The 57671-nt window shown below is 64.8% G+C and carries 43 protein-coding genes, 1 CRISPR repeat array and 3 riboswitches (1 of these 47 cut by a window edge); of the genes, 17 read left to right on the plus strand and 26 right to left on the minus strand.

What is annotated here, in order from left to right:
* On the minus strand, positions 1 to 1798 hold a 1798-nt coding region (locus AC07ZH_RS04365), incomplete at its 3' end, for a fibronectin type III domain-containing protein (protein WP_495198706.1).
* A 339-nt stretch (positions 1799 to 2137) separates the two neighbouring features.
* Between AC07ZH_RS04365 and AC07ZH_RS04370 the strand changes: the two genes are divergently transcribed.
* Both AC07ZH_RS04370 and wrbA read left to right on the plus strand, forming a co-directional pair.
* Positions 2138 to 2608, plus strand: a complete 471-nt coding sequence (locus AC07ZH_RS04370; protein ID WP_495198707.1) for a DoxX family protein — start codon at positions 2138 to 2140, stop codon at positions 2606 to 2608.
* Between the two features lie 78 nt (positions 2609 to 2686).
* On the plus strand, positions 2687 to 3289 hold the full coding sequence (gene wrbA, locus AC07ZH_RS04375; RefSeq protein ID WP_495198708.1) for an NAD(P)H:quinone oxidoreductase: 603 nt from the start codon (positions 2687 to 2689) through the stop codon (positions 3287 to 3289).
* A 103-nt stretch (positions 3290 to 3392) separates the two neighbouring features.
* Here the strand turns inward: wrbA and AC07ZH_RS04380 are convergent, their stop codons facing one another.
* The 10 genes from AC07ZH_RS04380 to AC07ZH_RS04425 form a co-directional block, all read right to left on the minus strand.
* A complete protein-coding gene (locus AC07ZH_RS04380; RefSeq protein ID WP_495198709.1) occupies positions 3393 to 4706 on the minus strand; it encodes a D-amino acid dehydrogenase in 1314 nt (437 codons plus the stop codon).
* 51 nt (positions 4707 to 4757) lie between these two features.
* Positions 4758 to 4863: riboswitch (glycine riboswitch) on the minus strand.
* A 15-nt stretch (positions 4864 to 4878) separates the two neighbouring features.
* Positions 4879 to 4980, minus strand: a riboswitch (glycine riboswitch).
* A gap of 37 nt (positions 4981 to 5017) precedes the next feature.
* Positions 5018 to 8569: direct repeats of the CRISPR family, unit length 37 nt; unit sequence GTTTCAATCCACGCCCGCCATTGCTGACGGGCGAGCC.
* Between the two features lie 223 nt (positions 8570 to 8792).
* On the minus strand, positions 8793 to 9083 hold the full coding sequence (cas2, locus tag AC07ZH_RS04385; protein ID WP_495198710.1) for a CRISPR-associated endonuclease Cas2: 291 nt from the start codon (positions 9081 to 9083) through the stop codon (positions 8793 to 8795).
* A gap of 9 nt (positions 9084 to 9092) precedes the next feature.
* Positions 9093 to 10121: a type I-C CRISPR-associated endonuclease Cas1c gene (gene cas1c / locus AC07ZH_RS04390; protein WP_495198711.1), complete on the minus strand. Its 1029-nt coding sequence runs from the start codon at positions 10119 to 10121 to the stop codon at positions 9093 to 9095.
* A gap of 24 nt (positions 10122 to 10145) precedes the next feature.
* Positions 10146 to 10784 (minus strand): CRISPR-associated protein Cas4, encoded by a 639-nt coding sequence (cas4, locus tag AC07ZH_RS04395; RefSeq protein WP_495198712.1) that lies wholly within the window; start codon positions 10782 to 10784, stop codon positions 10146 to 10148.
* 24 nt (positions 10785 to 10808) lie between these two features.
* A complete protein-coding gene (locus AC07ZH_RS04400) occupies positions 10809 to 11702 on the minus strand; it encodes a BRO family protein (RefSeq protein ID WP_495198713.1) in 894 nt (297 codons plus the stop codon).
* 12 nt (positions 11703 to 11714) lie between these two features.
* Positions 11715 to 12713, minus strand: a complete 999-nt coding sequence (gene cas7c, locus AC07ZH_RS04405; protein ID WP_495198714.1) for a type I-C CRISPR-associated protein Cas7/Csd2 — start codon at positions 12711 to 12713, stop codon at positions 11715 to 11717.
* Positions 12710 to 14503 (minus strand): type I-C CRISPR-associated protein Cas8c/Csd1, encoded by a 1794-nt coding sequence (gene cas8c, locus AC07ZH_RS04410; RefSeq protein ID WP_495198715.1) that lies wholly within the window; start codon positions 14501 to 14503, stop codon positions 12710 to 12712. The genes cas7c and cas8c overlap by 4 nt, the downstream gene beginning before the upstream one ends.
* Positions 14500 to 15153, minus strand: coding sequence for a type I-C CRISPR-associated protein Cas5c (gene cas5c / locus AC07ZH_RS04415; protein ID WP_495198716.1), 654 nt, complete (start codon positions 15151 to 15153; stop codon positions 14500 to 14502). The genes cas8c and cas5c overlap by 4 nt, the downstream gene beginning before the upstream one ends.
* A 13-nt stretch (positions 15154 to 15166) precedes the next feature.
* Entirely contained in the window at positions 15167 to 17416 is a 2250-nt protein-coding gene (locus AC07ZH_RS04420; protein WP_495198717.1) for a CRISPR-associated endonuclease Cas3'', read from the minus strand.
* A gap of 195 nt (positions 17417 to 17611) precedes the next feature.
* Positions 17612 to 17950 carry a hypothetical protein gene (locus AC07ZH_RS04425; protein WP_495198718.1) on the minus strand — a complete coding sequence of 113 codons (339 nt, stop codon included), beginning with the start codon at positions 17948 to 17950 and terminating at the stop codon, positions 17612 to 17614.
* A 159-nt stretch (positions 17951 to 18109) separates the two neighbouring features.
* Here AC07ZH_RS04425 and dinG point away from each other — a divergent pair, with 159 nt between their 5' ends.
* The 5 genes from dinG to AC07ZH_RS04450 all read left to right on the plus strand — a co-directional run bounded on the left by dinG (position 18110) and on the right by AC07ZH_RS04450 (position 23533).
* The gene (gene dinG, locus AC07ZH_RS04430) at positions 18110 to 20290 is read left to right on the plus strand and encodes an ATP-dependent DNA helicase DinG (protein WP_495198719.1); all 2181 of its coding nucleotides are present in this window, start codon (positions 18110 to 18112) and stop codon (positions 20288 to 20290) included.
* Positions 20291 to 20553: 263 nt separating this feature from the next.
* Positions 20554 to 20979, plus strand: coding sequence for a CopG family transcriptional regulator (locus AC07ZH_RS04435; RefSeq protein WP_495198720.1), 426 nt, complete (start codon positions 20554 to 20556; stop codon positions 20977 to 20979).
* Complete coding sequence (locus AC07ZH_RS04440; RefSeq protein WP_495198721.1) at positions 20979 to 22208, plus strand: extracellular catalytic domain type 1 short-chain-length polyhydroxyalkanoate depolymerase; 1230 nt, start codon at positions 20979 to 20981, stop codon at positions 22206 to 22208. The genes AC07ZH_RS04435 and AC07ZH_RS04440 overlap by 1 nt, the downstream gene beginning before the upstream one ends.
* Positions 22209 to 22374: 166 nt before the next feature.
* On the plus strand, positions 22375 to 22728 hold the full coding sequence (locus AC07ZH_RS04445) for a zinc ribbon domain-containing protein YjdM (RefSeq protein WP_495198722.1): 354 nt from the start codon (positions 22375 to 22377) through the stop codon (positions 22726 to 22728).
* Positions 22729 to 22819: 91 nt separating this feature from the next.
* On the plus strand, positions 22820 to 23533 hold the full coding sequence (locus tag AC07ZH_RS04450) for a 3'-5' exonuclease (RefSeq protein WP_495198723.1): 714 nt from the start codon (positions 22820 to 22822) through the stop codon (positions 23531 to 23533).
* Here the strand turns inward: AC07ZH_RS04450 and AC07ZH_RS04455 are convergent.
* On the minus strand, positions 23497 to 24186 hold the full coding sequence (locus AC07ZH_RS04455; protein WP_495198724.1) for a class I SAM-dependent methyltransferase: 690 nt from the start codon (positions 24184 to 24186) through the stop codon (positions 23497 to 23499). The two genes, AC07ZH_RS04450 and AC07ZH_RS04455, sit on opposite strands and share 37 nt — an antisense overlap.
* A gap of 437 nt (positions 24187 to 24623) precedes the next feature.
* On the opposite strand from AC07ZH_RS04455, the gene AC07ZH_RS04460 reads away from it, so the two are divergent.
* From AC07ZH_RS04460 to AC07ZH_RS04470, 3 genes are all read left to right on the plus strand, one after another.
* Positions 24624 to 25118, plus strand: coding sequence for a C40 family peptidase (locus AC07ZH_RS04460; protein ID WP_495198725.1), 495 nt, complete (start codon positions 24624 to 24626; stop codon positions 25116 to 25118).
* Between the two features lie 32 nt (positions 25119 to 25150).
* A complete protein-coding gene (locus AC07ZH_RS04465; protein ID WP_495198726.1) occupies positions 25151 to 26254 on the plus strand; it encodes a 3-deoxy-7-phosphoheptulonate synthase in 1104 nt (367 codons plus the stop codon).
* A gap of 126 nt (positions 26255 to 26380) precedes the next feature.
* Positions 26381 to 30058, plus strand: coding sequence for a bifunctional diguanylate cyclase/phosphodiesterase (locus AC07ZH_RS04470; RefSeq protein WP_495198727.1), 3678 nt, complete (start codon positions 26381 to 26383; stop codon positions 30056 to 30058).
* A gap of 657 nt (positions 30059 to 30715) precedes the next feature.
* Here the strand turns inward: AC07ZH_RS04470 and AC07ZH_RS04475 are convergent.
* Both AC07ZH_RS04475 and AC07ZH_RS04480 read right to left on the minus strand, forming a co-directional pair.
* Positions 30716 to 31315, minus strand: a complete 600-nt coding sequence (locus tag AC07ZH_RS04475) for an acyloxyacyl hydrolase (protein WP_495198728.1) — start codon at positions 31313 to 31315, stop codon at positions 30716 to 30718.
* A 190-nt stretch (positions 31316 to 31505) separates the two neighbouring features.
* On the minus strand, positions 31506 to 32066 hold the full coding sequence (locus AC07ZH_RS04480; protein ID WP_495198729.1) for a Spy/CpxP family protein refolding chaperone: 561 nt from the start codon (positions 32064 to 32066) through the stop codon (positions 31506 to 31508).
* Positions 32067 to 32382: 316 nt separating this feature from the next.
* Between AC07ZH_RS04480 and AC07ZH_RS04485 the strand changes: the two genes are divergently transcribed.
* Positions 32383 to 33381, plus strand: a complete 999-nt coding sequence (locus AC07ZH_RS04485; protein ID WP_495198730.1) for a recombination-associated protein RdgC — start codon at positions 32383 to 32385, stop codon at positions 33379 to 33381.
* A 13-nt stretch (positions 33382 to 33394) separates the two neighbouring features.
* Here AC07ZH_RS04485 and mntP read toward each other — a convergent pair whose 3' ends face one another.
* The 9 genes from mntP to AC07ZH_RS04530 all read right to left on the minus strand — a co-directional run bounded on the left by mntP (position 33395) and on the right by AC07ZH_RS04530 (position 45218).
* Positions 33395 to 33964, minus strand: a complete 570-nt coding sequence (gene mntP, locus AC07ZH_RS04490) for a manganese efflux pump MntP (protein WP_495198731.1) — start codon at positions 33962 to 33964, stop codon at positions 33395 to 33397.
* 12 nt (positions 33965 to 33976) lie between these two features.
* A riboswitch (yybP-ykoY riboswitch) is annotated at positions 33977 to 34147 on the minus strand.
* 212 nt (positions 34148 to 34359) lie between these two features.
* The gene (locus AC07ZH_RS04495; protein WP_119109885.1) at positions 34360 to 34800 is read right to left on the minus strand and encodes an EamA family transporter; all 441 of its coding nucleotides are present in this window, start codon (positions 34798 to 34800) and stop codon (positions 34360 to 34362) included.
* A 153-nt stretch (positions 34801 to 34953) separates the two neighbouring features.
* Positions 34954 to 35739: an enoyl-CoA hydratase/isomerase family protein gene (locus AC07ZH_RS04500; protein ID WP_495198732.1), complete on the minus strand. Its 786-nt coding sequence runs from the start codon at positions 35737 to 35739 to the stop codon at positions 34954 to 34956.
* Positions 35740 to 35907: 168 nt separating this feature from the next.
* A complete protein-coding gene (locus tag AC07ZH_RS04505; RefSeq protein ID WP_495198733.1) occupies positions 35908 to 39378 on the minus strand; it encodes a DEAD/DEAH box helicase family protein in 3471 nt (1156 codons plus the stop codon).
* A 133-nt stretch (positions 39379 to 39511) separates the two neighbouring features.
* Positions 39512 to 41158 carry an RNA/DNA-binding domain-containing protein gene (locus AC07ZH_RS04510; protein ID WP_495198734.1) on the minus strand — a complete coding sequence of 549 codons (1647 nt, stop codon included), beginning with the start codon at positions 41156 to 41158 and terminating at the stop codon, positions 39512 to 39514.
* A gap of 23 nt (positions 41159 to 41181) precedes the next feature.
* The gene (locus tag AC07ZH_RS04515; RefSeq protein ID WP_495198735.1) at positions 41182 to 42861 is read right to left on the minus strand and encodes a restriction endonuclease subunit S; all 1680 of its coding nucleotides are present in this window, start codon (positions 42859 to 42861) and stop codon (positions 41182 to 41184) included.
* 8 nt (positions 42862 to 42869) lie between these two features.
* Positions 42870 to 44432 carry a type I restriction-modification system subunit M gene (locus AC07ZH_RS04520; protein WP_495198736.1) on the minus strand — a complete coding sequence of 521 codons (1563 nt, stop codon included), beginning with the start codon at positions 44430 to 44432 and terminating at the stop codon, positions 42870 to 42872.
* Positions 44433 to 44550: 118 nt separating this feature from the next.
* Positions 44551 to 45015 carry a Cu(I)-responsive transcriptional regulator gene (gene cueR, locus AC07ZH_RS04525; protein ID WP_495198737.1) on the minus strand — a complete coding sequence of 155 codons (465 nt, stop codon included), beginning with the start codon at positions 45013 to 45015 and terminating at the stop codon, positions 44551 to 44553.
* Positions 45012 to 45218 (minus strand): heavy-metal-associated domain-containing protein, encoded by a 207-nt coding sequence (locus AC07ZH_RS04530; RefSeq protein WP_495198738.1) that lies wholly within the window; start codon positions 45216 to 45218, stop codon positions 45012 to 45014. Before AC07ZH_RS04530 ends, cueR begins: the two co-directional genes overlap by 4 nt.
* 239 nt (positions 45219 to 45457) lie before the next feature.
* Between AC07ZH_RS04530 and AC07ZH_RS04535 the strand changes: the two genes are divergently transcribed.
* The 4 genes from AC07ZH_RS04535 to AC07ZH_RS04550 all read left to right on the plus strand — a co-directional run bounded on the left by AC07ZH_RS04535 (position 45458) and on the right by AC07ZH_RS04550 (position 52064).
* Entirely contained in the window at positions 45458 to 47752 is a 2295-nt protein-coding gene (locus tag AC07ZH_RS04535; RefSeq protein ID WP_495198739.1) for a heavy metal translocating P-type ATPase, read from the plus strand.
* A 70-nt stretch (positions 47753 to 47822) separates the two neighbouring features.
* Positions 47823 to 49649: a ClcB-like voltage-gated chloride channel protein gene (locus AC07ZH_RS04540; RefSeq protein WP_495198740.1), complete on the plus strand. Its 1827-nt coding sequence runs from the start codon at positions 47823 to 47825 to the stop codon at positions 49647 to 49649.
* A gap of 204 nt (positions 49650 to 49853) precedes the next feature.
* Entirely contained in the window at positions 49854 to 51413 is a 1560-nt protein-coding gene (locus AC07ZH_RS04545; protein ID WP_495198741.1) for a methyl-accepting chemotaxis protein, read from the plus strand.
* Positions 51414 to 51485: 72 nt separating this feature from the next.
* Positions 51486 to 52064, plus strand: coding sequence for a hemerythrin domain-containing protein (locus AC07ZH_RS04550; protein WP_119109698.1), 579 nt, complete (start codon positions 51486 to 51488; stop codon positions 52062 to 52064).
* Between the two features lie 31 nt (positions 52065 to 52095).
* Here the strand turns inward: AC07ZH_RS04550 and AC07ZH_RS04555 are convergent, their stop codons facing one another.
* The gene (locus AC07ZH_RS04555) at positions 52096 to 53205 is read right to left on the minus strand and encodes an alkene reductase (RefSeq protein WP_119109699.1); all 1110 of its coding nucleotides are present in this window, start codon (positions 53203 to 53205) and stop codon (positions 52096 to 52098) included.
* Positions 53206 to 53461: 256 nt separating this feature from the next.
* Between AC07ZH_RS04555 and AC07ZH_RS04560 the strand changes: the two genes are divergently transcribed.
* Positions 53462 to 54688: a YbfB/YjiJ family MFS transporter gene (locus AC07ZH_RS04560; protein WP_495198742.1), complete on the plus strand. Its 1227-nt coding sequence runs from the start codon at positions 53462 to 53464 to the stop codon at positions 54686 to 54688.
* 18 nt (positions 54689 to 54706) lie between these two features.
* Here the strand turns inward: AC07ZH_RS04560 and gstA are convergent, their stop codons facing one another.
* Positions 54707 to 55315 (minus strand): glutathione transferase GstA, encoded by a 609-nt coding sequence (gene gstA / locus AC07ZH_RS04565; RefSeq protein WP_495198743.1) that lies wholly within the window; start codon positions 55313 to 55315, stop codon positions 54707 to 54709.
* A gap of 66 nt (positions 55316 to 55381) precedes the next feature.
* A complete protein-coding gene (locus tag AC07ZH_RS04570; protein ID WP_495198744.1) occupies positions 55382 to 56302 on the minus strand; it encodes a LysR family transcriptional regulator in 921 nt (306 codons plus the stop codon).
* A gap of 135 nt (positions 56303 to 56437) precedes the next feature.
* On the opposite strand from AC07ZH_RS04570, the gene AC07ZH_RS04575 reads away from it, so the two are divergent.
* Positions 56438 to 57671, plus strand: partial view of an NADH-quinone oxidoreductase subunit L gene (locus tag AC07ZH_RS04575; RefSeq protein WP_495198745.1) — the 5' portion only. 383 nt of this gene lie beyond the right edge of the window; 1234 of the gene's 1617 nt are visible here — the first part of the coding sequence; its start codon is at positions 56438 to 56440; its stop codon lies off the right edge, out of view.

The following is a 57671-nucleotide window of genomic DNA, read 5'->3' on the forward strand; positions in this document are numbered from 1 at the left end:
TGGCTGCACCGGTTCCGGTAAACCCGCCAGGATTGGACGTGACGGTGTAGCCCGTGATGGCCGAGCCTCCATTGCTGGCCGGCGCCGTGAAGGCAACGCTGGCCTGCGCAGCGCCTGCCGTGGCGGTGCCTATCGTGGGCGCGCCTGGAACGGTGTACGGCGTGACACTGACCGCCGCTGACGCAGCCCCGCCACCGCCCGCATTCACTGCACGCAACGTGACAGAGTACGCGGCTCCATTGGTCAGCCCGGTAATCGATACAGGCGAACTGGTGACCGCAGGCGCGAAGGAAGTCCAATGAGCGCCAGCATCCAACGAATACTGGTAATTGGTGATCGGCGATCCGTTGTCGGACCCTGCGGTGAACGAAATGGTGGCTTGCGCATTCCCGGGTGTCGCGCTCAGGCCCGTGGGGGCATCCGGTAACAGGATGGCGGTCAGGCCGACCTGGTAGAGATCAGAGTGGATATAACCAGACGAATCAGTTCCGGAGGCCGAGTACAGAAGAGAATATCCGCCACTACCGTCCGGCAAATAGAAAGGCGTTACCAGCGCAGGGTTCGGCGGCGTTGTGGTGTTGGCAACGGCGGGCACCGTGATGCCTGAATCGACGACAGAGCCGATCAGCGCGCCTGTCGCAGGCGAGATGGCCCCTGTGCTGAATCCCCCGGCGTCGTTGAGCATCATGGCGACCAGATTGCCGCCGTTCACGCCAAAACTTCCCGCCGCATTGCCCACACCGGAAGGATTGCCCCAATAGTGTGTTGCCGCAATGGTTGCGCTCGCCGGGAAAATGCGCGCCGCGGTATAGCTTTTGGTGCCACCGCCAGTTCCTGTCACCGTCACGGTGTGGGTTTCGGTGGTCACCAGACTGCCGTCGTTGTTGAAAACCGTGACCTCCCAATCGGTGCTGGGTGACGTCTGCTGGTTCAGCGTTGCAAAGCCGCCGTTAAATGAAGTGACCAACGTGGTGTCGTTGGTCTGCCCCTGGCTCCAGTTCACCCGGGCATAGTTCACACCGCTCGCAAAATTTGCCGCAGTCCCGTCAGATGCCAACTTGAAAACAAAATCACCCAAGGGCGTGTAGGTAGAACTCACGTAGTCATAGACCGCGCCCGTGATGACAAAACTTCCATCTGACAGCGCCGCCAGATTCAATCCGCCCAAAAAATACAGTTTTCCAATATCCGGGTCGTTGCCCGGATTAGGTGCGGGGTTGGTCGAATCGCCCACCGTGGTTTCCGTGTTGTGCACGTAGTTGCCTACCACGTAGGAGTAGGTGTTGACATACACCGTGCTGCCACCGAGAACAGCGGTGGCAAATCCGCCGCCCGTCAAACCCACAACCTGCGGCGCATAGCCGGATGCTGATGCCAAGGCCGACGTGCTTTTGGTCAGAGTCCCGGCGTTGTCAAAGAGTGCATAAAAGTTGGAGGGCAGGTTAGAAGTGGCCTTGTCCACTTCGGTCCAGACCACGACAAACCCGCCGTTTAGCAACGGCGCCACGCGCATGTCCAGCAGGTAGTTGTTGACGGGGTCCGACAAATGTGCCGCCGTGATATTGATCGTGGCCTGCACGGTGTTGCCGGCATCCAGCACTTTGACAATCCCATCAAAACCCGGGCCATGGGGGCTGTAGCTCACTGCGTCGCCAGACGTCTGCTGGAGGTAAGCGGATATCTTGTTCCCGTTAGACAAAACATCCAGCCCCGCCGCCAACACTTGGTAGCCAGACGGGGATCCGGTGCTGGCTTGGACCAGCGTGCCGGTCGCGTGTGCCTGCAAGGAAGCCGACATCGCGATGCACGCGACGACGCTTAGACAAAGTCGCCCTGCTGCTCGACAAAACTTTGAGAACATTTCAAAACCCTCTTCTTCTGTACGGCGCCCCAGGCCTACGCGTTGTGCCCAGGCCTATGGATTCGTGCCTTTGGAGCAAAGACCCGCAATTCTTTGTCACATTTTGAGGAAGATCAATCTTTTCTCTCAAACTCGTGGCGATCCCGCCCTCGCTCGGCGGCCATTGACACCGCAAACAGAACGGTGAGTTGGCCTTGCGCTGGTTTATCTTTGTTTGCAGCAAAACTAAAGTCGTGGTGCTGACACGACAACGCACAAAGGCTTCTTGGCAGACCAATGCCGTTGGCCGCTATTTACCGAGAAGTCTCCTCCCTGTTTTTCACGACTACCACCATGACCGACAAATACGCCTCCTACGTTTCCCTCGCCGGCCGCATCCTGCTGGCGCTGATGTTCATTCCCGCCGGTTTCGGCAAGTTGACCCACATTGGCGGCACGGCGGGCTACATTGCCAGCGGCGGTTTGCCCTTCCCCAGCCTGCTCGCAGTGCTGGCCGGCGCGCTGGAGCTGTTTGGTGGCCTGGCGCTCGTCATCGGTTTCAAGGTCCGCTGGGTGGGCCTGGCGATGGCCTTGTTCACGCTGGTTGCCAGCATGGTGTTCCACCCCTTCTGGTCGGTGCCCGAAGCACAGCAGATGGTGACCAAGCTCCTGTTCATGAAGAACATCTCCGTCGTTGGCGGCATGCTGCTGATCTCTGCCCTGGGCGCTGGCGCGCTCAGCCTGGATGAGCGCCGCAGCGGGCGCTGAAGCCTCGCCCTGAGCGCTGCCGCGTTACCGGTCCGCACGGGCCAATCCCAAACCTCTCCATCCAGCCAAGGAAACCCCATGTCCAAAGTCCTCGTTCTCTATTACTCGTCTTATGGCCACCTGGAGACCATGGCCTCGGCCGTGGCCGAAGGCGCTCGCTCTGCTGGCGCTGTGGTGGACATCAAGCGCGTACCAGAAACGGCACCCACCGAAGTCGCCAAGGCCGCGCACTTCAAGCTGGAGCAGGCAGCGCCCGTCGCCAGCGTTGCCGACCTGGAGCACTACGACGCCATCGTCATCGGCGCGCCCACGCGCTTTGGCCGCATGCCGGCGCAGATGGCGAGCTTTCTGGACCAGGCCGGCGGCCTGTGGGCGCGCGGCGCGCTCAACGGCAAGGTCGGCGCTGCGTTCACCTCCACCGCCACGCAGCACGGCGGCCAGGAAATGACGCTGTTTTCCATCATCACCAACCTGCTGCACTTCGGCATGGTGGTGGTCGGCCTGCCGTACAGCCACCAGGGCCAGATGACGCTGGACGAAATCGTCGGCGGCAGCCCCTACGGCGCGACGACGATTGCCGGTGGCCAGGGCCAGCGCCAGCCCAGCGCCATCGAACTCGAAGGCGCGCGCCACCAGGGCAAGCTGGTGGCCGAGACGGCGAACAAGCTGTTTGGCGGCTGAAGGCTGCCCGGCCAGCGATGGCCGCGCAGGCCCTTTGAGTTTTAGGTCAAATTGGCTGCTATCGCTTACTCATTAAGCGCTAGCAGCTATTATTTAAATAGCATTACTGCGCTGCGGGCGCCATTGCTCCGCGCGGTGAGCGTGCGGTGCCCGTGCCGACAAACGCGAAATCCACCTCCGGCGCCAGGCCGCTGACGATGCGCGCCAGGCTCTTGCCCGAGCCGCAAGAATGCGTCCAGCCCAGCGTGCCGTGGCCCGTGTTGAGGAACAGGTTCTGCACGCGCGACTGGCCGATGATCGGCAAGTTCGACGGCGTGGCCGGGCGCAGGCCACTCCAGAACTGCGCTTGCGCCGTGTCGCCCGCGCCGGGGAACAGCGCTTGCACCCGGCGCACGATAGCCTCGCAGCGCACGCGGTTCAGGTCGCGGTCGTAGCCATTGAGTTCGGCCGTGCCCGCAATGCGCAAACGGTCGCCTTGCTCTGACGTGTAGCGCGAGAAAACGAGCTTGAATTCGTCGTCGGTCAGCGACACCTGGTGCGCCATGGACGCGTCTTTTACCGGCATGGTCACCGAGTAGCCCTTGGCCGGGTAGATCGGCAGGTTCAGGCCCAGCGGCTTGGCGAGCAATGGCGAGAAGCTCCCCAGCGCCAGCACGTAGGCATCGCCCTGAATGCGCTGGTAGCGGCCCTCGTTGTCGGTCACTTCGACATGGTCGATGCGACCGCCTGCTTCGCGCAGCGCCGTGATGTGGTGGCCCATGCGGAACTCGACGCCGTCCTGCACGCAGCGCGCGGCCAGTTCGCGGGCGAACCGGTTGGCATCGCCCGATTCGTCTTCGGCGGTGTAGGTGGCACCGGCGAGCTGCGGGCGAATGTGGCGCAGCGCGGGCTCCAGGCGCACCGCTTCGTCGGCAGAAATCACCTGGCGCTCGCAGCCCAGCTCGCGCATCTGCTGCGCGGGCGCTTCCGCCGCATCGAACTCTTTCTGGCTGGTATAGAAGTGCAGAATGCCCTGCGTGCGCTGGTCGTATTCAAGACCCAAATCGCGGCGCAGCGCTTGCAAGGTGTCGCGGCTGTAGGTGCCCAGGCGCACGATGTGCCCGATGTTGTGGCGCGTGCGCGCCGGCGTGCATTCGCGCAGAAACTGCAGGCCCCACAGCCACTGGCGCATATCGGCGCGCAGGCGAAAGAGCAGCGGCGCATCTTCGCGGCCCAGCCACTTGAGCAGCTTGAGCGGCGCGCCGGGGTTGGCCCAGGGCTCGGCGTGGCTGACGGAGATTTGCCCGCCGTTGGCGAAGCTGGTTTCGGCGCCGGGCGTGGCCTGCCGGTCGATGACGGTGACGTCGTGGCCTTGTTGGCGCAAAAAATAAGCCGAGGTGACGCCGAGCAGGCCGGCGCCCAGTACGATGACTCGCATGAGAAGACTCCAAGAGAACGGTGGTCGCACCCAACAAAACGTTGGTTGCGTGCCGCTCCCTCTGTCCTCGGTACCTGAGAGATTCAGCCCTGCTCTGCGAGCGCGGCCTTGCTCCTTCGGTGCGTCACGGCTGTGACGGCTCTCCAGACGGCGTTTGGAACGTGTGGGCGTTCCACGGTGTGCAGTACGGTACCTGAGCGTTCATGGGAGTTTGCGCCTTCGGTGGCACGCCGTGGAACGGGTCCGTGGGCGTGCGCTCTCCTGCGGGGGGCAGTGTAGCAGGCCGTAAACCCCGTGACCGAGCGCTGCCGGATTTGATCCACGCCCGCCATTGCTGGCGGGCGTGCCTGGGCCGAAGGCGCGCAGGTGATTTCGCCTTCTTCGGTGAGGTAGAAGTTTCAATCCACGCCCGCCATTGCTGACGGGCGAGCCTAGAAGCCGGCGTCGGCCGCGCCAAGCGCTCGCTGTTTCAATCCACGCCCGCCATTGCTGACGGGCGAGCCCCAGCTTCTGCCAGACGTGGGCGCACGAATCAAGGTTTCAATCCACGCCCGCCATTGCTGACGGGCGAGCCCGGATATTGACGGCATCAGACCATGCATTGATAGGTTTCAATCCACGCCCGCCATTGCTGACGGGCGAGCCCGGGTGGCTACGGCGGCTCACGGCAGGGCGTGATCGTTTCAATCCACGCCCGCCATTGCTGACGGGCGAGCCCAGGCAGCAGCGGCGGGGCCAACAGCAGCAGTGGTTTCAATCCACGCCCGCCATTGCTGACGGGCGAGCCGCTGGCTTTCAGGGCTCTTTTGCTGATCGGGGACGTTTCAATCCACGCCCGCCATTGCTGACGGGCGAGCCAGTCGATCTCTGCCAACCGCACGCTGGCCTTCACGTTTCAATCCACGCCCGCCATTGCTGACGGGCGAGCCGGCCAACACTCGTTCTACCAACTGCTGCACCAGGGCGTTTCAATCCACGCCCGCCATTGCTGACGGGCGAGCCCTACGGCACTTCTACCGGTTCAACGAGTATGCCGGGTTTCAATCCACGCCCGCCATTGCTGACGGGCGAGCCGGTGCCTACATCCTGTCCTTCACCTTGCACCTGGGTTTCAATCCACGCCCGCCATTGCTGACGGGCGAGCCGTTCTTGGTCACATCCAAAGCAACCAGCACGTTCTTGTTTCAATCCACGCCCGCCATTGCTGACGGGCGAGCCCGAAGTTGATGGATCGGTCTACGAGCACACTTTGGTTTCAATCCACGCCCGCCATTGCTGACGGGCGAGCCTGGCGACAACGAGGGCAACTGGCACTGGCCAGACGGTTTCAATCCACGCCCGCCATTGCTGACGGGCGAGCCCACAGGATGCTCGTCAGTTCTTTGACGCAGGATGGTTTCAATCCACGCCCGCCATTGCTGACGGGCGAGCCATGTCGGCGGCATTGCCCTTGTCGCTCTTGGAAATGTTTCAATCCACGCCCGCCATTGCTGACGGGCGAGCCCTTCTGACGCCTTGAAGCTCATTGAGCTGGCAAAGGTTTCAATCCACGCCCGCCATTGCTGACGGGCGAGCCCTCAGGTTTTTGGCCGGTTGCTATTTCCCATCCAGTTTCAATCCACGCCCGCCATTGCTGACGGGCGAGCCCACAGCTACCGCGATCCACGGCCACGCAGGCCGGAGTTTCAATCCACGCCCGCCATTGCTGACGGGCGAGCCTTGAACGCAGCCGCGCAAAGCCTTGGGCTGACCGACGTTTCAATCCACGCCCGCCATTGCTGACGGGCGAGCCGGAGCTAACCGTCAGCAGACGGGACTGCGCGGGGGTTTCAATCCACGCCCGCCATTGCTGACGGGCGAGCCTCGGCGAGGCAGAGGGTCAAAGTGTAGCTGCTGTTGTTTCAATCCACGCCCGCCATTGCTGACGGGCGAGCCTCAAGCGCTTCATTTTTGACGCTGGCGACCAACTTGTTTCAATCCACGCCCGCCATTGCTGACGGGCGAGCCGAGCGTGTTCGTCGCTGTGGCTCGGCCAATGCTGGTTTCAATCCACGCCCGCCATTGCTGACGGGCGAGCCGAATTGACGGGCCAGCTTCAGGCCCTCAGCATCTCGTTTCAATCCACGCCCGCCATTGCTGACGGGCGAGCCCAGTGGGGAAATGACACCAGAGCGCCAGCTCAAGCGTTTCAATCCACGCCCGCCATTGCTGACGGGCGAGCCTCTGAGGTCGTCACCGCTGCATAGGCTTGGAGTCGTTTCAATCCACGCCCGCCATTGCTGACGGGCGAGCCCGCATTTGTTTTTCTTCTGCGTCCACTTCCATCAGGTTTCAATCCACGCCCGCCATTGCTGACGGGCGAGCCTGGCACAAGGCCAGCGCGTGACGGTGTTCAGTGGGGTTTCAATCCACGCCCGCCATTGCTGACGGGCGAGCCGTCCCAAAGCTCGCACAGGGCAACGTCGCCAAGAGCGTTTCAATCCACGCCCGCCATTGCTGACGGGCGAGCCTCGGGTCGTACTGCACGAACTCGCCACGCAGCCTGTTTCAATCCACGCCCGCCATTGCTGACGGGCGAGCCGTTTGTGCCGACGAGGAAGCGGGCATGACAAATGTTTCAATCCACGCCCGCCATTGCTGACGGGCGAGCCCTGCTCGTTTCCGAGTAAAGGAGCAGCCATGACAGTTTCAATCCACGCCCGCCATTGCTGACGGGCGAGCCGGGCGGTGCCGCTGACGGATGAGCAGTTGTATGAAGTTTCAATCCACGCCCGCCATTGCTGACGGGCGAGCCTTGCAAATGCAAGCCTGGCTGGACACCAGCAGGAGTTTCAATCCACGCCCGCCATTGCTGACGGGCGAGCCCTCCTCGTGTTGCGTCAATGAACACCAGCAAACCGGTTTCAATCCACGCCCGCCATTGCTGACGGGCGAGCCTGCTTCAGTCTCCGGCAGCACAGTCGATGTGGGTGTTTCAATCCACGCCCGCCATTGCTGACGGGCGAGCCAATGCCTGCCTTGCGCTTGCCCGTCATGTTGGCCTTGTTTCAATCCACGCCCGCCATTGCTGACGGGCGAGCCACTAGGCGGGCACAGCAATGGACGCACAACAAATTGTTTCAATCCACGCCCGCCATTGCTGACGGGCGAGCCCTTTCGGCTCCTCGTAGGCAACGCACATCAAGCCGTTTCAATCCACGCCCGCCATTGCTGACGGGCGAGCCGCCGTAAACCACGGGTTATCCTGCCAGTTGGCTCGTTTCAATCCACGCCCGCCATTGCTGACGGGCGAGCCGGTCTGCGTCGTCGCGCAGCCGGATATAGGCGTTGTTTCAATCCACGCCCGCCATTGCTGACGGGCGAGCCTTGCGCCGCCCCACACCGTGACTTCCCCTGGCCGGTTTCAATCCACGCCCGCCATTGCTGACGGGCGAGCCCTTGGTACGCAGCTCTCAAGCGGGCAGTACGGCGAGTTTCAATCCACGCCCGCCATTGCTGACGGGCGAGCCCTTTCTGTTTGCAATGGAAGCGTCCGACTTGATGGTTTCAATCCACGCCCGCCATTGCTGACGGGCGAGCCCGTAATCGCCATTCGCTCCGCAAAAAAGCAGAGAGTTTCAATCCACGCCCGCCATTGCTGACGGGCGAGCCGAGAAGATGCAACACAAGCTGCGCATCGGATGGGTTTCAATCCACGCCCGCCATTGCTGACGGGCGAGCCTGGTGTGTTATATAATGCGGCATGGCACCAGTAAGTTTCAATCCACGCCCGCCATTGCTGACGGGCGAGCCTCCACATTCAGCCCCACCGGTTTATCGGGCAGAGGTTTCAATCCACGCCCGCCATTGCTGACGGGCGAGCCGCTTCCCCCATAAACCGAAGTTCTTCAACGATTTTTCCCAACGTTTCCGCGAGCCCGACAACGAAACCATCTGTCTCAGAGAAAAACATGGGTCGAAAAAATGAAAGTTAAATCAATTCAATGGGTTGCGACGCGCGCGAACCTTACGGGAACTCAGCAGTCACTCGGGGTTCGCGCACGCCACCATAGCACGGCGAGGGCGCAGTGTTCGTATGGAAGGGGGCTAAAGGACCAAGGGGCCATCGAAGTCAACGGCTTTGAACGTACCGTGTTCGACTACCTCGAAGCCACGCGACCCAGGGATGCGATAGAGCCGGAGGCAATCGGTAGTCGAATCAATTTCAGCCAGCAATTGACGCTCCAAAGTCTCGAACTTCGCCACGTCCAACTGGCATTCGAAGACCGATTTTTGCACCCGCTGCCCGGTGCTCTCACAGACCCGGGCAATGCGGCGCAAGCGGCGGCGACCCGCCTTGGTTTCGGTGTTCACGTCATAACAAACCAGTACCAGCATGCAGGGCTCCTACTTACCCACAAAGGGGACATACGGCGCACCGTCTTCGCGCAGGGCTCGCGCCATGAGGCGTGCCTGCACCATGGGGACCAGGCCCAGTGGCACCGCCTGGGCCAACAGCGCGTGGTTGATTTCGTCCTTCTTGCGTTCCTGGTACGCCACGACCACCGCCTTGCGCGCACCAGGCTCTAGCGACACGCCACCACCTTCTCGAAGCACGAAGTCATTAGCGCCAAGTTGCCCACGGTTGATCAGCGTCAGGGCCAACCGGTCGGCCCATGGGCGAAATTCTTCCATCAGATCAAGTGCCAAAGCGGCGCGGCCAGGACGCAGGGCGTGCAGAAAGCCGACTTGCGGGTCCAGCCCGGCGGCTTCGAGTGCGCTGCGGCAGTCGTTCATCCACATGGCGTACAAAAAAGACAACACTGCGTTGAGGCGGTCACGCGGTGGGCGGCGGGTGCGGCCATCCATGGTGAACGCGGCGCGCTGGTCCGGGCGCACCAGCAGGTTCAGGCCGCTGAAGTATTGCCGCGCGGCTTCGCCCTCCACCCCGCGCAGGCTGTCCAGATGGGTCGCGCCAGGCAAAGCACGCAGGCTGGCGGCCAGGTCATCCGCAAGGCGCGCCAGGGTTTTGGCCTCGCTCTCTGATTTGGCTTCGCGGGCGCCGCGCTGCAGCACCTGCCGGGTGTTTTTGATTTTCCCGGCCACGCAGGCACGCGCCATATCGAGAGTGAAAAGAGGGTCGACCACACGCTGAAACTGGGCCTGGCGCAGCAGCACGTTGCCGCTGACGGCCCCCTCCAACCGGCCTTTGAAACGGCCGTTGTCGTCCAGCAGCACCAGCGCCACGCCGCTCTCGGCCAGCCGGTGCATGAGCGGGGCCGACAGGCCGGTGTGCCCAAAGCACACGACTGCGCTCAGGTGGTGCAGGGGCACGCGCAAGCGGGTTTCCCGCTCAACTTCCACACGCAAGGTGTCGTTGTCCAGCCGCAGATAGGTGTCCGGCGTGGTGACGTAGAGGGTGTTGAGAAGTTGCATGGCCTGGCACCTCGTGTGGTGGCACTACGCGTCCGGATCAAACAAGGCGTGCCGGGCAAGCACCAAGCTCACGTGCGTGGCGCGGGGCTGGCAGCGCTCTCGCAGTGAGCAGGCTTTGCAGCGCCGTGCGGCCTGCTCGCCCTCCAGAGGCGGCGGCAACTGACCACTGGCCAACATCTGGCGAATGGCATTGGCTGTCTGGGCAACCTCCAGCCGAAGTTGCGCGGTGATGGGCACGACCCGACGGCGCTTGGAGCTTGCGTAGTACAGGGCGCCTTCGTTGACGGTTTTACCCATCATCGATTCCAGGCACAGGGCCTGGGCGGCCAACTGGATGTCGTCGCACGCGGCGATGTCTGCGGCCTTATTGCGGCTGCCGTGCTTGTATTCCACCGGGTAGGGCACCCCGCCCGCCAGAAACTCCACCACATCGGACTTGCCAATCAGCCCCAAGCCGTCGTGCCACAGCGGCAGGGCACGCTCCACGCGCACGCCTTTGGCCGTTTCCACACCAGGCTGGTCGGCCTTGGCATGCACGGCCTGGCCGCGCAGGGTGTGCACGTTGTCGTCAAACACCTGCTCTAGATGGATCAGCCCGCATTGGCGCGGGCAGTATTGCCAGTGCTGCAGGGCAGACAGGGGGATGGTTTCAAGTTCAACCACGAGCGGCTTTCGGTGCCCAATACGTTATGACTTTTTGGTTGCTTTGATAGTCTTGGCGGCTTTGATCGCCTTCACTGGTTTCATCGCACTTTTAACCTGGGTTGCAACCGGCGGCAGGTAGTTGGCGCCGGTCACCACCGATTTGCCCGTCTGCCCTTCCAGTTGGTTGCGCGCTTGGCGGGCAATGCGCCCACCAGTCTGGGCGGCGGACTTGTTTTGCGCCATGCCGGTGGCCTCTATGCTCTCGGCGATCTGGCGGGTGGAAAGCTCGGCCAGGGCGGTAAAAATGAGCTCTGCCTCGCTCATGTGGTCGCGCAGATTGTGGCTTTTTAGACCCTTCATTTCCTTGTGCTGCGCCACGCTCACGCCCGCCCATTCCTGGTGGATGATGTTGGTGAGGATGGCGAATTCGCTGCCCTGCTGGATATCGTGTTCGCTCCAGTAGTCGGTGAGCTTGTTCCGGGTTTCCTGGCCCGTCATGCGCTGCTGGATCCACTTGTCGCTGCGGCCATGCTGCTGCCAGGTCTGGCGGGCGCGGTTGAGTGAGAGGGCCGGGTCGGCCATCTCCTGCATGCGCTCGTAGCCCACCTTGGCGAGCCAGAGTTTGATGGGCTCGGCTTTGGGGCTGGGGACGGACTGGACCAAGCGCAGCAGGGTTTCAGCGGTGGCGACGTCGGTGAGGCGCTGCTTGCCATCGGCCGCCGGCATTTTCAACTGGTGACAAGCTGTCACCAGTTGACTGCCTTCATTGGCAAGCCGACGTTTGAGCTGGTTCCAGTATTTCCGCGCGGTCAAATCATCCGGTTGCTGCGTGAGCACCTGCACCACGTCAACTACAGAAAACCACCAGGTTTCCGTGGCCTCGTCGTACACGCGGCGTATGGCTTGGCCGTCGAATTCGGTGGGTAATATTTTCATGCGGCACCTCCATCAGCAACGCCGGGTCAAGGTCACACCCGCTGCGGGCTGCACCGATTGCCCCACCGCCAGGCTCTGGCCATCAAATGCCACCGAATACGCATCAAAGCTACGGGCTACCGCGCCTTCTTCCTTGGGTTTGACTTGCAGGCGCTCGAACAGCGCGTACGCCGGCGCGTTGCCCAGTTCACTGTCGTGCTTGAACACATAAAGCCCGCGCGTGGACATTTCGCCGCGCGCGGCAGAGCGGTCGTGCTCAAACATCTGCGCCAGGGCGTGGAACACCAGCTCCAGATCGCCCTCATCAAACCCCGTTTGCTTGGCGAGGAACGAGGACACAAAACCATGGGCCACATACACGCCGTAAGGCACAGTGTGCTTGCGGCCCATGGTGCGGTTGTCGCCCTGCTGTTTTTCGGCCTCGGCTTCGGTGGCAACGGCCATGCGGGTGATGGAGTGCTCAAGCGCCACAATGGGCTCGACTGAGCGCGCAAACGTAAGCTGCACCGGGCCGCGCACCTGGCCGCAGTTCACGCCCGTAGACATGACGGCGCCAAAGGTGCGCACGTCAAAGAAGTTTTGGCACATCCATTGGCGAGCCTGCCCCACCTCGTCGGCGCTGCCTTTGCGTTTTTCTTTGCCGGGTTTTTTCTTCTTAGCGTCATTTGCTACATTTTCAATAGCCTCTTCCGCTTGTTCTTCCTGAGCTACCGCCAGATTTAGTGCCGAATACGCACGCTGGTTCTGGTGGTTCAGGATGGCCTTTTCACGCACATAAATTTCGAAGCGCTTTTCGCCGTCCACCGGAGCACGCTCGTCCTGCTCTTTGACCAGGCCGACAAAATTGCGCACCTTGCGTTTGAGCGAGACATCGGTCACCAGCCCATGGCCTGATTCAGCGTCCAAACGCGGCATGTTGCCAGCGTCTGGGTCACCGTTGGGATTGCCGTCTTTGACATCAAAAATCAAAACGAAGTCGTAGCGATTGGCAAGCTTTTTATCGGGGCTCATGCTGGGTTTCCTTCGGTGGTCGTCGTGAGGGTGGCGGCTGCGCTGTCGTCCGGTTTTTTGGTAAAAAAGTCTTGCCGCTGGTGGTAGTAGCCCAGCGCAAAGCGTCCTTGGTCGGGCAGCGGCAAGTGCTTGGGAAAATCTGTCACCGGGCCGAGCACTTCACCCAGCAGCTTCTCGAACCACAAGGTGCGCCCGGTAGTCAGCTTTTTGAGGTGCGCGTTCTTTAAGCGCAGCAAAGTGGTGAACACCGCCACCGGTATGCTCGACGCCGCGCCGTAGTACCGGTCGCGGATAGTGGCGTTCAGACCGGGGCTGGCTTCTTCCTGGATCTTTTCCAGGACCGCAAAGAGCCGACCCAGACGGTATGCCGAGTGGGTGTTGCTGAGGTCAAGCATGGGCAAAAACTCCTGTTCTGGGGAAGGGCGGGGTGATGAAAGCAGGGCGTGGCGCAGTTGGCGGTTAAGGCAGGCTTTGATGGCCGCTGCGCGCAGATAGTTGACGTTTTGCTCCGCCCGGCTGCGGCCCACTGCCGCGTTGAGCCACAGGCTGGGGTAGGGCGTGTTCACGCCGGAAAAAATCGCATCGACGATGGAACCACCCAAATTAGGCGGAATGTTGTCGGCCTTGTTTTGCACCGCTACCGCCGTCAGCAGGCGAAACAGCGAAGGGTATTGCGCATCGTGTAGTCCACGCGCCAGCGACAGGTCTTCAAAGTGTTGTGCAATGCGCTGGCCCAGTTCGCGCAAGGTCACGCAGTGAAAGAACCGAATGCTGATGCGCGCCGCATTGGGCGCCAGGCCCAGCACGTAAAAGCGCGTGTTCTCGTCAGAGCTGCCCCACTTGCCGCTGTGCACTGCATTCAGCAGGGCGTGCACGGCACGGGTGCCAGCGTCGGGATCGTCTTTGGGCGGGTCACCAAAAATGTCGGCTGCCAGCGTTTCAAATTCTGATTCCCGTTCTGCCCAGAACACCGTGGAGGCGTCGCCCACCTGGATGCGCTGGCTCGAATCCTTGCGCAGCAAGTGGTTCAGCGCCGTGGTGTAGGCAAAGGCCGCGGCACGGCTGACGGGGGCGTTCTCGCCCTGCCGCTCGGTTTTGCCGTAGGACTCGAATGCGCGCGCGTTGAACGAGACGATGTTAGCGCCGGAGGTTTGCGCACCCCACACGCCCTTGATCGACGCGTGCAGGCGCTCGACCGGGGCCTGCTCACCCGTCACGATGCACATCGCCCGTGGGGACTCTGCATCGGTGGGCACATTCAGCGCTGCGCTGACCACGGCAGTCCGCTGGCATACCAAATCGAGATCGCCTTGCAACCGAAAGCTGAGCACTGCATTGGCCTCCAGCGCATCGGCCCATGCGGGTTGGCGCTCCAGTTGCGGGAGGTCAACGTGGTCGAGAAAACGCACCACGGCCTGAATGCCTGCGTCTGCACGCGCAGCTTCAGGCTGGGCTGCAATGCGCGCGCGAAAGGCGGCGTGCTGCTGCGCCACGCGCTCGGGCTTGCCCTTGGTGTCCACGCCGAGCACGTATTCCAACGTGTCCCAGAGCAAATTGGCGGCGACGCCCGAGGTCTTTTTGACGCCTATCGGCACCCGAAAAACACGGGCCACCTTCTTTTTTCCTTGCGGCTCGCGGGTGTCGCGCAGTTGCAGCAACTCGCCCTCGGCACTGATCTCCAGGATGAACGGAATCTCCTTTTGCTCCAGCCCAAACAGGGGCAGACGCTGGGCCGGGTCAGGGTCGTCGCATTTGCGGCGGTAGTAGTCGTTCAGGGCTTGCAAAATCATCCGCGTGCCTCCTCAAATGGCGGCACCTGCACGACGCCTTTGTCCAGCCTGGCGTTGAAGAAACGCGGCTGCGGGTCCGCGGGGTGGGTGAAGTCCAGGTCGTGCAGCATCCAGCCCAGCTCTCGGGTGTCGGCAATCGGCGTGGCGGGCGGCGACTCTGCGGTAACGAGACGAACGTCCGCTGCAAACTCGCGACAACCCAAATACGGCTGGTTCACGCATTGGCCTTTGCTGGCGCGGCGGGTGAACATTTCGGTGTATTTCACCAAGGGCTCGGTGCAGCCCGGTGCCAGCGACAAGTCGGCGTGGATACGGTAGGCGACATCGCGCAAAAAGTAGCCTGCACGCTGCTGGCGCTCGTCTTCGATATAAAGCCCCAGCGTGCCACTGCCCGCCGCCATGGCTTGCTGCACATTGCGCGTGGACACGACAGCGCTGACCTCGTTGCGCCGCAGGTTAACCCAGCGAAAAGGCTTGAGCACTTCAATGCGATGCACCCGCCAGCGGATAGCTGGCTTCCACAGCACGGACTCGAACACGGCGCGGGCAGCCGATGGCGTCATCACGTCATAGGAAACGCGCTCGACCTTCATCTCCGGGCGGGTGAAGCAAGCAAAGGGGCCTGAGACTTCGAGGCAAAAACTGGGCATCGTTTTCTTTTCCTTAACTGAAAAACCCGCTGGGGTTGAAAACATCCCCCTCAGGCTTGAGACCGAGCATGGGGTCATACAGGTTCTCCGCATCCACCTGCACGTAGAGCCCCGGCATGGGGAGAGTCAGACTGCCTTGCATCAGCATCTTGTCGGCCACCCTTTTCTGAATGCTGACGGTGTAGCGCTGCAGTTTGCGCATCAGCCAGCGCTGCGGGCCATCTGCGGCAAGCATTCCAAGAAGTTTTTCGATCTCGTCGTGCTGTGACCAGTAGCGCACCACCACCATGGCCGTGTCTTTGTCGTCGATCAAACGAAACGCGTCAGCAGCAGAACGAAACTGCGTGGCGAGCGTGCGCAGTTCTACCTTGAGTTGGCCCACGATGCCATGGCTGTCCAAGTCCACCGAGTGGTAGAACTCCGTGAAGTAGCGGCCAAACAAGGCCCGCGCCAGTGGGTCGTGCGCTTGCCCGTGCAAGGTGGAAATGCAGGCATCGGCCCCTTTGCGCAAATCCCCCAGGGGCGGGCGCTCTGGCGGCACAAACACCACCACACGCCCCTTGCCGTTCAGACGCCCTTCGCGGTTGCAGCGGCCCGCCGCCTGGGCGATGGAGTCAAGCCCGGCCAGGGCTCGGTAGACCACGGGGAAGTCAATATCCACCCCGGCTTCCACCAGCTGCGTACTGACCACGCGCAGCGGGCGCTCGTCGCGCCCTTCGCGTCTGTCTTTCAAGCGCTGCTTGATCTGGTCGATGACGTCTTTGCGGTGCGCGCCGCACATCAGGGCCGACAGGTGCAGGGTGCCGCCCGGCATCAGGCGCTGCAATTCACGCGCGGCTTTGCGGGTGTTGACGATGGCGAGCACGCAGTCTTCAGCGCTGAGTTGCGCGGCCACATCGGGCCACATGGTAGGGGTAGTCCAGTCGGGTGGCAGTTCGACGTTGACGCGCTTCAGGGCGTCAAACAGCGCGTCTGGGTTGTCGATAATTTCGCGCACATTTTCGAGCCCGCGCAGGTTCTTGCTCGCGTCAAAGTATGCGGTGCTATTGAGCGCAGGCTGGGTGGCAGTGCACAGCACCACCGTGACGCCATAGTGCGCCACCAGCAGGTTCAGAACGTCCAGAATAGGCTGGAGAAATGCGGGCGGCAGTTGTTGCGCTTCGTCCAGCACAACGATGCTGCCCACCAAGTTGTGAAGCTTGCGGCAGCGCGAGGTTTTGGCGGCAAACAGCGACTCGAACAACTGCACGTTGGTGGTGACGACCAGCGGTGCGTCCCAGTTTTCGCAGGCCAGGCGGCTGCGCATGGTTTCGTCCTGGGCTATGGCGTCGGCCTGGCTGTGGTGCTCGATCAGCACCTCGTCGCCCAGGGCCTGGAACACACCCCGGAAGACATCGGCCGTCTGCTCGATGATGCTGGTGTAGGGGATGGCGTAAATGATGCGGCGCTTGCCGTGCGCTTGTGCGTGCTCCAGCGCAAACGCCAGGCTGGAAAGCGTCTTGCCGCCGCCCGTGGGCACGGTGAGCGAGAAGAAGCCCGAAGGCAAGGCCGCCTTGGAACGGCATTGGCGCAGGATGTCGGCCCGCAAGGTGTTGACCGGTGTATCTCTCACCGGCAGCGCGGCCATGTGGGCATCAAAGGCCAGGCGCATCTGCGCCAGCGTGGGAAAGCCTTCGCGGCGGGCCGGCTTGCCGGCATCAAAGTGCGCTTCGGTGTCCAGAAAGTCGGCATCCACCAGACACGAGAACAGCATACGCACCCACAGGGCAAAGCCTTGGGGGCCACCGGGAATGCGCGCCACCAAGTCGCCATGCGCCAGAAGCTCAGCGGGGGGATGGGCTTGCAACGCTTCTTGTACCTCCCGCTGGGCGTCTTCGCTTTGCAGCCGCTCTTTCAGTCCGCCATGCCAATCATCCAGCCCCGCGTGGTGGCCCGCAATCAGGTAGGCAAGGATGTGGCCGTAGGGGCGGCCAGGCTGGTTCAACTGCTGCATCGCCCACAGCGCGCCAGCGGCGGAATGGGTCTTTTCCCGCCCGCCCACCTTGCCCTCAATATGCGCATCGGGGTTGTCTGTCTGCTGGAGATAGCGCTGAAATCCCGGCCGGTATTTGCCCAGGTCGTGCCATAGGCCGGCCAGATAGGCCCAGCGCAGCGTCTGCTCGGCGGTGTCAAAGGATTTGGAAAAATCGGCGGCCAGCACAGCCACCGATTGCAAATGCTCGGTCAGCAAATGGCCGCCCGAATGGGCCAAGGGTTCTGACACGGTGAGCCTCCCTCAAAAATTCTTTGGAGGCAGCTTACGCTTCAGTGCGTCGCGATGGAAGCCTTTGCCCAGCAAGCGGGACAGGCCCTGCCATGCCCATCCCCGCAGTCACGGTAGACCTCAGAAATTCAAGTGAAATTCGGCCCTAACGCAATTCCATAAAACGCTAATAGCTTTTATTTTCATAGCATTTTCTTACTTGTGATCCGGCTCCACCGGCCCTGGTGTTCCAGGAAGTGGTGGCTCGGGCGGCACCACCGGCTTACCCACGTTGTGCGCCTCCCGGCCGGCATCGGTGTCCACCAGGCCGCGCTGCACATCGCGGTAGGCCTGCTGCACTTTGGCGCTGGGATTGCCGTCGGTCATGCCAACCGATTGGTCGCGCTCATGCGGAAGTTGGGGCAAAGCCGGGTCGGCGGTATTGCTCGCTTGTTCAGAATGCTTCTGCGCCGGCTCCACCGGCACCGTGGTATTCACGCTGGGTTGGGGGTGCTCTTTGGGCAGTTCGTGGGCGGGGGTATCGATGTCGGTCATGCAGGCTCCTAGAGGACGGGGTGACTCAGCGTCCCATCGTAGAAGTCGCCCAAGCAGGCCTTTGTAGGCGTGCAGCGCGAGGGACTGGGAGCATTTCCAGCGCCTCGTCACTGGCTTTTCATCCAGCGACCGGCTGCGAACGTGCCACACTCACGCCCCATGTCTTCTGAAGAATGGTCGGCCAAAGCCTTGCAGGCGTTCGATGCCATGGTGCAGGCAGGCAGCGGCCTGCGCGCGCGCGGCGGGCAGCGCGGCATGGCCGAGTGCGTGGCCAACACCTTTGCCAAAGCGCAACTGGGCAAGGTGGAAGACGGCACCGAGCCGCAACGCGCCATTGCCGTCATCCAGGCCGGCACCGGGGTGGGCAAGTCGCTCGCCTATTGCGCGCCGGCCATTGCCATGGCGCTGGCGCGCGGCACGCGGGTGATCATCTCGACGGCGACCGTGGCATTGCAAGAGCAGCTGGTCCACAAGGATTTGCCGCTGCTGGCCGCGCAGATGCCTGAGCCGTTCCGCTTTGCACTGGCCAAGGGGCGCGGGCGCTATGTCTGCAAGCTCAAACTGGAACGCCTGGCAGGCCAGGGCGGCTCGGACGAAGGCGACGACGACCTGTTTCCCGACGACGAGTTGCCGGCCTCCAGCGAGGTGGGCGAGGCGCGCATCCGCCTCTACAAAGGCATGGCCGACGCGCTGGCCAGCAGCGCCTGGGACGGCGACCGCGACAGCCTGCACGAGCAGCCCGACGCCGCGCTGTGGCGCCCGGTGGCGGCGGAGGCGAGTTCGTGCACCGGCAAGCACTGCCCGGTGTTCAGCGAGTGCAGCTATTTCGAGGCGCGCAAGGCGCTGGTGGGCGCGCAGGTGATCGTGGTAAACCACGATTTGCTGCTCGCGTCGCTGGGCGCGCGCGTGCTGCCCGAGCTGGACAACTGCCTGCTGGTGCTCGACGAAGCCCACCATTTGCCTGCCACGGCGCTGGAGCAGTTCGCCTGCCGCATGGACCTGAGCCGCCTGGCCTGGGTCGACCGGCTGGCGAGCCGCGCGCTGCGCGTGGGCACGCTGCTCGAAGTGATGGAGGTGGCCGATATTCCTGCCCAGGCCAGCAGCCTGCGCCAGGCGCTGCAGGCGATGGAGCGGCTGGTGCTCGATGCCTACGGGCCTGAGCTGCGCGGCGAAACCGGCGGCACGGGAGCCCGGCGCTGGGGCCGGCCGGGGGACGCGGCCATGCCCACCCGCCACCGACCACCGCGTGGCCTGTTGGCGGCGCAGTTGGACGCGCCGCTGGCCGAAGTCGCCGCGCACGCCAGCGAGTTTCTGGAGAGCCTGCGCGCCATCGCCAAGGCGCTGCGCGCCGCCCTGCGCGATACCCCTTTGGAAGCGCGCCGCCTGGCCGCGCTGTACGCGCAGATTGGCATGCTCGCGCCCCGGCTGGAAGAGGTGCACGCGTGCGCTGCGCTGCTGCAGCAAGCGCCTGCCGAGGGCGCCTCGGCGGTGCCCGCGGCCAAGTGGTTCACGCTCATGCAAAACGGGGATTTCCTGGTGCTGCAGGCCCATGCCAGCCCGGTGCTGCCCGGCAACGCGCTGCGCCAGCAGTTGTGGGGCGCGGTGCGCGGCGCGGTGCTGACCTCGGCCACGCTGACGAGCTGCGGCAGCTTTGATTTCTTCTTGCGCGAATCGGGCCTGTGGGGGGACGAGGCTGCCACCACCTTGGAAGTGGCGAGCCCGTTTGACTACGCCGCGCAAGGCACGCTGGTACTGAGCGAAACGCAGGCCGACCCGAAAAACGCCGATGCCTTCAATGCCGAAATGGTGGACGCCCTGCTCGAAGACCTGACGCGCGTGCGCGCCGGCGCGCTGGTGCTGTTCACCTCGCGCGAGCAGATGCGCCGCGCGGTGGACGCGCTCGCCACCGCCATGCGCCCGAGCGTGCTGGTGCAGGGCCAGCTGCCGCGTCCGCAGCTCTTGGCGCGCCACCGCGAGCGGGTGGCGGCGGGCCAGCCCTCCATCGTCTTTGGCATGCAGTCGTTTGGCGAGGGGCTGGATCTGCCCGGCGCGCTGTGCGAATCGGTCTTCATCACCAAGCTGCCCTTCGCACCACCCGACGACCCGGTGGCCGAAGCGCGCGCCGAATGGCTGCGCAGCGTGGGGCGCGACCCGTTCAGCGAACTGGTGGTGCCGGCCACCGCCCTGCGGCTGGCGCAGTGGGCGGGCCGCGCGATTCGCAGCGAGGAAGACCAGGCGCACATCTACTGCTACGACCGTCGGCTCTCGCGCACCAGCTATGGCCAGCGCTTGCTGGCCGGTCTGCCGCCGTTTACCCGGCAAGCGCGGGCGGCGTCCTGAATTGCGTTTTTGATAGCTGTCGACGTAGTGCTGGCAAGCGCTAGGGATGTTCTTACATGGACGTCCCTAGAGCCCGGAAACAATCTGAATATTCTCCTCAGCTCTGGCACGCTATGTGAGCGTACTGATGGCCGGCGTACCCCCGTGCCTGGCCCAAGGTTGCAGCCGTGGGGTCAACACAAAGAATTGCGGCTTTGACCACCCCTTCGAAGAAATAGGAATAGACTCCACACACCATCCCATTGGATGGCCAATGGAGTTTCATGAGTCTGATTGCCGCTGCAGCGCCTGTAAAAACACGCGCCCCCGAGACCGAAAAGGTCACCATTAACCTGGGTTTTGTCGACCTGGGCCATATCGATCTGTTGGTGGCCGAAGGTTTTTATGGCAACCGCACCGATTTCATCCGCACCGCCATCCGCAACCAGTTGGCGGCCCAACAGGAGGCCGTGCGCCAGGTGGTGTCGCGCAAGTCGCTGGTGCTGGGCCTGCAACGCCTGACCCGCGCGGAACTGGAGGCCACGCAGCGGGCCGGAGAAAGCCTGGACGTGCGCGTGCTGGGCCTGGCCACCGTGGACGACGACGTCTCGCCCGAACTGGCGCTGGCAACGATTGCCTCAATCACCGTGCTGGGGGCGTTTCATGCCAGCCCAGCCATCAAACTCGCTTTGCGAGGAAGGATTCATTGATGCAGCCATTCTCATTCACCGCCCAAGGCGACCACTTGGCCCCGCAGAGCAATATGTCGGAGGCACTGGCGCTGGTGCGCGCAGGCAAGTTGGATGCGGCCAGTCGGCTGTTGATGGAGCAAATGGGCGCGTCCCGCGCCCCGGCAACGCCACCGCCCGCGCCGCGCCCTTCCTCTCCCTTCAGCGCGAAGTCCGAAGTAGGACGGGCCGCACGCCTCCTGCGCGGCGCCAGCGCAACGGGCGAAATCATCGACGTGCAGGCAAAACCTGCCCCTGCCACGGTGCCCGACGCACCTGCAGCAGCCAGCAGCTCCGGCGGCAAGGCAGCCGGCGACGCGCCCGGCGCCTTCGCGCGCGTGCCGTTTCAACACGGTGGCGCCCAGCACCCCTACTTTCTCTACACGCCCAGTACACCGGCGCCCGCCATGGGCCGACCGCTGGTGCTCATGCTCCACGGCTGCACGCAAGACGCACAGGACTTCGCCCGTGGCACGCGCATGAATGCGGCGGCGGAGGCTGCCGGCGCGCTGGTGCTCTACCCGAGCCAGGCCTCCGGCGCCAACGCCAACGGCTGCTGGAACTGGTTTCGCCCGCAAGACCAACAGGCCGGCGCGGGGGAGCCGGCGCTGCTGCTGGCCATGGTTCGCGACGCCATGGCCAGCCAAGCAGTCGATGCACGGCGCGTCTACGTCGCCGGCCTGTCGGCTGGCGGCGCCATGGCGGCGCTGCTGGCGCGCGAATACCCCGAGGTGTTTGCTGCGGCGGGCGTGCATTCCGGCCTGGTTCCCGGCGCAGCCCAGAACATGATGGGCGCGCTCTCGGCCATGAAAAGCGGCGCCAAGGGTCTGCCTGCAGCCAGCGCAGTCACGCCGGCAAGCACCGTACCGCTCATCGTCTTCCACGGCGAAGCGGACAGCACGGTGCACCCGCGCAATGGCGAGCAGCTTTTGCACCGTGCCGGGGCCGCCGTTGGCGGGCGCGCTCAGCACCGCACCGAGGCCGGCCGCAGCGCCGACGGGCAGCGCTACACCCGCACCGTGCTGCACGACGGCGCAGCGCCGGGCACGGTGCTGGCCGAGCACTGGCTGCTCCATGGCGCCGGCCATGCCTGGTCGGGCGGCGACGCGCGGGGCAGCCACACCAGCGCGCGCGGAGTCGATGCCTCGCGTGAAATGCTGCGGTTTTTTCTGGAGCATCCGCAAGCCATCGGAGGACAGCGCGCCGCCTGAGAGGGCTGGCCGCGCCGTCCTGCCCGAGTCCCAAAGGGATGCATTTTTGATGGCGGCCTGCGCTTTCGGGACGGGCGGTGGGAAAAGCATTGCAACCGGGCGCTGCCGCCTCAGCCACAAGCCGCTGGGACAATAGCGCCCCACCATCACAACACAGGAAGCTCCCATGCCCCACACCGCCCCCGCCTGCCCCCAATGCGGCCAGGAGAACACCTACCCCGATGGCGATCAGTTCATCTGCCCTGACTGCGCCCACGAGTGGCCGCAGTCGGCGGCCAACGGGGAGGACGAGGCCACGGGCGATGGCGTGGTACGGGATGCCAACGGCAACCCGCTGCAAGACGGGGACGCCGTGATTCTGGTGAAGGACCTCAAGGTCAAGGGCTCTTCTTCCACGCTGAAAAAGGGCAGCAAGATCAAGGGCATTCGGCTGGTAGATGGTGCCGATGGCCACAACGTGGACTGCAAGACCGACCTGGGCAGCATGCTGCTCAAGTCCGAGTTTCTCAAGAAGGCTTGATATATTTTTAATAGCTACTAAATCAATACAGACAAGCGCTAGAAGCTATTTTTAATACCAACTCTTACCCTTCCGGCCACCCCACTGCCCAGTGACTTCCCGCATCGCCGTCATCGACTTTGAAACCACCGGCAGTTCGCCCGGCCAGGGTGCGCGCGCGACCGAGGTGGCCATCGTCATCGTCGAGCACGGCGCGGTGGTGGGAAGTTTCCAGAGCCTGATGAACGCCGGGGTCTGGGTGCCGCCTTTCATCACCCAGCTCACCGGCATCACCAACGCCATGGTGGCCGAGGCGCCGCCGGCTGCCGAGGTGATGCGCCAGGCGCATGCCTTTGTCGGCGGCGCGCCCATGGTGGCGCACAACGCGGCATTTGACCGGGGTTTCTGGCGGGCCGAACTGGCGCGCATCGGTTGCGACGCCGAGCACCCGTTTGCCTGCACGGTGCGGCTCTCGCGCCGGCTGTATCCGAACGCACCCAACCACCGGCTGGGCACGCTGGTGGACTACCACCGCATCGAGAGTGCCGGCCCGGCCCACCGGGCGCTGGCCGACGCCAGCGTCACGGCGCAGTTGCTGTTGCGCATGCAGGAGCATTTGCGCCTGCATTGGGGCATTGCCACGTCCGACCACGCCTTCCTGCTGGCCCTGCAGGCCTGCGCCAAGGCGCGGCTGGCGGATTTCCTGGTGCGGCATTCGCGCGGCGCGCAGGAGAACCTTCGCCTCGCCAGCGACTTGAACAGCAAGCTGCTGGCCGAACGCCCAAACGCTCAGGCGCGCACGTACGTCAGCAGCCGTCCTTTGTAGGCGGGGTGGGCGGCCGAGGCCGGGCTGTCCAGCCGCTCCTGCGTGCAGGCAAAGCCCAGCCCCTGCATCTGCCGCGAGAACGCCGCGCGGTTTCCCCGGTCGGGGTCGACGATCCAGATCTCTGACTGCGCGTTCGCATGGCGGCCGATAAAGCCCGCCAGTGCGCTGCTCGCGTCGCGGTCGTACAGCAAATCACTGCCGATCAGCAGGTCGTAGCGGCCCCTCAGCGTGGTGGAATGGGGCGCTGCCGGGCCAGGCTCTGGTGCGTTCCAGGCCCCATGGCGGTACTTCATCGGTGCCAGGGCGTTGAGCCGCAAGTTGGCGCGCAGAAACCGGGACGCCAGTGGATGGCTGTCGCTGGCGGTCATGTCCAGGCCCAGCCGGTGCCCCACGAGGCTTGGCAGGCCCAAGCCGCAGCCCAGTTCGAGCACGCGCTCACCAGGCAGAACTCCGCGCATGGCGAGCCGCTGCGCCAGCCGCGCACCCGAGGGCCAAAGCAGACCAAAAATAGGCCAGGTGGCCGACGAAATGCCAACGCGCAGCGCATGGCCCTGCGGGTCGGAGAACTGCTGGCGGTCGAGCAGGGAGCGAATCTGCAGATCCGCAACCCCCGCGACGGCGATGCACTCCTGCTTGGTGGCATAGCCGGGCATCTTCGCGAACGCACCGCTTCGGGTGCGCGCCTGTGTGAAAGAGGACCATTGTGCGCCTGCGCTGAGCGCGCATAGGGTGCGCATCGCAGCCACTGGTTGGCACCTGCGCATGCGGGCTGGCCAGGCGTTTCAAGGGACATCCTGCAAAACTCTACGCGAGTGGATGTAGTGCGGCTCGGGACGCGATGCTAGGCGCGTTTTGCAGGCAATAGCCGTAGCTATTGGCTGTGAAACGCAACGACGCAGACCGCCAGAGTCCGTGCTATCACACGCCGCGAGAAGTTATGCAGGACGTCCCAAGTCCGGCAGGCATCACCTTCCTACTGGCACCCGGCTGGTACCAGACATTCTGCTTTTCGCAGCACCTGGTGCTATTATGTAGATAGCTGTTCGCGCTTGCTGTTAAAGCGATAAGGCCTGTTTATATGTATATTTTTATGCCATGGACAGGCGCCAGACCGCGGGTCTTGCTGGCTCTGGCGCTGTTGGGCGCACTGCTGCTGGGCGGCTGCAGCACCTCGTCCCCCCTGCGCCACGCGCGCAGCACGCCGTCCACGCTCTCGGGTGACCAGGCCAGCGACATTGCCATTCACGCGCTGGGGCTGGTCGGCACTCCCTACCGCTACGGTGGCAACACGCCCGCAGGCGGTTTTGACTGCAGCGGCCTCATCGGCTACGTGTACCGCAGCGAAGTCGGCACGCCGCCCCCGCGCACCGTGGCCCAGCTCGGCGGCTGGGGGGAAGAGGTGGATGCGCAAGCACTGCGCACCGGCGACCTGGTGCTGTTCGGGCGCGGTCGGCCCACCCATGCCGGCATCTACGTGGGCGCAGGGCGCTTCGTCCACGCACCGTCCACCGGAGGGGAAGTGCGGCTCGACGTTCTGACGGCCGGGTACTGGGCACGGCAGAACCCCGAGTACCGCAGACCCTGAAGCCACCGGCCGAGAGACGCGACAATCGGCGCATGACACACCAGCCGCGCACCCCCGAACCGCTTTCCACCCACGACACCACGCGCATCGACGATACGCGCATCAAAGCCGTGCGCCCCCTCATCACCCCTGCATTGCTGGACGAGTGGCTGCCCGTTCCAGGCGCCGCGCAGGCGCTGGTGGAGGCGAGCCGCGCCGCCATCTCACGCGTGCTGCATGGCCAGGACGACCGTCTCGTGGTGGTGGTGGGGCCCTGCTCCATCCACGACCACGACCAGGCCATGGAATACGCCCGGGCGCTCAAGCAGCAGGCCGATGCCTTGCAGGACGATCTGCTGCTGGTGATGCGCGTGTATTTTGAGAAACCCCGCACCACGGTCGGCTGGAAGGGCTACATCAACGACCCGCACATGGACGGCAGCTTTGCCATCAACGAGGGCCTGGAGATGGCGCGCCAATTGCTGCTGGACGTGCTGGCGCTCGGCCTGCCGGTGGGCACCGAGTTTCTCGATTTGCTCAGCCCGCAGTTCATCAGCGACCTGGTGAGCTGGGGCGCCATTGGCGCGCGCACCACCGAGAGCCAGAGCCACCGCCAGCTCGCCAGCGGCTTGAGCTGCCCGGTGGGTTTCAAGAACGGCACCGACGGCGGCGTGAAGGTGGCCAGCGATGCCATCCTGGCGGCGCAGGCACCCCACGCGTTCATGGGCATGACCAAGATGGGTCAGGCCGCTATTTTCGAGACACGCGGCAATGACGACTGCCACGTGATCCTGCGCGGCGGCAAGCTGCCCAACTACAGCGCCACCGATGTCGAGGCGGCGTGCGCCTTGCTGCGCGCCGCCGGCCTGCGCGAGCAGGTGATGGTGGACGTCTCGCACGCCAACAGCAGCAAGCAGCACCAGCGCCAGATCACGGTGGCGGCCGACGTGGCCTCGCAGGTGGCCGCAGGCGATGCCCGCATCATGGGGCTGATGATCGAGAGCCACCTGGAAGAGGGCCGCCAGGACATCGTTCCCGGGCAGGCACTGCGCCCAGGCGTGTCGGTGACGGACGCCTGCATCAGCCTGGCGCAGACGGCGCCGGTGCTGAACACGCTGGCGGCTGCAGTACGCGCTCGCCGGGCCCGCGCAGCGTAATGCTTGAAAACGATTGCACGGTGTATATTGGAATCAATCTGTAGCAATTTCGTCATGTGAGATCGTTGCGCGACGCGCACCGTGTTTTTGCGCCATAGCGCAGGGGTATTGCACGCCGAGGCATCCATGAGCGCTTCCACCGCCCGTTCTCATCCGGCACCTATTGCGACCGCACAGGACGCAATGGCGGACGAGGCTTTGAAGGCGCTGGCACAGGACGCCCTGCACGAAGCGCGCATGCACGCCGTGCTGGTGGACATTCAACTGCAGCTCTCGTCGCCCAAGCTTAGCGATGGGGAGTTGCAGCAGCGCGCCATCCAGGCGGCGCTCGACGCCACGAATGGCGAAGGAGCCAGTTTCGAACTGCTCGAAGGGGACGGACTGCGCTGCGTCGCTGCTGCAGGCAGGCTTGTGCACCGCACGGGCCAATGGATTCCCTTGGCGGACAGCCCCTCCTGGACAACGCTCGCACTCGGGCAGTCCCTGCATTGCAACGACACGCAGCAGGCTGGCTGGCCATTGGCGCCGGGCCCGCCCGAGACACCGATGCGTTCGGCGCTGGAGGTGCCGCTGCGGCGCGATGACACCGTGGTAGGTGCACTCAAGGTATGGTCCAGCACACCAGAGGCCTTTGCCGAACGCGACCTGGCACACCTGGAAATCCTCAGTGAATCCGTCGGTGCATTGCTCAAGTTGCGCCACGTGGCAGCGCAGCTGCTGGCTTCACAAAAGCAGTACGAAGGCTTGTTCCAGACACACCCGCAGCCGATGTGGGTGTTTGCGCTGGATGACCGCCTGACGCTGCTGGCCGTCAACGAAGCCATGGTTGAGGTCTATGGCTACAGCCGCGAGGAATTGCTGGGCATGGTTCTGCCCGACCTCTGGCCGCCCGGAACGCACGAAATACATCGGCAGGCACTGGCAAGCGAACACGGCGCCAGAAACATCAGCGGCCTGATCCTGCAGCACCGGTGCAAGAACGGCCGCCTGATCGACGTGGAAATTACCTCCCGCGCAACGCAGTTCAATGGCATGGCCGCGCGCCAATCCATGGCCATTGACATCACCGAGCGCCTGACAGCGGAGCGTGAGATTGCCCGCATGGCGCGGGCACGCCATCTGCTGAGCGCCTGCAACGAAGCCATCGTGCGCGCCAGCTCTGAAGCCGAGTTGCTGGAAGCGATCTGCCGCATCACCGTAAAACTGGGCGGCTACCGCATGACCTGGGTCGGCCTGGCACGCGACGATGCGCAAAAGTCCATCGCCTGCGTAGCCAGCGCCGGGGCCGACCACGGCTACCTTGAGGGCCTGTCGCTGTCCTGGGACGAAGAGAGCCCAAACGGTCATGGCCCGGCGGCCGAAACGGTACGCACCGGGCGCACCGTCATCGTGCGCGACGTGCGGGAGGCAACGGGATACGCTGGCCTGGCGCATCGGCTCCATCCACGTGGCTTTCACGGTATGGTGTGCTTGCCGCTCAAGGATGCGGAGCACACCTTTGGCGTGCTGTACCTCTATGCCTCCGAGGTGCTGCAAATCAGCCAGCATGAGAGCGAGCTGCTGGGCGAGCTGGCCAACGATCTGGCCTTTGGCATGCAGAGCCTGCGCGCGCGCCAGGAGCAGCAGCGCATGCAGGCATCGGTACTCAAAGTGGCCGCCTCGGTATCGGCAGCGACCGGGACAGCGTTCTTTGTGCACCTGGTCCGCAACATGGCCGAAGCTCTGGGAGCCGAATCGGCCTGCCTGGGTCGCTTTGTTCCCAGCGCCCACGGAGCGCCCGAGAGCCTGGTCACCCTGGCACTGGTGATCAACGGGGAGCTGGCACCCAACGCCGAATACCTGCTCAGCGGTACGCCCAGCGAGCATCTGGCAACCGAGGCCCAGTTTTGCGTGACGCACGGCTTGCAGGCGCAGTTTCCAACATCTGTCGTGGTGGGCCAAACAGGTGCAGAAGCCTACGCCGGCCAGCAACTGTGCGACAGCGCCGGCACGGTCATCGGCATGCTGTTCGTGCTGTTTCGCCAGCCGCTGCAAAACCCGGCCTTTGTGCAATCGACGCTGCAAATTTTTGCCTCGCGCGCTTCGGCGGAGATCGAACGCCTGGCGTCCGACGCACACATCCGGCGCCAGGCATCGCTGCTCGACCAGGCGCGCGACGCGATCATCGTGCGCGACCTGGCGCACCGCATCACCTTCTGGAACCTGGGGGCAGAGCGCCTCTATGGCTGGTCGCAGGAACAGGCTCTGGGCCAGCCCGTGGACAGGTTGTTGCATCCGGATCACGGCAGCTTTGAGCGCGCCACCCAAGCAGTTCTGGCCCATGGCGAATGGTCGGGGGAGATGGTGCAGCGCCACCACGACGGCCACCCCCTTGAGACCGAAGGGCACTGGACCCTGGTCAAGGGCGAAGACGGATCGGCGAGCAGCATCCTGGCCATCAACACCGACATCCGCGAGCGCAAGGCCACCGAGCGCGAAATTGCACGCCTGGCCTTCTACGACGCACTGACCGGTCTGCCCAACCGCATGCTGCTGATGGACCGCGCGCGCCATGCGCTGGCCAACGCCGCGCGGGTGGACGAAGGCGGGGCGCTGCTGTTCATCGACCTGGACAACTTCAAGACGCTCAACGACACCCTCGGGCACGACAAGGGCGATTTGCTGCTGCAACAGGTTGCGCGCCGCCTGGAAACCTGTGTACGCGGCAGCGACACCGTCGCGCGCCTGGGCGGCGACGAATTTGTCGTCATGCTCGAAGCGCTCAGCAGCGATCCCAGTGCGCTGGCGCTTGACGCGCGCGCAGCGGCAGAAAAAATTCTGGCTACCCTGTCGCAGCCCTACCAGCTTGACGGCTACCACTACCGCACCACGCCGAGTATCGGCATCGCGCCCTTCGGGCAGGGCCATGCGACGGTGGGCGACCTGCTCAAGCAGGCCGACCTGGCCATGTACCAGGCCAAGAGTGGCGGGCGCAACACCCTGCGCTTCTACGACCCGCACATGCAGGCCGTGGTCAGCGCGCGCGCCGAACTTGAATCGGATATGCGCACCGCCTTGGCACAGGGTGAATTCCTCCTGCACTACCAGCCTCAGGTGCGCCACGATGGCCGCTGGCTGGGCGTGGAGGCACTGGCGCGCTGGCAGCATCCGCTGCGCGGCATGGTGCCGCCAGCAGAGTTCATTCCCGTGGCGGAGGAAACCGGCCTCATCCTGACCCTGGGACGCTGGGTCCTGCACACGGCCTGCCAGGTGCTTGCGCGCTGGCAGGCCGAACCGGCGCTGCGCCACCTGACCATGGCGGTGAATGTCAGTTCGCGGCAGTTTCGGAACGTCAACTTCGTCGACGATGTCTCGCGCATGCTGGCGGTCACCGGGGCACCCGCGAGGCGCCTCAAACTCGAATTGACCGAAAGCGTGCTGGTGGACGACGTGGAAGCCACCATCGCCACCATGGAAGCGCTGCGCACCGTCGGCGTTGGCTTCTCGCTGGACGATTTCGGCACCGGCTACTCCAGTCTGAGCTACTTGAAGCGCATGCCCCTGCACCAACTCAAGATCGACCAAAGCTTTGTCCGCGATCTGCTGAGCGACCCCAACGACGCAGCCATCGTGGACACCATCGTCGCGCTCAGTGCCACGCTGGGGCTGGATGTGATCGCGGAAGGGGTAGAGACCCTGGAACAGCGCGAAATGCTGCTCCAGGCCGGCTGCATGGCCTTCCAGGGCTATCTGTTCAGCCGCCCCCTGGACGATAAGGCTTTGTTTGAGCTGCTGCACAGCCCCGTTGTGCAAAAACCCCGGTAATCAGGACGCAGGCCGGCTGCTCGGAGCGCACGGGCCCTTGGGATAGTTTTCTATCTTTCTTCTATTTCATTGGTAGATAGTAGATAGAGGACCGCCGTTTCGGTGGATAAGTGTGCTTTGTGCTTGCCCATCAGATACTTGGACAGGGCCCAGCGCTGTGCAGAAGCCCCGCGGATGGCGCCAGCGCATTGGGGGCAGTTTTCCGATTTGGCCCCAATCTGTGGATAAACGGCCGGTTGCCAGATTTTTATCCACAGGTTTTTCGCCGCACAACGGTTGGTGCGTCGTGCAGCGCCAAGCTTGTTGCGTCTTTGCGGGCGCCTTCATGGCGTGCCGCGCAAGACAAACCACTTTTTCAAACCGCCCCAAAGAACAGCCGCTGCACTGCACGGGGACGAAAACGGGCGCGCATTGTCTGTTCTTCTATGTCTCTCTATTCAAATAGTAGTAGTAGTAGGCAGCGGCCGAATCTGTGGACAAGGCCATTAGGGTGTTTTCGATCAACTACTTACAGACATCACAGCCCTGTGCGCGGAGCCCTGTTGCGCTGCCCTAGAAAACTGAACAACTTTTCAGAAGCGCCATCGTCTGTGGATAACTGCCAGGATATGCGCCTTTGTCACACAGGTTTATCCACAGGCTGGAGAGATGGGTCCGTCAAAAATGCAGGGTGTAGCGCAGTTGAATGAAGTTCGCGCCGGGGTTGGGCTTCTTGATGCCGGCGTTCGAGACATGCTCCAGGCGCAGTTGCAGCGCGTGCTGGCGCTGTTCGCCCAGTTCGACGCCGACGCCCAGGTGGCTGGCGAAATTGAAGCGGGTGCTGAATTTCCGCTCCGGCGTGACGAAGCGGGGGTTGGCCAGCGTGGCACCGACACCGGCATCGACAAACCAGCGCGAGTGCCCGTCGTCTGGAGTGAAGCGAAAGCTGGGGGTAACGCCCAGGACCGTGGTGCCAAAGTCACCGCCTATGCCGCGGGCTGACCAGCGGCTGGCGTAGAAGTCCCAGTAACCCCGTACCTCGGCGCCCCAGAGGCTGCGGCGCCAGTCTTGCCAATCCAGGGTGGCGCCCAGCGTCCAGGCGTCGATGTGGTGGGATGTTTTGGCGGTCTGCAGGTACAGGCCCCAGCGGGGTGCGGCGGGTGCATCCGTTGCGCCGGCTGCTTGTGCGGCTGCGGGCGTGCAACCCAAAAGGGACAAGAGGGCGACGAAACCGAAAAGGGCCCTTGCAGGCCCCTGGCGGTTGGAGGTGTAGGGCATGGCGAAACCTCGATTCCGGATTCCGCCATCGGGCAGGAGCCGTGCTGCGGTGTGGGGTAAGACACCCCAGGACAATCATCCTGGGATGTCTCCCGAGGTTACTGCTGCGCCAACGCCGAATTTGTAGGCCGGAAACGAATCGTTACGCCATCGCGTGCTGGCGCAGCAGCGTGCGCGCGATCAGCCAGGTTCAGCCGGGTTGGCCGCCACCTTGGCGCATGGGGCCGTGGCCATGGCGCCCTTGCATGTGCTGTTGGCGGTTGCCGCCCATGTGTTCGCCCATGTGTTCGCTCATGCGATCAAAGGTCTTTTGCTGCTCGGGCTGCAGTTGGGCGTAGAAGGTTTTGATGGCGTCCGCGCGCGCGTCCATGGCGGCGTCGCGTTGTGCACGCAGGGCGCGCATGCGGTCAATGCGTTCGGGCGTGGTCAGCTTTTGCATGGCTTGGCGGTCCAGGCGGGCGAAGTCGCTGCGCGGCTGCATAGCCTGGGTAAAGCTGGTCCAGGCGCCTTCCTGGGCCGGGGTGATGGCCAGCTTTGCCTTGAGCTGGGCCTGGCGCTCAGCATGTTTTTGCTGCCATTGGTCGCGCTGGGCTTGCCGATTGGCCCGGTAATCGCTCCGCTGGTGCATCTGGACCGCGGGTGCGTCGCTGGCGCCGGCGGGTGCGGCTGGGCTGGTTTGTGCGAGGACGGGCAGGGCCAGCGCGGCGCAGGCGGCGGCGGCAGCAAGGCGGCGGGTGAACGAGAAGGTCATGGAGAATCCTTTCGGGAGGGTTGCAAGGGCGCCGGCACGGTGCCAGCGTTGAGGGCCAGTGTTGCGCTGCCATGTAAGGGCGCCATGCGCACCGCGTGAGTCTGTGTAAAGTTTCTTGGAGTTTCGTGGTGTCCAAAAAGCCATGGATTTCAATGAAAATGGCACATAGCGCTTATTGCTATTGCCTAAGCAGCTATCAATTTTGATAAATGGCGGCTGGCTGCAGATCCGTCGCGCGCGACAATCCTCCTTTTCCCTTTCTCGGCGCGCCGTGCGTTGCTGGCGCGCCGCTGCCAAGTCACCAAAGGATTCCCTCTTGTTCAAGAACCTGATCGTCTACCGTATCGCGCCCGGCTGGCAATGCGATCTCACCCAGTTGGAAGAAGCGCTGGCGCGCGCGCCGTTCCTGGAATGCGGCGCCACCCAAGAGCGTTCGGTTGGCTGGGTGCCGCCGCGCGGCGAGGCACATGGCCTGCTGGCCGAATCGGTGGCGGGCCAGTGGATTTTGCGTTTCATGGCCGAGGCCAAGGTAGTGCCCGGCTCCGTCGTCGCCCGCCGGGTCAAGGAGAAAGCCGATCGCATCGAGCAGGAAACAGGCCGCAAGCCCGGCAAGAAGGAAAGCAAGGAGCTCAAGGATGAAGCCATGCTTGACCTGCTGCCCATGGCGTTCACCAAGCAAGGCTCGATGTGGGTGTGGATCGACCAGGCCGCCCGCACCCTGGTGCTCGACACCGGCAGCCAGGCGCGCGCCGATGAGGTGGTCAGCCTGCTGACCGAGGCGCTGCCCGGCTTTGCGCTGGCCCTGGTGCACACCCACACCAGCCCGCAAGCCGCCATGGCGCACTGGCTGGCCACGCAGGAGCCGCCCGCAGGTTTCAGCGTGGACCGCGAATGCGAACTCAAGTCGGCGGACGAGGCCAAGGCCGTGGTGCGCTATGCCCGCCACCCGCTCGACATCGAGGAGGTGCAGGCCCATATCGCCGCCGGCAAGCTGCCGACGCGCCTGGCGCTGACCTGGGACGAGCGCGTGTCCTTCGTGCTGACCGAGGGCCTGCAGATCAAGAAACTGGCGTTTCTGGATACGGTGTTCGAGGACAAGGCGGCCGACGATGGCGGCTTCGACACCGATGTGGCCATTGCCACCGGCGAAATCTCGCGCCTGCTGCCCGACCTGATCGAGGCGCTGGGCGGCGAGGCGCAGCCGGGCGTGGCGGCACCCGTTTCGGCCCCCATTTCGGCATCTGCTGCGTCCGGCAGCGTGACCGGCCCGGCGACGGCGCCCGTGGATACCGACCCCGACAACGCCCCGTTCTGAGGCGGGGCAGCGCTCAGCCGGCGCTAAGGTGCTCGAACAGGATGGCGGTGCCGATGCCGGCAAGCACCAGCCCGCCCACGATCTCTGCGCGGCCGCCCGCCGCCCGGCCGAACACGCGCCCGGCCATCACCCCGAGGGTGACGGCCACCAGCGTGGTGCAGCCGATTGCGAAGGCGACGGGAAGGATGGGCACGTCCAGAATGGCCAGGCCCGCGCCTACCACCATGGCGTCCATGCTGGTGGCTAAGCCTGTCAGCGCCAGCACCCAGAAGCCGTGGCGCGCGGGTTTGTCGGCGGCCTGTGATTCGGAGGGTCTCAGGCCATTGAGCACCATGTGCCCGCCCAGACCCAGCAGCAGCACGAAGGCGATCCAGTGGTCCCAGGCTTTGACGTAATCGGCAGCAGCCAGGCCCAGGGCCCAGCCGATGAGGGGCGTTGTGCCTTCGATGGCGCCGAAAATGACCCCGGTGCGCAGCGCTTCGCGCCAGTGGGGGTGTTCCAGCGCCATGCCCTTGCCCACGGCGGCGGCAAAGGCGTCGGTGGACATGGCCAGGGACAACAGGGCAATGGAGAGGGGGCTCATGGGAATCGTGTGATCTGGCCGGGCGAACGCAAAGGCGCATTCCCACGGCCCGGCTCCTGTCGTGTGAACGCGCCCATGGTCTCGCCAACCAGCACACTGGATGCCTGCGCCACAGCGCGCAGAGCGGGCCGAGTATGTTGACGCAGGCGCTTTCGAAGTCGAAAGCCGGCTACTCCCCAAGGGAAGCGCGAAGTATAGAGGCGCGTGCCGCAGTCGCTGCGGCTGAATGCGGCTAGTGTCGTGAGTTGGAAGTTCGTTTCAGAAAGTTGCCGAGAATCGCCGCCATGCCGCGTTGCAAATCCTCGCGATAGCTCCGGCTATCGCTGTGGTTTGCGCCTTGCCTGACGCCGATTTCGACATCTTTCACTTTTTCAACCTACTTCCAACTCACGACACTAGCGGCGCAGCGCCAACACCACCACCCCGGCCGCCACCAGCGCAATGCCCAGCCAACCCGTGCCCGACGGGCGCTCGCCCAGGAACACAAAGGCAAACACCGCCACCAGCACCAGGCTGAATTTGTCGACCGGAGCCACCTGCGACGCCTCGCCCAGTTGCAGCGCGCGGAAGTAGCAGACCCACGATGCCCCGGTTGCCAGGGCCGACAGCGCCAGAAAGATCCAGGTCTTGCCCGGCAACTGCAGTGGGTTGCTCCACTTGCCTGTGGCCCAGACGAACGCCGTCAGTACGAAAACAATGATGACGGTGCGCACCAGCGTGGCCAGGTCGGAATCCACGCCCTGGATGCCCACCTTGGCAAAGATGGCGGTGAGGGCGGCGAAGACGGCGGACAGCGCGGCCCAGAAGAACCAGCTGTGGGAGGTGGTCGATTGCATGTGCGTGCTGCCTTTTTTGTACTGCCGGTTGCGCTGCTTTGTCGCCCTGTCAACGTGCCAGTCCTTGCCGCGGGCTGCGAGCCCAAATGTAGCGGGAAGCCCCTGCCTCTGGAAGCGACCGTTGGCGGTTTGCATGCATCAGAAAGACAGCGCTCAACGCCCCTCAAAGCTGGCAGGTTTTTTCGCAAAAAACGCCTCGATCCCTGCACGCATGTCCTGCGTGGCGGCGCAGCCGGCAAAGGCTGCAGTCTCGGCGATCAGCTGCGCCTCCAGGTCGCGGTCGAACGATGCGCGCATCAACCGCTTCATGGCGCCGTAGGCCAGCGTGGGGCCGTGGGCCAGGCGGTGGGCGAGAGTGGCGGCGGCTTCGTCCAATTGCCCCGCTGGCACCACGCGGTTGACCAGGCCCAGGCGCAGCGCGTCGGCGGCGCTGAGCGTGTCGCCGAGCAGCGCGATCTCGAGCGCGTGGCGCAGGCCCACCAGGCGCGGCAAGGCCCACGAGGCGCCTACGTCGCAACTGGTGCCCAGGTTGATGTAGGCGAGGTTGAAGCGCGTGCTCTCGGCAGCCATCACAAAGTCGGCCTGCAGCATCAGCGAGAGGCCGGCACCGGCTGCGGCGCCATGCACCTTGGCGATGACGGGGGTGTTCATGCCGGCGAGCACCTGTACGGCGGCGTTGAGCGGCCCGAGCAGGTCGGCGGCGCCCTGCACCGGGTCGGCGCGCAAGGTAGCCAGGTCGCCGCCCGCCATGAAGGCTTTGCCGGCCCCGCACAGCACCACCGCGCGCACGCCGGCGTCGGCGGCCAGGTCCTGCACGGCGGCGAGCAGTGCCTGCGCCATGGGCACGTCGATGGCGTTCATGGCCTCGGGGCGCGAAAACCGCAGCGTGGCAACAGCGCCTTCGCGGGTGACTTCCAGCGGGGTGCTGGTGGTGCTCATGGTTGCTCCTTAATCAATAGCTTTTAACGCTTGTCTATGTTGAGATTAGGTCCTATTTGACTTGAGATTTCAGATAAGTGTGGGTGGCTGGCTATTCGCTCGGACGCTGCGTGCCGATGCTGTCGCGCGCCTGTGTTGGCTGGTGCGACGTAGCGGGCGGGGGTGGGTTTAGCCGACAGCTTGCTGCAGTTCGAACCCTTCGAGGGCCTTGAACAGGTGCTCGACATGGGCGGCATCAAACAGCCCATCGGGCCCCTGGGCGTGGATATCCGTGAAGGGCGATTCGTAGAGTCGGCCAGCGGGCATGGCGCCGTACTCCGTCAGGTGCTGCACGATCTCGTCGATGAACTGCAACTGACTGGCGCTGGCGGTGCCCATAGCAACCAGGTCAGCAAAAGCGGCACTGGCTGCCGCACGGTCCAGGCCCACCAGCGAGCGAATGAACACCGGCAGGCTGGTGTGCAGCGTGCGCGCACGGGCAATGTCGCTGTCGCTGCCGCCCGCCTCGTGCAGCAGGGCTTCCAGTTCTTGCAGGTCAGCGATTGTCAGCGGCTGGTTGCGGCGCAGTTTGTGCAGCGCCAACCGGTCCTCGTGGGCGCGCAGGAACGCCTTGGCCTTGGCCCGAAAACGCTCGAAGTCCACCGCGTTGGCCACCAAGGGCAAGTTCACTTCGGCCGTCTCACCGATGGCATCTTCAAAGTCGGTGTAGACCACCTTGCGGCTGCTCTTTTCAATGAGCTTGATGAGCGCGCGCAGCTTGCGCCGCGCCTGCTCCAGCATGCTGAGGGTCACGTCCTGCCACCACTCGTCGCCCGCCAGGGCCTCGATCAGCAGCAGGTGTTCGCGCACGCTGGGCACGTTGGCCAGTTCCAGCAGGCTGCTGGCCAGTTGCTGCACCTTGGTTTGCAGGTGGGCCAGCGCGGGTTCGCTGCGCAGCAGGGCCAGTTGGGTGCCTAGCATGAGCGCGTCGAAGCGCTTGGCATCCTCGTCCTCGTCGCGCACCGCCGTGGGCAGACCCGACAGGTGCGCGGCCACTTCGGCGAGCTGCTCGGTGGTGGGGCGCTTCCACGCATCCGGCTGCGCCCAGGCTTCGACCCAGCGGCGCTGCGGGCGCACCACGAAGTTGTCTAGCGACATGCCCACCACCATGCCGTGCAGCAGCGCGGCGGTGTCTTCGCGGATGGCGGCTTCGGTCAGGGCAAACGATGTGGCCGGCGCTTCGGCCACGCCGTTGCCAGCCAGGCGCTGGTCCAGCAGGCCGATCAGTTCCAGCCGGGCATTGAACAGCCGCTGCGACAGCGGCTGCGCGAGCGCACCCTCGCTGCCCTCCAGCTCCTGGCTGAAGAATTCCAGGTTCTGGCAGAAGTCGAAGATGAAAAAGTCCTTCTTGTCCTGCCCCGGTCCATACAGGTCTTTGCACAGCCGCGTGCCGCGCCCCACCATCTGCCAGAACTTGGCCTTGGAGCGCACGATCTTGAAGAACACCAGGTTCACCACCTCGGGCACGTCGATGCCGGTGTCCAGCATGTCCACCGAGATGGCAATGTGCGGCGCGCGGTCCTTTTGCCCAAAGGCGTCGATGAGCGACTGCGCGTATTCGGTCTTGAAGGTGATGGTGCGTGCAAACTCGCCTCGGTATTCGGGGTAGTTCGCATCAAAGCGCTCCTGGATGAACTCGGCGTGCCGCTGGTTCTTGGCAAAGATGATGGTCTTGCCCAGCCGGTCGCCGCCCGCCACCTTGTGGCCGCGCTCCATCAGCAGGGCCAGCATTTTGTCCACGGTGTCGGTGTTGAAGAGCCACTGGTTCACCGCCTCGGCGCTCACCTCGTCGGGGGCCTCGCCGCCGTCCTCGTCCCATTCCAGCGCGTCCCACTGTTCCTTTTCGTCGTCGCTCAGCTCGTCGTAGCGAATGCCCTGGCGCTGGAACTTCAGCGGCACCGACACCGCCCGGGGCGGCGCCAGGTAGCCCTCGGCAATCGCGTCGTCCAGCCCGTAGGCATCGGTGGGCACGCCGCTTTCCAGGCCAAACAGGCTGTAGGTGTTGCGGTCGATCTCGTCCTTGGGCGTGGCCGTCAGGCCCACCAGCAGCGCATCAAAGTAACTGAAGATGGCGCGGTACTTTTGGTAGATGGAGCGGTGCGCTTCGTCCACCACGATCAGGTCAAAGTGCCCCACGCCAAAGCGGCGCTGCCCGCCGCCCACGCTCTCGTTGATGAGCCCCATCATCGTTGGGTAAGTAGACACATACACCCGCCCCTCGGTGGTGCGGTCGGTCACCAGGTTCACGGGTGCGGCATCGGGCAGATGGGCCTTGAAGGCGTTCACGGCCTGGTTCACCAGCGCCACGCGGTCGGCCAGAAACAGCACGCGCTTGGCCCAGCCCGCACGCATGAGCAAATCCACCAGCGCAATCACCGTGCGCGTTTTTCCTGCGCCCGTGGCCATCACCACCAGCGCCTTGCGGTGCTGGTCGCGCTCAAAGGTTTCGGCAATGCGGCGGATGGCGCGCTGCTGGTAGTGGCGCTCCACAATGCCGGCCGCAATGGGCAGGCTGGCCAGCGGCTTGCGCGTGCTGCGGCGTTGCTGCATCAGCTCCAGCTCGTCCTTGGTATGAAAGCCTTGCACCGGGCGCGGCGGGCTGGTGGTGTCGTCCCACATCCAGTGCTCGTAGCCGTTGGTGCCGTAGATCACAGGGCGGTGGCCGGTGCTTTGCTCCAGGCAGTCGGCATACAGGCGGGCCTGCTGCTGGCCCTCTTGGGCGCTGCGGCGAGTGCGCTTGGCTTCCACAAGGGCCAGGGGGATTTCGCCGCTCCACAGCACATAGTCCACAAAGCCCTTGCCCTCGTTGTTGGGCATGCCCTGCACTTCAACCTCGCGGTCGCGCGGCTGGTCCAGTGCCCAGCCGGCTTCTTTCAGCAGCAGGTCGATGAACAGGTCGCGCGTCGCGGCCTCGTTGTAGTCGTGGGCTTGCGCGGGTTGCGCGGCGTTGGCGGCTTTGGCGGCAGCAATCTCGGCGCGGTAGTGGGCCAGTTCGGCGTCCAGCTCGGCATGGCGTGCTGCCGCTTCGCGTAGCGCGGCATCGCGCTCGGCCAGGGCTTGGGCCTGCTGGGTCAGTGCCTCTTGCGCAGCAACCTGGGCCGCGCGGCTGGCTGCTTGTTCTTGGGAAGCGTTGGTAGCGGCAGGGCGCGGCAGCAGGTCGGCGCGGAACTGCAGTGCGGCGGCGGGCCGATCAGATACCCGGCGTGCGTAGTGCTGCGCCAGCCAAAAGGCCACATGGAACAGCTCGCGCAGCGCGCTCTGCGCGTCTTGCGCGGCCACGGGGCGCACATCGTGCACCGCCTTGTTGCCCAGACGGCGGATCACATCCATCTTGGCGTGCACCGCGCTGCCCACCAGTTGCTGAAAACTGGGCTCGAACAAAAAGGCTGATAGATCGGCCTTGTACGGCATGCGCAGGCAGCCACCCCGGCCCCCTTCGGCCTGGTAGAGCCAGGCCACGGCCAATTCCAGCGTGCGGCGGGCGTAGAAGCAGGCGGTGCGCGGGTCGGCGTGGGCAGCGGCCTCGGCACGGCGGGCTTCGGCCAGCAGGTCGGGCCAGTCGGGTTGCAGAAAGCAGAAGTTGGATTCTGAGTTGCTCACAAGGCTCCCTCATTGATCTGGCAGGCGCGGGTGTGTCTAAAGACTTTCTAAAGCTTGAAAAGCGCAGTGGGTGCTTTAGAATAAACTTTATAAGCCATTGTTTTTGAATGAGTTTATAAACTTCTATCAACCGTCAAACGTTGCTAAAGGGGCTGTTGGTGGCTATAAACCAGCGCGCCCATCGGCGTTCACCTCTCAGCACCAGCTTGCCCTCGGTCCGCAATTCCCGTAACAAATCTTGGACGGCACTTTCCGGAAGTGTGGGAAGCACCTGCCGCAGCTCAGCCAGGGGGGCGCCCTGAGGACTCTGTTGGGTCAGATGGGCGACCAAAAGCGCTTTGTTGGTGTTGCGATCCAATCCACGTTGGCGGGTGTACGTGCCCTTGGCCCCCAAGGTGGCGTACAGGGCTTCGGACAGTATGTAGCGCACACCTTTTCCGCGCCCAATGGCTTCCACGGCTCCCGCCGCAATCAAGCTGGGCAAGCGCTCCAGCAACTCGGCGCTGAGTGCTTTGCTCTGCTCCAGCCGCTCCAGGGCGAGATAGTCCAGCGTGGAAAAGCTTCGCAGCGTCTCTTCCCCCAGCCGCTCCATGAACCGCACAAACGCCGGGTTGCGCACGCCGCCCTCCAGCGTCAGCCGCACCTCGTGCGCGGCGGTGCCCGCAAAGCTGGGCAGGGGCTTGCCCTGGCGCACGGCGCTTTCCATCATCAGGTTCAGGCCCTGGCCGGATCGCTCGATCAGCCCGCAGCGCCCCAGGACTTCGGCCAGGCGGCGGTTGCGCGGGTATTGCTGGTCAATGATGTTCTCGGGCGTGATGCCGGGCGGCAGTCCGCCGGGGCTCACCACCTCCAGCCGCTTGGCAAACTGCCGCACAAAGATGGAGCCGCCCAGCCGGTAGTCCCGGTGGGCCACCGCGTTCAGGATGGCCTCGCGCACGGGCACCTCGTCAAAGGTGGGCAGGTCCATGCGGAAGAAGTCGTCCTGGTAGCTCTGCCGGTCGTTGCGCAGGTTGATCTTTTTCCACAGCGCGTCTTGCCAGGCAAAAAAGCCTGCGCGGTATTCCTCGCGGTCGGCCGCCGGGCCTGCGGCTTCGGACGAGCGGTATTCAAACACCAGCTCGGCCTGCGCCAGCCACCGCGTGAGGCCCGCACGCGTGCCAAACAGGATGAGCGCCGCGTAGCTCACCTGGTCGCCCTCCACCAGCAGTTCGGCATCGCGCAGCGTTTGCAGGTCGCTCAGCTCGCGCCTGCGCGCGTCGCCACTCTTGCGTGCCCAGCGGTCGCGGAACAGGGCGATGGACTCGGGCTCCAGGTCGACCAGCGTGGCACCGGGGCAAGGCTGCGCCGAAAAGTCGGGGCCTGTTTCGGCAAACATATCCCGCAGCTCCTGGCCGCTGAGGGCTGCGAGGTCGTCGCCCGCACGCTTGAAGTAGCGGCCATCAATCTCCCACGCGGTGCCCGGCAGCCGTGGCGGAACGTGAACGATCACCACGCGCCCTTCGGGCAGCAACAGCTCTTCCACCGGAATGCGGTGCCCCAGCCGCTGGTGCAAGCCTGCCTCGGTGCGGCCCGGGTCTTCAAACGCCTGGGTGCCCACAATGCGCCGGGGTCGCTTGTCCGTCACGCCCAGCACCATGGTGCCGCCGCCCTCATTGGCCAGGGCCACGCAGTACTTGAGCAGCTTTTCAAAGTCGTAGCGCTGCTTGGCCTCCTTGAACTCCAGGCGCTGGCCTTCGGGTTCAAGCAGCCATTGTTGAAGCTGGGCGACGGAGGTGGGCATGGTGTTGGGCGGGACGGTGGAGCTTAGAGATTCCAGTGGCGCTGACGGGCTTCGGGCGGCAACGTGTCGATGATGTATTGCAGCGGGATCGCCTCGTTCTTGGGTGTGCGCTCGTAGGCGCCGTCATGGGATGCCGTCTTGGTCTGCCCGAACTTCATGTCGCGGCAGTAGCGGATGCCCCATTCCAGACTTTCAATCACGGCCCGGCTGAGCTTGCTGAAATCAGCGTCCCGCAGCGCGGTGAGCGTACCGCCGTTGCGGCGCAGTGCAGCGCGCATAGCGTCGTCATCAAAGCTGCTGAACATCAGCTTCCCGATCAGCACTTTCGTAGCGTCATACGCCGCCTGCGGCACCGGGCCATGGTCTAGTGCGCTGTAGGTCTCGTTGTAGATCTGGCGCCCGTGGTGCTCCAGATGGTGCCTGTCCGCAAAGTAGATGGCCTTGAGGGAGTTGTAGAGATCGTCATCAGGCATGCGCTTGGCAACGAAGATCAATGCCTCTTGGCCGATGGACGCTTCCAGTTGCTGCAATTGCTCAAGGCTTTGGGCTGAAGCGCGTGGGGCAGCCAGAGCCAACTCACCACTGAAGGCCAGCTGCTGCAGCGAGGCAAACAGCGCATCCAGTGCCGCGAGAGCGCGGCGGTGGGTGGCTTTGAGGGCTTCGATGGAGGCGATGCGGGTGGCGAAGGTTTGTTGGAGGGGGAGGGGGGGGAGTGGTATCTCCATAGCCTTCAACTTTTCTCCTGTCAGATGGGCGATCGTTGCCGCAGTGACGTGATCTCCAAGTCCACCTTTTTTAGCTAAGAACCACAGTAGCCAAACCAAAAATTCAGCCTTTGCCAGTGTCGGATTTGGACGACCTCTGTGTAGTGCTTTTTGGTAGTAAACGTCTTCAAGTTCACTGTTCCATATTGCCGCTCTGCCTGGTTCTCCACCTTCGCAAATTAGCAAATCGCCAGCCTGAAGTCGAAATGTTTCGCGTGCATCTGCATCGAAGTCCATTTCAAGTAGGTCGGTAACGTCAATGTGGAACCACTGAACATTCGCATTCCGCAAATAGCGTCGAGTGTTTTGGCCAGTTTGCTGTTTTGCATCAAGCATCTTTCCTAACCGTGTTGGGCACACATTTCCAAACGGTGTTTTCTTCCACCCCTTCGGATTCGCCACCGGATCCCCAAACATATCGAGAAAGAGGGACTGGGTGAGGCTGTCGAGCAGGGCCAGGGCGGTGCGGCGTTGGGTTCGGAGGGTTTCGGCTTGGTCGAGGATGGCGGCGATGCGGCGTTGTTCTTCCAGCGGGGGAAGATACAGCGGCGTACCCAAGAATTCGCCACGGTTGACGTGTTGCATGGTGGCGCCATGCAGATGCTTTTGCATTGCAGACAAGGCGCCGCTTAGCGCCAGTCGCAAATACGCTTTGTCAACTTTCGATTCGTCAGGAATGACGCGAAAAATGTGCTGATTCAGCAAACCGATTTCCGACCTATTCCAAGTGAAAACACCCAAGGTTGCGGACCACGAAACGAGCAAATCGCCTGGGTGTACCTGCAGCTTTTCAGCAACCGTCCGTGTGGTCCGGTTAAACGGCTTCGACTCATCCGTGAGGTTTTGAATGCGAATGATTGGAAAGCCGCTATCGCCCCAGTCTTCGGGTTTAAACGCAGCACCATTGATGAACAGAGCAACTTCACCGAGAGAGGTCATGTTGCGAGTCACTTCAACATCCCCTCCAACACCCCCATCCCCCGCGCAATCTCGTCTTCCAACGCCCGCAGCTCCGCCAATATCTCCCCCGGCGCCCGGTGCTGCACCTGTTCATGCACCACTTCCTTGTACCGGTTGATGCTCAGGTCATAGCCATTGGCCTCGATGTAGGCCTTGGGCACGCAGAAGCTCTGGGCGGTGCGGGGGCGGCTGCGTTCGGAGGCGCTGCGCTGGCCCCAGCGCTCCAGCACGTCAGGCAGGTTGTTTTTGGCGTGCTCTGATTCTGATAGCTGGTTGCGCCCGTCCACAAAGCGCTGCAGGCCCAAAAGGCTTGAATCCAGCAACGGCTGGCGCTTGTCGTCCAGGCTCCAGCCGTCGGCCTGCATGTCGTAGAACCACACATTGTCCGTGCCGCCGCTCATGGTTTTGGTGAAGAGCAGGATGGCGGTGCTGACGCCCGCGTACGGCTTGAACACGCCGCCGGGCAGGCTGATGACGGCGTCGAGCTTTTGCTCTTCCACCAGCTTGCGGCGAAGTTCTTTGTGGGCCTTGCTGCTACCAAAGAGCACGCCGTCGGGCACGATGACGGCCGCCCGCCCGCCGGTTTTGAGCAGGCGCAGGAAGAGGGCCAGAAAGAGCAGCTCGGTCTTTTTGGTTTTGACGGTTTGCTGCAAGTCCTTGGCGGTGTTTTCGTAGTCGAGGCTGCCCGCAAAGGGCGGGTTGGCCAGGATGAGGCTGTAGGCCCCGGCGTCGCCAGCCGCGCCTTCGGCCAGCGAGTCGCGGTATTCAATGGCGGGGTGCTCCACGCCGTGCAGCACCATGTTCATGCTGCCGATGCGCAGCATGGTGTTGTCAAAGTCGTACCCGTGGAACATGCCGTTGTGGAAGTGCGCGTTTTGCGCGGGCACGCGCAGCATGTCGGGGTAGGTGCGGCGCAGGTATTCGCCTGCGGCCACTAAAAAGCCGCAGGTGCCCGAGGCCGGGTCGCAGATGGTGTCTTGCGGCGTGGGGGCCGTCAGGGCCACCATCAAATCGATGATGTGGCGCGGGGTGCGGAACTGGCCGTTTTGCCCGGCAGAGGCGATCTTGCCGAGCATGTATTCGTAGAGGTCGCCCTTGGTGTCGCGGTCATCCAGCGGAATGGTGTCGAGCAAGTCCACCACCTTGGCCAGCAGGCCGGGCGTGGGGATGGTGAAGCGGGCGCCCTGCATGTGGCGGGCAAAGGCCGATTCAGCCGCCGGGCCGCCCGAGGTTTGCAGGCCGCGCAGGAAGGGGAAGACCTGGTTGCTGAGCACGTCAAACATGTCGGCCGGGGCCATGTTCTTGAAGCGCGACCAGCGCATGTCGTCGTGTGCGCAGCCTTGCGCATCCACGCCTGCGGGGATGAGGTGCACGGGCTGGGTTTTGAGGCGCAGGGCCTTGTTGTCTTCGCGGGTCTGGTCGCTGTCGAGGGCGCGCAGAAAGAGCAGGTAGGTGATCTGCTCGATGACTTCGATGGGGTTGGCGATGCCGCCGGACCAGAAGGCGTTCCAGACTTGATCGACTTTGTTGCGCAGGTCACCGGTGAGCATGGGGGCAGTCTGTAGGGGCTGTGGGGGAGCCTGAGAGTCTGCCATGCGGCGCCGCACTGCGCGAGCCAGGTTTTTAGGTGTTTTTGGCCTCCAGCGCTTGGTAGATAAGCGCTGGCAGCTACTTTTTTGATAGTTTCCTTCGCCCCGTGGCAACCGGCGCAGCGCCTTCGCCCTCGGCCGCCAGGTCGTCCAAGATCGGGCACTCGGGCCGCGCGTCGCCCGCGCAGCAGCCTACGAGTTGCTGCAGCGTGCGCTGCATGGCCTGCATGGCGGCGATGCGTTTTGTGAGGTCGTCGATGTGCGCCTGTGCAATCTGCTTGACGCTGGCGCTGGCGCGCTGCTTGTCTTGCCACAGGCCGAGCAGGGTGGCGATCTCGGGCATCGAAAAGCCGAGGTCGCGGGCGCGGCGGATGAAGCGCAGCGCGTGGATGTCGGCCTCCGAATACTGGCGGTAGCCCGAGTCGGTGCGCGCCACGGGGGCCAGAAGGCCCAGCGATTCGTAGTGCCGCACCATGCGCGGCGAGACGCCCGCGCGCTGGGCCGCCGTGCCGATGGGGACCTGCGCTGCGTTTTCGCTGGTCACGCGGGCGCCACCTCGTAGCCTTCTTCGGCAATGGCCGCCGCCAGGGCGTCGCGCGGCTGGGTGCTGGCGACGTCGACGCGGTTGGCCGCGCGGTCGATGCGCACCTCGGCGGCCGGGTCCAGCGCTTGCACCGCCTGGGTGACGGCGCGCTCGCAGTGGCCGCAGGTCATGCCGGTGACGGTGAATTGGTAGGCTGTGCTCATGGGGAAACTCCTGGAATGGGGGAAAAGGGCTGACAGCGGTAGCTTGCAGCTTGACATGGTGGCAGAGTCAAGCGGTTCGTGTCGATCTGTGGAGCGGGGATGAACTACAGAATAGATAGCTGTCAGCGCAATACAGATGAGCGCTGGAGGCCTATTTGGCTACTAATTTTAGGCATTCCCCACCCAGCCCGGACTTTCGCGCTTGACCCTGCCACCGTGGCAGGGTGTACCTTTGCGCCATGACACCCGAATCCACCCTGCCTGTCCCCGCCTTCGCCGCTGCCCCCGGCGCCGCACCTGATGCTTCGGCACCGCCGCTGGAGATCGACATCGGCATTGGTGGCATGACCTGCGCCAGTTGCGTCGGCCGCGTGGAGCGCGCGCTGCGCAAGGTGCCGGGGGTGCAGATGGCGGCGGTGAACCTGGCCACCGAGTCTGCCCGTATCGCCGTGGCAGTTGCGCCCGGCGAGGACGCCGCAGCCACCGAGGCCCGCCTGCGCCGCGCTGTGCGCACCGCCGGTTATGAGCCGCGCACCGCCGAGGCCGTGGCCGCGCACGAGGACGCTTCGCCCTGGGCGGGGTTTGACCGCGTCGCCATGGGCCTGGCCTTGTCGGCGCCGCTGGTGCTGCCCATGTTCGGTGCGCTGTTTGGCCAGCACTGGATGCTGCCCGCCTGGGTGCAGTTTGCACTGGCCACGCCGGTGCAGTTCATTCTGGGGGCGCGCTTTTACAAGGCCGGCTGGCACGCCGCGCGCGCGTTCACCGGCAACATGGATCTGCTGGTCGCCATTGGCACCAGCGCGGGCTGGGGGCTGTCGATGTGGCTGTGGCTGGCGGCGCCGGCCGGGCACATACCGCATCTGTACTTCGAGGCCTCGGCGGTGGTGGTCACGCTGGTGCTGCTGGGCAAATGGCTGGAGGCCCGCGCCAAGCAGCAGACCACGGCGGCGATCCGCGCGCTGCACGGCCTGCGGCCCGATGTGGCCCATCTGCTGGTCAAGGGGCAGGAGCAGGACGTGCCCGTAGGCGAGGTGATGGTGGGCGACGAGTTGGTGGTGCGGCCGGGCGAGCGCCTGCCGGTGGACGGCGTGCTGCAGAGCGGCGAGACCCAGGTGGACGAATCCATGCTCACCGGCGAGCCCCTGCCCGTGGTCAAGGACGCGGGCGCGCTGCTGACCGGCGGCTCGATCAACGGCGAAGGCCGCATCGTGCTCACGGTGCGTGCGGTGGGCAGCGAGACGGTGCTGTCCAAAATCATCCGCCTGGTGGAAGACGCCCAGGCCGCCAAGGCGCCGATCCAGCGGCTGGTGGACCAGGTGGCCAATGTGTTCGTGCCGGTGGTGCTGGTGATTGCCCTCATCACCCTGGCGGGCTGGATGCTGGCGGGCGCCAGCGGCGAAGTGGCGCTGATCCGCGCGGTGGCGGTGCTGGTGATTGCCTGCCCCTGCGCGCTGGGCCTGGCGACGCCGGCCGCCATCATGGCTGGCACGGGCGTGGCGGCCGAGCACGGCATCTTGATCAAGGACGCCCAGGCGCTGGAGCTGGCGCACCGCGCCGACACCGTGGCCTTTGACAAGACCGGCACGCTGACCGTGGGCCAGCCGCGCCTGACGGCCTTGGAGCCCGCTGCGGGGCAGGATCGCAAGGCGCTGCTGCAGGCCGCCGCCAGCCTGCAAAGCGGCAGCGAGCACCCGCTGGCCCGCGCCGTGGTGCAGGCGGCGCAGGCCGAAAGCCTGGCGTTGGCCGCCCCGGACGCGCTGCGCGCGGTGGCGGGGCGCGGCAGCGAAGGCGAGGTGGATGGACAAAGCTATCTGCTGGGCAGCCTGCGCTGGATGGGCGAGCTCAAGCTCGACCTCGGCCCGCTGGCCGGCCGTGCCGCTGCTTTGCAGGCCGAAGGGGCCACGGTGTCGGCGCTGGTGCAGCGCACGGGGCGCGGCCTGGAGGCGCGCGCCCTGCTGGCCTTTGCCGACGAGCCCAAGCCGGGTGCGCTGGAAGCGCTGGCCCAGTTGCGCGCCAAGGGTCTGCGCACGGTGATGATTTCGGGCGACAACCGCGGCGCCGCCGAGGCCATGGCGCGGCGCCTGGGGCTGGACCCGGACGCTGGCGAGGTGATGGCCGAGGTGCTGCCAGGCGACAAGGCGGCGGCGGTGCGGGCGCTGCAGCACACGCCGGATGGGCAGACGCACACCGTGGTCATGGTGGGCGATGGCGTGAACGATGCGCCGGCGCTGGCCGCGGCCGACGTGGGCATGGCCATGGGCAACGGCACCGATGTGGCCATGCACGCCGCCGGCATCACGCTGATGCGTGGCGACCCGCTGCTGGTGGCGGCGGCGCTCGACATTTCGCGCCGCACGGTGATGAAGATTCGGCAGAACCTGTTCTGGGCCTTTGCGTACAACGTGGCCGGCATTCCGCTGGCGGCGCTCGGTTACCTGAGCCCGGTGGTGGCGGGCGCGGCGATGGCGCTCAGCTCGGTCAGCGTGATGACGAATGCCTTGCTGCTCAAACGTTGGCGCGGCCCGTGCGGCTGAGGTGGTGTGGGTGGGCGCTGCTGGGGTGGCGACGACCGCCAATCGATTCCTCGGGTGAAAATGCCCTTCCATGTCTCCCCGCTTTGCCTCCCGCCTGCTGACCGCCCGCAATGCGCTGCTGCGGGTGTTCCGTATCTCCGACTGGCAGATCACGCTGTTGTGGTCGGTGGTGGCGGGCCTGCTGGGGGCGGTGGCGACCGAGGGCTTCCGGCTGCTGCTGGAGTCGCTCGACACGCTGGTGTTCGGGGCGCACACCGGCATGGTGGACCTGGCGCGCAAGCTCCCCTGGTTCCTGCGCCTTGCCGTGCCGGCGCTGGGCGGGCTGGCGGCGGGTGGCCTGCTGGTGCTGGCGCGCCGCCGGGCGGAGCAGAAAGCCACGTCGGACTACATGGAAGCGATTGTGGTGGGCGACGGGCGCATTCCCGTGGCGCAGGCGCTGATCCGCAGCGGCTCGTCGCTGCTGAGCATTGCCAGCGGGGGCTCCATCGGGCGCGAAGGTTCCATGGTGCAGCTCTCGGCGCTGGCGGCGTCACTGCTGGGGCGCTTTTTGCATTTTCCCGTGGAGCGGCTGCGCCTGCTGGTGGCCTGCGGGGCGGCGGCGGGCATTACCTCGGCCTACAACGCGCCCATTGCCGGCGCGTTTTTCGTCGCCGAAATCGTGCTCGGCACCATCGCCATGGAAAGCGTGGGGCCGATCATGGTCGCCTCGGTGGTGGCCAACATCGCCATGCGCGCCTTTCCCGGCTACCGCCCGCCGTACGAAATGCCGGTGTTTGCCGATATCTATGGCCCCGAGGTGCTGCTGTTTGCCCTGATGGGCGTGCTGCTGGGCGCGGCGGCGGCGCTGTTTCTGCGCGGGCTGGCCGGCGGCAAGCGCTTGTTCGCGCGCCTGCCCTGGGCGCTGCCGCCGCGCATGGCGCTGGGCGGGCTGGTGGTGGGGCTGATTTCGGTGGCGGTGCCCGAGGTCTGGGGCAATGGCTACAGCGTGGTCAACGGCGTGCTGCATGACCCTGGCCCGTGGTGGATTTTGCTGTTGCTGCTGGTGGCCAAGCTGGTCGCGACGTTCGCCACGGCCGGTTCTGGTGCGGTCGGCGGGGTGTTCACGCCAGCGCTGTTTGTCGGCTGCCTGGTCGGCAGCCTGTTCGGGCATGGCGTGCAGGCGCTGTGGCCGGCGGCCACCTCGGCGCCGTCGGCCTACGCCATGGTGGGCATGGGCGCGTTTCTGGCGGCGGCCACGCAGGCGCCCTTGATGGCGGTGCTGATGATTTTCGAGATGACGCTGAGCTACGAAGTCATGCTGCCGCTGATGGCGGCGAGCGTGGTGGCCTACTTTGTGGCGCGCTCGATTCAGGGCGGCTCGATGTACCAGATCACCGTGCAGCGCCGCCAGGCGCAAGACGCACGCATCCGGCTGCGCGGCTTGCAGATGCGCGAGCTGGTGCAGCCGGCGCTGACGGTGGTGCGGCCTGACGCCGATCTGGTCGCCATGAGCCGTTTGTTCCTGCAGCACCCGGTGAAATACCTCTACGTGGCCGATGCCGGCGAGCGTTTTCTGGGCGTGGTGCCACTCAAGGCCTTGAGCACGGCGGTGGAGGAAGAAAAGCGTCGCCAAGCCGCTGCGCAAGCGCCTTCCAACACGGCTGCCGGAGCGACCGCCGCAATGCCAGCGCCGCGCGAGCTGGCCCACCAGTGCGCCGCCGACCTGCTGAGCCGCGAAATCGAGCCCCTGCCCGCCGAGATGGAGCTTGGCCAGGCGCTGCAGTATTTTCTGGAGCACCGTGGTGAGCGCCTGCCGGTGGTGGAAAGCGCCGCCAACCCGGTGCTGCTGGGGGTGGTGGCCAAAAGCGCGTTGCTGGCGACCTATGTGCGCCTGAGCGAGCAGAGCCCGGCTGCGTAGCGCTGCCAGAGCGTAAACCCCCTGCGCCCCAAGGGCCGGGGAGGTCCGCGCATTTGATCGGCGTCAGTGTCTGCCCGAATGGCAGGGGCTGCAGACGCTTGCAGCGCACGCCAGTCAACTCTAAATCCATGTATTCAGGGTGGTTTCTGGCACACTTGCAACAAGTTGTTGCGGTGCCGCACGGGCTTTTGACAGGGGAATTTCATGTCGGTTTTCAGTTTGATGCGCCAGTTCACGATCCGTTTTCGCATGCAGAGTGCGATTGCCGTGGTGCTTATCCTGCTTGGCCTGCTGGGCGGAGCCGGCATGTTCGGGATGTTTCGCATCCACGCCATGAGCGAAGCTTTTGTGGCGCGCGAGTTCTCTCAGCAGACGCAGATTGCCAGCCTGCTCACCCAGTTGGGCACGGCCCGCAGCGAGCAAAAGGAGATGCTGCTGCAACAGGCCACCCCCGACGCCCTGGCGGCGGCGCGCACGCGCGCTCTGGCGGCACTGGAGGCGGCCGAGCAGGCGGTGACGCGGTTTTTGGCTACGCCCGATGCCGCAGACCACCAACAGGCGCTGGCCGTGCGCGAGCGGATTGCCGCGTTCCGCGCCCAGCTTGCCGCTGTGCCGGGGCCTGAGGCGGATGCTGCCTGGACAGCGCTGCAGCAAGGCATGTCGGCGCTCGATGAGCGCCTGCAGCGCGAGGTGACGCAGGCTGTGGCAGGACAGGCCAAGGCGCTGGAACAGACCCTGTGGCTGTTTGCGCTGCTGGTCGCCATCACCATCCTGGTGGTGGTGCCGCTCACGCTGCTCAACATGATCTCCATCTGCCGGCCGTTGGAATATGCGCAGAAGCTGGCGCGTGCGATTGCCGGGGGCGACCTGTCGCAGACCATCCGCGTGTCCGGCAACGATGAGGTGGCCGATCTGCAGCGCGCCCTGCACGACATGCAAAACGGTCTGGGCGCCCTGGTGGCACAGGTGCGCGATGCCAGCGGCAGCCTGGCCATTGCCAGCCACGAGATTGCCAACGGGAACCAGGATCTGTCGTCCCGCACCGAGCAGACCGCCGGGCACGCGCAGGATGCGGTGGGAACGCTGGCCACGCTCACCGCCACGGTGCAGCAGACGGCGGGCTCGTCGCAGACCGCCAACCAGCTCGCCAGCTCGGCTTCGGCCACGGCCACGCGCGGCGGCTCGGTGGTGCAGCAGGCGGTGGCCAGCATGCAGGAAATAGCGGCCTCCAGCCGCAAGATCAACGACATCATTGGCCTGATTGATTCGATTGCTTTCCAGACCAATATCCTGGCGCTGAACGCCGCCGTCGAGGCCGCGCGGGCGGGTGAGCAGGGGCGCGGCTTTGCCGTGGTGGCCAGCGAAGTGCGCAGCCTGGCGCAACGCTCGGCCGCGGCGGCGAGCGAAATCAAGACGCTGATCGGCAGCAGTGTGCAGGCGGTCGATGGCGGCGTGCGCCATGTGGAAGATGCCGGTGCAGCCATGCAGGAGATCGTCGCCAGCGTGCAGCGCGTGGGCGACATCATTGGCGAAATCTCGGCCGCGGCCAAGGAGCAGGCGGTGGGCATTGGCGACGCCAACCAGTCGGTCGGCGAGATCGACCGCATGACGCAGCAGAACGCTGCGCTGGTGGAGGAATCTGCTGCCGCCGCCGCCTCCCTGCGCGAGCAGGCGGCGCGCCTGTCGCAGGTGGTGCAGCAGTTCCGCCTGGGCGAAGCGGGCGGTGTGCAGGGGCCAAAGGGGCTGACCCGCTTGCCGGCATGAGCCTTGGGCAAAGGCCGCCGATCTGGGGGATGATGCCTGGCCGGCTGCCTGCCGCATCTGGAGCGTCGCGCCATGATCCCTACGAGTCTCAGAATCATCAACGAAGAGCACGCTGCGCTGGCCGCCATGCTCAAGGCCTTGCACCAGCGGACGCAGCAAGGCCCTGGCGATGCGCCGCAGGCGTTCTTTGGCGCCATGCGGGCGATGCTGTTCTACATCGACGAGTTTCCCGAGCGCCAGCACCATCCCAAGGAGTCCCAGTGGCTGTTTCCACGGGTGGCCGCGCGTTCGGCCGAGGCGGCCAGCGCCATTGAGCAGCTCGACCGCGACCACGAGGGTGGCGAGGCGGCGGTGCGTGAGCTCCAGCACCTGCTGCTGGCCTGGGAACTGCTGGGCGAGTCGCGCCGTGCGACCTTCGCTGGCGCGCTGGTGCGCTACAACGATTTTTATCTGGCCCACATGCGCCTGGAAGAGGCGGTCGTGCTCCCTGCCGCGCTGGCCGAACTTGGGGCCGACGACTGGCACGCCATCGACCAGGCCTTTGCCACCAACGATCTGCTGCTCACGCCCGGGGTGCCGCGCGATCCGGCGTTTGACGCGCTGTACACGCGTATCTGGCGTTCCATGCCAGGCGGCGCGAGCCCCGGATAGATCATGGGAAGCGCCGCTGGCGCGTCGGTGCTTAACTGTGTGCCAGCGCCGGGTAGTCGGTATAGCCCTCGGCGCCGCCACCGTAGAAGGTGGCGCGGTTGGGGGTGTTGAGCGGTGCGTCCTGGCGCAAGCGGGTGACCAGGTCGGGGTTGGCGATGTAGGGCCGACCAAAGGCCACGATGTCCGCCCCCGCATCGAGCGCGGCCTGGGCGCCTGCCTTGTCGGCGAATCCGTTGTTCAGCATCCAGGCGCCCTGGCCGCCATGCTTGCGGTAGAGCGCGTGCAGCGATTCGTAGTTGAATGGCCGGCCTTCCACTTCGCGCGGGCCGCCGGTGGCGCCGACGATCAGGTGGATGTAGGCCAGGCCCAGGGGCGCGAGCTGGTGCAGCAGGTAGTCGAACGTCTGCTGGGGGTGTTCGTCCACGATGTCGTTGGCGGGCGTCACGGGGGAGAGGCGGATGCCGGTGCGCCCGCCGCCAATTTCGTCGACGATGCCGCGCACCACTTCGAGCATCAGCCGGGCGCGGTTCTTCACGTTGCCGCCGTAGTCGTCTTCGCGGTGGTTGGCGCCGGTTTTCAGGAACTGGTCGAGCAGGTAGCCATTGGCCCCGTGGATTTCCACGCCGTCAAAGCCGCAGGCGATGGCGTTGCGCGCGGCGCGCCGGTAGTCCTGCACGATGCCTGGCAGCTCGGAGACGTCGAGCGCGCGTGGCTCCGAGGTGTCGACAAACACCGGCTGGCCGTCCCGGATGAGGACGGTCTTGGTCTTGGCGGTGATGGCCGAAGGGGCCACGGGCTTGCCGTGGTCCGGCTGCAGATCGACGTGCGAGACGCGGCCCACGTGCCACAGCTGCACCACGATGCGCCCGCCCGCCTTGTGCACGGCATCGGTCACGCGGCGCCAGCCGTCGAGCTGATCCGTGCCGTAGAGACCGGGCACGTCGGCATAGCCCTGGCCCTGCGGGCTGATGGCGGTGGCCTCGGTGATGATGAGGCCGGCGCTGGCGCGCTGGGTGTAGTACTCGGCCATCAGGGGCGTAGGTACGGCGCCGGGAGCGCGGTTGCGCGTCAGCGGCGCCATGGCGATGCGGTTGGCCAGGTGCAGGGCGCCGGCGGTGAGGGGTTCGAACAAAGAGGTCATGGCGGTGCTTTCCGAAAAGGGAGTGGCAAAGGTGGGTGGCGTGGGGCCTGTACTGCACAGCGTAGCGTGCTGGCGCGGCCTGCGCTGAAGGAATTCGCCGCATGCAGCGCTTAACCAACCCGGAAGTTTTGGTAAAAATGGCCTCTAGAGCTTATGGGTTAATCGCAAGTAGCTATTAAAACAGGAGTAACCTGGGCGACCGTGGGCGCGACCGATGGCAAGCACTGCAACGGCTGAGCGGCACAATGGGGCGCTTATGACCGCTTCTTCCGCTGCCGCAGCGCCCCGGCCGCTGCCCGCCCTGGCGCTGGCCTTCGCGCTCTCGCTTGGCGCTGCCATCTCGCTGGGCCTGACCCGTTTTTCCTACGCGCTGCTGCTGCCGCCCATGCGGGGCGACCTGGGCTGGAGCTACCTGCTGGCCGGAGGCATGAACACGGCCAACGCCATCGGTTACCTGGTGGGTGCGCTGGTGACGCCGCTGCTGCTGCGCCGCCACGCGCCGGGCAGCATCTTGCTGGGTGGAGCGGCGCTGGCGACGGTGCTGATGGCGGTGTGCGGTTTTCTGCTGGACTCACCCGCTTTGTTGGCGCAGCGCCTGCTGGCGGGCGTGGCCAGCGCGGCCGTGTTTGTGGCGGGCGGCTTGATGGCGGCCCGCCTGGGCGCGCTGGACGGCCGCCGCAGCGGGCTTTTGCTGGGCGTGTACTACGGCGGTGTGGGCTGGGGCATTGCAGCGTCAAGCTTGCTGGTGCCGGTGGTGCTGGCGCACGCGCCCGAGCCGCACACCTGGGTGTGGGCCTGGTGGCTGCTGGCCCTGCTGTGCGCCGCCTGCACGGCAGCGCTGGCCTGGCCGGCGCGGGTATTGCGCCAGTTGGATGCGCAGGGAGCGGTGACCACGGCGACCACGGCGGACGGCGCGGCGCCCACGCATGTGCGGGTGCCGCTGCGCGCGCTGGCGCCAGCGCTGGCGGGCTACACCTTGTTTGGCGTGGGCTACATCGGCTACATGACCTTCGTGATTGCGCTGTTGAAGGAGCAGGGCCTGGGCACCACCGGCATCACCTGGTTTTACACGCTGCTGGGTCTGGCGGTGGTGGCGTCGGCGCGCGTTTGGGCGGGGCTCTTGGAGCGCAGCAAGGGCGGCGGCGCGCTGGCGCTGCTCAACGCCCTGCTGGGCGTGGCCACGGTGCTGCCGGCGCTCACCTCGGCCTGGCCGGTGGTGCTGGCCTCGGGTCTGCTGTTTGGCGGGGTGTTCCTGTCGCTGGTGGCCTCCACCACGGCGCTGGTGCGCCACAACCTGCCGCCGTCGCAATGGGCGGCCGGCATCAGCGCCTTCACCATCGTGTTCGCGGCTGGCCAGATCGTCGGGCCCACCGTGGTGGGCGCCATTGCCGATGCGGCCGGAGGCCTGGCGCGCGGCCTGGTGTTCTCGGCCGTGGCGCTGTGGATGGGCGCGGTGCTGGCCTGGCGGCAGAAGCCGCTGTGATGGCCAGCGCGCAGGCCCTTATTTGATGAGACCTTCGGCCTTCATGGCGGCAATCACCGCCGGGCGGGCTGCCACGCGTGCGCGGTAGGCCATCAGGTGCTTCAGGTGCGAGAGGTCAAAGCCCACGTGCGGGGCCCAGCCGCTGACGGTGAACAGGTAGGCGTCGGCCACGGTGAACTGCGCGCCCATGAGGTAGTCCTTGCCGGCGAGCTGTGCGTCCACGAAAGCCAGGCGCGACATCAAACGCTCCTTGACCACCGCCTTGTATTCGTCGTTCGCGGGGCCGCCAAAGAAGGGGCCAAAACTCTTGTGCAGCTCGGTGCCGATGAAGGTCAGCCATTCCTGCAATTGGTAGCGCTCAAAGCTGCCGGCCGGGGGCGCCAGGTGTTTGTCCGGCACTTGGTCGGCCAGGTACTGCACGATGGCCGGGCCTTCGCGCAGCGTGCGGCCATCGTCGAGCACCAGAAAGGGCACGTAGCCCAGGGGGTTGATGGTGTAGTAGTCGGTGCCATCGGGCAGCTTGTGCGTTTTCGTCGGCGCGGCAATGGCCTCGTGTGCCAGGCCGGCTTCGTGCAGGACGATATGGGGCGACATCGAGCAGGCGCCGGGGGAGTAATACAGCTTCATCGAAAAATTCCTTGGATGTGACACCCGCATGCTATGCGGCGCGCGAATTCTTTGCTGGCGCTGCCCTCAATGTGCTGGCACCGATGTGGGCAGTACCCCCAACACCGTGGCTTGCGGTTGTTTGCGCAGCGCTTTCAGGAGCGGAGGTTCGAACTGGCGCTGCACCGTAATGGCATAGAAGTTTTCGTGCAGATCGGGCAGTACAGCGTATTCGACCAAACTGCCGCTGCGCAGCTCGTCCTGCACCACCACGCTGGGCAGCAGCGCCACGCTGTCGGAGTCGCGCGCCAGCAGCCGCATCAAGGCCATGTCGTCGACCTCGGCGCGCAGTTTGTAGCGGATGCCGCGCTGTTCGCACAGCAGGTCAAAGGCAGCGCGGATGTCGTTGTCGCGGCCGGGCAGGAGCATGGGCGCTTCGACCAGGTCTTGCGGGAACCGAAAGGGTTTGTCGACCGGCCGTGCGCGGCCCACCAGGCTGACGGGCTGGCGCGCCACGCGTTGGCAGCGCCAGGGGTTGTCGCTGCTGGCGTGCACGCGCTGGTTCGACAGGATGAGGTCCAGCGTATGCACCCGTAGGCGCCCGAGCAGTTCCAGAAGGTTGCCCGATTGCAGCACCAGCTCCACGTCGTCGCGTACCAGCAGCGGTCGCAAAAAGTTCTCTTGAAAGTTGCGCGACAGGGTGGCCGCGGCGCCGATGCGCAGCACTTGGCGCTCGTCCCGGTGGCCTTCGCGCATCACCGCCATCAGCTCGTTGCCTGCCGCAAAGATGGAGTCGGCATAGCCCAGCGCCATTTGGCCGGCTTCGGTCAGTTGCAGGCCGCGCCCAACGCGGGCAAACAAGGTTTGGCCGAGCTGGTCTTCGAGTTGGCGAATTTGCGCCGACAAGGCCGATTGCGACACATGCAGGCGCGTCGCAGCGCGCGTGAGATTGCCCTCGCGCGCCACGGCCCAGAAGTAGTGCAGATGGTGAAAGTTCAGGCGGGACATGGCGGCTGCTGCAGGGCTGGCGGGGGTAAATAGTTCTTTTTAATAGAACGAAATATATCAAAAAATGAATTTTACAGAATGAAAGCAAGCCGGCAAAGTCCATGCATCCCCCTTGACCTTTGACTGGAGAACGCCATGGAGCCCGCCGTATTGCCATCCCATGCCTTGCCCTTGTGGCAGGCCGCACTCGTTCTGGCGCCCGCGCTGGTGTTGGGTTTGGCGGCCGCGCTGGTGGGCCGCCGCACCGCCATTGCCTGGCGCATGGCGGGGGCCAGCGCTGTCGCCGCGGTGGTTTTGGCGTCGGGCGCCTTGGTGATGGTGGCTTTGGGACACCAGGGTGCAGGTTATGGCCAGCGCGCGGACCCGCCGGGCGCGGTGGTGCTGCTGTTGGTGGCCTTTGTGGGCTGGGTCATCGTGCGCTATTCGCGGCGTTACATGCAAGGCGAGCCACGGGAGTTGCAGTACCTGCGCTGGTTGCTTGCCACGCTGGCCACCGTCTGCGTGGTCATTGCCACCAACCATGTGCTGGTGCTGGCACTGGCGTGGATGGCCACCAGTCTGACGCTGCACCATTTGCTGGTGTTCTTCCATGAGCGGCCGGCAGCGTTGGTGGCCGCGCACAAGAAGTTCATCGTCGCCCGGCTGGCCGATGTGTGCATGGCGGGCGTGGTGGTGCTGCTGTATGCGGCCTTTGGCACGCTGCACATCGACGAGTTGCTGAAGCTGGCCGCAATGCAGCCCCAGTGGCCGTTGGCTGCGCATGCGGCAATGCTGCTGCTGGCTCTGGCCGCAGTTGTGAAATGTGCGCAACTGCCCTTTCACGGTTGGCTCATTCAAGTGATGGAAGCGCCCACGCCGGTCTCGGCACTGCTGCATGCGGGCATCGTCAACCTGGGTGGCTTCGTGCTGATTCGCTTCGCGCCGCTGGTGGAGCAGGTTCCGCTGGCGCAGGCGCTGCTGGTGTTGGTGGGCGCGACCACGGCAGTGCTCGCCGCGCTGGTGATGACAACGCGTATCAGTGTCAAGGTGATGCTGGCATGGTCCACCTGCGCTCAAATGGGCTTCATGTTGATGCAGTGCGGCCTGGGCGCCTGGGACGTGGCGCTGGTGCATTTGCTTGCGCATTCGCTCTACAAGGCCCACGCCTTCCTCTCGGCCAACGGGGTGGTGCAGCGGACCATGGTGACCAAGATGGCGCCTGCCCAGCGGGAGACCTGGGGAAGCAATCTGTTGGGCATGGCCTTGGGTGCCGTCATGGTGCTGCTGGCAGGGGCGATCGTGACCGCATGGGTTCCGGGCGCGCTGGCCTCGCCTGCGCTTTGGGTGCTGGCGGGCATCGTGGCGCTGGCGCTGGTGCCACTCGTCAATG

This window comes from Simplicispira sp. GW247-4R2A, from assembly GCF_059424465.1.

Bases quoted from the DNA above. Each gene is read 5' to 3' on its own strand.
- AC07ZH_RS04370 (WP_495198707.1), top strand. From the start codon at position 2,138: ATGCCGTTGGCCGCTATTTACCGAGAAGTCTCCTCCCTGTTTTTCACG.
- wrbA (WP_495198708.1), top strand. From the start codon at position 2,687: ATGTCCAAAGTCCTCGTTCTCTATTACTCGTCTTATGGCCACCTGGAG.
- AC07ZH_RS04380 (WP_495198709.1), bottom strand. From the start codon at position 4,706: ATGCGAGTCATCGTACTGGGCGCCGGCCTGCTCGGCGTCACCTCGGCT.
- cas2 (WP_495198710.1), bottom strand. From the start codon at position 9,083: ATGCTGGTACTGGTTTGTTATGACGTGAACACCGAAACCAAGGCGGGT.
- cas1c (WP_495198711.1), bottom strand. From the start codon at position 10,121: ATGCAACTTCTCAACACCCTCTACGTCACCACGCCGGACACCTATCTG.
- AC07ZH_RS04400 (WP_495198713.1), bottom strand. From the start codon at position 11,702: ATGAAAATATTACCCACCGAATTCGACGGCCAAGCCATACGCCGCGTG.
- cas7c (WP_495198714.1), bottom strand. From the start codon at position 12,713: ATGAGCCCCGATAAAAAGCTTGCCAATCGCTACGACTTCGTTTTGATT.
- cas8c (WP_495198715.1), bottom strand. From the start codon at position 14,503: ATGATTTTGCAAGCCCTGAACGACTACTACCGCCGCAAATGCGACGAC.
- cas5c (WP_495198716.1), bottom strand. From the start codon at position 15,153: ATGCCCAGTTTTTGCCTCGAAGTCTCAGGCCCCTTTGCTTGCTTCACC.
- AC07ZH_RS04425 (WP_495198718.1), bottom strand. From the start codon at position 17,950: ATGACCGACATCGATACCCCCGCCCACGAACTGCCCAAAGAGCACCCC.
- dinG (WP_495198719.1), top strand. From the start codon at position 18,110: ATGTCTTCTGAAGAATGGTCGGCCAAAGCCTTGCAGGCGTTCGATGCC.
- AC07ZH_RS04435 (WP_495198720.1), top strand. From the start codon at position 20,554: ATGAGTCTGATTGCCGCTGCAGCGCCTGTAAAAACACGCGCCCCCGAG.
- AC07ZH_RS04440 (WP_495198721.1), top strand. From the start codon at position 20,979: ATGCAGCCATTCTCATTCACCGCCCAAGGCGACCACTTGGCCCCGCAG.
- AC07ZH_RS04445 (WP_495198722.1), top strand. From the start codon at position 22,375: ATGCCCCACACCGCCCCCGCCTGCCCCCAATGCGGCCAGGAGAACACC.
- AC07ZH_RS04455 (WP_495198724.1), bottom strand. From the start codon at position 24,186: ATGCCCGGCTATGCCACCAAGCAGGAGTGCATCGCCGTCGCGGGGGTT.
- AC07ZH_RS04460 (WP_495198725.1), top strand. From the start codon at position 24,624: ATGCCATGGACAGGCGCCAGACCGCGGGTCTTGCTGGCTCTGGCGCTG.
- AC07ZH_RS04465 (WP_495198726.1), top strand. From the start codon at position 25,151: ATGACACACCAGCCGCGCACCCCCGAACCGCTTTCCACCCACGACACC.
- AC07ZH_RS04470 (WP_495198727.1), top strand. From the start codon at position 26,381: ATGAGCGCTTCCACCGCCCGTTCTCATCCGGCACCTATTGCGACCGCA.
- AC07ZH_RS04475 (WP_495198728.1), bottom strand. From the start codon at position 31,315: ATGCCCTACACCTCCAACCGCCAGGGGCCTGCAAGGGCCCTTTTCGGT.
- AC07ZH_RS04480 (WP_495198729.1), bottom strand. From the start codon at position 32,066: ATGACCTTCTCGTTCACCCGCCGCCTTGCTGCCGCCGCCGCCTGCGCC.
- mntP (WP_495198731.1), bottom strand. From the start codon at position 33,964: ATGAGCCCCCTCTCCATTGCCCTGTTGTCCCTGGCCATGTCCACCGAC.
- AC07ZH_RS04495 (WP_119109885.1), bottom strand. From the start codon at position 34,800: ATGCAATCGACCACCTCCCACAGCTGGTTCTTCTGGGCCGCGCTGTCC.
- AC07ZH_RS04500 (WP_495198732.1), bottom strand. From the start codon at position 35,739: ATGAGCACCACCAGCACCCCGCTGGAAGTCACCCGCGAAGGCGCTGTT.
- AC07ZH_RS04510 (WP_495198734.1), bottom strand. From the start codon at position 41,158: ATGCCCACCTCCGTCGCCCAGCTTCAACAATGGCTGCTTGAACCCGAA.
- AC07ZH_RS04515 (WP_495198735.1), bottom strand. From the start codon at position 42,861: ATGACCTCTCTCGGTGAAGTTGCTCTGTTCATCAATGGTGCTGCGTTT.
- AC07ZH_RS04520 (WP_495198736.1), bottom strand. From the start codon at position 44,432: ATGCTCACCGGTGACCTGCGCAACAAAGTCGATCAAGTCTGGAACGCC.
- AC07ZH_RS04530 (WP_495198738.1), bottom strand. From the start codon at position 45,218: ATGAGCACAGCCTACCAATTCACCGTCACCGGCATGACCTGCGGCCAC.
- AC07ZH_RS04535 (WP_495198739.1), top strand. From the start codon at position 45,458: ATGACACCCGAATCCACCCTGCCTGTCCCCGCCTTCGCCGCTGCCCCC.
- AC07ZH_RS04540 (WP_495198740.1), top strand. From the start codon at position 47,823: ATGTCTCCCCGCTTTGCCTCCCGCCTGCTGACCGCCCGCAATGCGCTG.
- AC07ZH_RS04545 (WP_495198741.1), top strand. From the start codon at position 49,854: ATGTCGGTTTTCAGTTTGATGCGCCAGTTCACGATCCGTTTTCGCATG.
- AC07ZH_RS04550 (WP_119109698.1), top strand. From the start codon at position 51,486: ATGATCCCTACGAGTCTCAGAATCATCAACGAAGAGCACGCTGCGCTG.
- AC07ZH_RS04555 (WP_119109699.1), bottom strand. From the start codon at position 53,205: ATGACCTCTTTGTTCGAACCCCTCACCGCCGGCGCCCTGCACCTGGCC.
- AC07ZH_RS04560 (WP_495198742.1), top strand. From the start codon at position 53,462: ATGACCGCTTCTTCCGCTGCCGCAGCGCCCCGGCCGCTGCCCGCCCTG.
- gstA (WP_495198743.1), bottom strand. From the start codon at position 55,315: ATGAAGCTGTATTACTCCCCCGGCGCCTGCTCGATGTCGCCCCATATC.
- AC07ZH_RS04570 (WP_495198744.1), bottom strand. From the start codon at position 56,302: ATGTCCCGCCTGAACTTTCACCATCTGCACTACTTCTGGGCCGTGGCG.